The organism is Thiogranum sp., from assembly GCF_058323355.1.
The window spans coordinates 57,672-113,656 of record NZ_JBTTIO010000059.1; the positions used below are offsets into that span (position 1 = coordinate 57,672).

Here is a 55,985-nt window from a genome sequence, read left to right on the forward strand (position 1 = left end):
TCGCTACGCAGTACGTCGCCGCCCTGGTTGACCTCGGCCTGCTCCAGCAGAATGATGTGCTCCGGGTCTGTATAGTATTCCATACGCTTCGAGCGGGCGTAGACATCCTGTTCCTTGCCGTCCGGCCGCTGTTTGTAGGTAGCCGGGTTGCCGTCCATCAGTACTTTCTCGATGTCGCTGCCCTTGTTATGCACAACCATGCGGTCGCCGGTCAGCACCAGTGTGCCCTGGGTGACCTTGACGTTGCCGGTATAGATACTGATGCCTTTGGCATCATCCAGTTCAACGCGGTCGGCCTCGATCATCATTGGCTGGTCACGATCGGTGGACAGGGCGTGGCTCCACGATGGCAGGATCAGCAGGACCAGCAGTATGAGATGCGTGGTGCGTGTCATGCGTATACGTTACCTGTAATCAGAGGTAACTTTCCAGTTCCTGTTGCAAAACGCCGCGCGCTTCCATGAGCATTTCACAGACATCGCGTGCGGCACCACGCCCGCCTCCCCGTGGTGTCTGCCAGTGGCTGTGTTTCACGACGAAGGCGTGGGCGTCCTGAACCGCGATCGCCAGGCCGACCTTGCGCATGACGGGCAGGTCGACCACATCGTCTCCAAGGTAGGCGATTTCGCCCGCCTGCAGGCCGGTCTGTTTCAGCAGTTCGGCAAAACCCTGCAGCTTGTCGTGCTGCCCCTGCCAGACCAGTTCCGGTTCGATGCCGAGGTTACGGATGCGGTGCTCCACGACCTTTGATGTACGGCCGGTAATAATGGCGCAGCGTACGCCGTATTTTTGCAGCATCTTGATGCCGTGGCCGTCCTGCGAATTGAAGGCCTTGTATTCCTGCCCGTCGTCACCGATGAACAGGCTGCCATCGGTCAATACACCGTCGACATCAAAGATCAGCAATTTGATGCGGGCGGCTTTTTCCAGGATATCTTTCATTGTCTTGTGCCTATACCACGCCGGCGCGCAGCAGGTCGTGCATGTTCAGTGCGCCAATCAGTTTTCTATCCTCATCGACCACCAGCAGGGCGTTGAATTTACCGTCTTCCATAATCTGCAGGGCCTCGGCCGCCAGCAGTCCGGGTGAAATCAGCGTGCAGTTACGGGTCATGACGTCATCGATAGAGGTTTTGTGCAGATCGACATCGTGATCCAGCGCGCGGCGCAGGTCACCATCGGTGAAGATACCTTCGACCCGGTTGTCGTGGTCGACCACGGCCGTGGCGCCAAGACCTTTTTGTGTCATCTCCAGCAGCGCGTCACAGACCAGTGTGCCTGCCGGAACATGCGGTACGCGGTCGCCGGTGTGGATCAGATCGTCGATCAGCAGCAGCAGTCGCCGGCCCAGTTTCCCACCCGGGTGAGAGCGGGCAAAATCATCGGCGGTAAAACCGCGGACTTCCAGCAGCGATATGGCCAGGGCATCCCCCATGGCAAGGGCGGCGGTGGTGCTGGCGGTGGGTGCAAGGTCCAGCGGGCAGGCTTCCTTTTCCACGCTGACGTCGAGATTGACACTGGCGGCCTGCGCCAGGGGGGAATCCGGGTTGCCGGTGAGTGAAATCAGCGGCACATTGAGGCGCTTGATAATCGGCAGAATAGTGAGGATTTCTTCTGTCGAACCGGAGTTGGACAGGGCGACGACAACATCCTTCGCGGTAATCATGCCCAGGTCGCCGTGACTGGCTTCACCGGGATGGACAAAAAAGGCCGGTGTGCCGGTGCTGGCCAGGGTCGCGGCGATCTTGCTGCCGATATGACCGGATTTGCCCATGCCGATCACCACCACGCGGCCTTCGCAGTCGAGCATGTGGTGGCAGGCGCGCACGAAATCATCATCGATACGTGTCTTCAGCGCCTCAATAGCGGCGGATTCGGTGTCCAGGACGGCCAGTCCCAGTTTTTTCAGTGTTGCATCAGTCATTGGATAAGGGCTTGTTAACGCCTGGTTGTCGCTCAGCGAACGGTGGTGAAGTATAACAGGCTCTGGTAGCCGATATAGCTGGCCAGCAACAGGCTGCCTTCGAATCGATTGATACGGCCTTCACCCCGCAAACCCCACGCCATGAGTAACAGTGCCACGGTCAGTATCAGCATCATCGGCATATCGCGCGACAGCACGGCAGGATCGATAGCGTCAGGTCGAATGATGCCGGGAATGCCCAGTACGGCCAGCAGGTTGAACATGTTGGAGCCTATAACGTTGCCGATGGCGATATCCGGTTCATTTTTCAGTGCGCTGGCAATCGAGGCGGCGAGTTCCGGCAGGCTGGTGCCCAGTGCGACGATGGTCAGGCCGATGACCAGGTCACTCACCCCAAAGGCTTCGGCAATGCCGACGGCGCCCCATACCAGCAGCCGCGAACTGGCGACCAGAATGACAATACCGAACAGCAGCCAGAACAACGAACGACCCAGCGGCATGTCGGTGGGAATTTCCGCTTCATATTCAGCGGCCATTGGATCTTCAGCGGCCATGGGGTCCTTGCCTCGCGAGTGCAGGCCCAGCCAGATCACCCAGGCCAGCATGACGACCAGTCCGCCGAGCAGGATCAGACCGTCGGCGAAATCCAGTCGCCCATCACTGACCAGCAGCCAGGCGATGAGCGTGGTGCCCAGTAAAATGGGCAGTTCGCGACGCACGGTACCGGAATGTACCGACAGGGGGACAAGCAGCGCGGTTGCGCCGAGGATCAGGGCAATATTAGTGATATTCGAGCCGATGGCATTACCCACGGCAAGCCCCGGGTTGTCGTTCATCGAGGCCATCAGTGAAACCAGAATTTCCGGCGCCGAGGTGCCAAAGCCGACAATGGTCAGGCCGATCAGCAACGGTGACACGCCAAGCAGCCGCGCCGTGCTGGCTGCGCCCATCACAAAACGTTCGGCGCCCCACACAAGGAGCGCAAATCCGGCCAGCGTGGCCACAAGCTCAATCCACATAGGTGGCGTATAGTAGGGATTCGTACCGGCGGGGACAAATCCGTTTGCAGGGAGGGGGCTGGGTGTGGGCGATATCGTTGATTTCAGGCGGCCGAAGGGCTCAAAAAAACACCGGGGCAATACCCTGTGCCGGCGTGGATTTCACAAGTGGGTGGTGGTTAACAAGCCTTTCGATGTCAAGCAGGGCAAGCTGGTGACCGGCTACCGTTGCGAGCGCTGCGGACAGGAGAAAACGGAATCCGGCTGATAGCCGCTTTCGACAGCGACTATTGCGCCCGTTTCCGTATAATGCCCGCCAGACAACAGGGATAGAACCGACAACAGACTATGGCGGAAGCAGCCAACCCTTCACAATCCGACACCCTGGTACGCATCCGCGATCTGCATTTTTCGCGTGGCGAACACATGATTTTCGACGGTGTGGACCTGGATATTCCGCGCGGCAGGATCACCGCGATCATGGGGCCGAGCGGTACCGGCAAGACCACGCTGTTGCGCCTGATCGGCGGGCAGTTATATCCCGACCAGGGCAGTGTGCAGGTCGATGGCCGGGAAGTGCCGGCACTCAGGCGTGGCGAGTTGTACGAATTGCGTCAGCGTATGGGGATGTTGTTCCAGTCCGGTGCCTTGCTGACCGATCTCACTGTGTACGACAACGTGGCTTTCCCGTTGCGCGAGCATACCGAATTACCGGAATCCATGATCCGCGACCTGGTGCTGATGAAACTCCAGGCTGTCGGTTTGCGTGGCGCGCGACGGTTGATGCCCAGTGAATTGTCCGGCGGCATGGCGCGCCGTGTGGCACTGGCGCGTGCCATCGCACTGGATCCGATGATGATTATGTACGACGAACCCTTCACCGGTCAGGACCCCATTTCCATGGGTGCACTGGTGCAATTGATTCGCCTGCTTAACGATGCGCTGGGGTTGACCAGTATTATCGTGTCACATGATGTGCAGGAGACCGCTGCCATTTCCGATTACATCTATGTTATTTCGCGCGGCAAGGTTGTTGGCCACGGCACACCGGAAGCACTCGACAGGACGGACTCCGAGTGGGTCAAACAGTTCATGCAGGGACTGCCCGACGGGCCGGTACCGTTCCACTACCCGGCGCCGGATTACCGGGAAGACCTGTTACAGGGCGGGGAGGTCGGCTGATTATGCTGGAATGGATACGGCAACTGGGCGTGACCGGTATTGCCTTTTTTGAAAAACTCGGGCGCGGGCACCTGTTTTTGTGGAAAACCCTGGTGGGTATTCCGGCGGTGCTGATGCGGCCGCGGCTGCTGATTGCACAGTTGTTCTCGGTGGGTGTGTTGTCGCTGATGCTGATTGCCATTTCCGGCCTGTTCGTCGGCATGGTGCTGGGGCTGCAGGGCTACAACACACTGGTCGATTTCAGTGCCGAGGAATCGCTGGGCGTGATGGTGGCCCTGTCGATGGTGCGCGAACTGGGGCCGGTGGTGACGGCGCTGTTGTTCGCCGGCCGCGCAGGCTCCGCGCTGACGGCAGAAATTGGCCTGATGAAGGCCACCGAGCAATTATCGGGTATGGAAATGATGGCGGTTGACCCGTTACACCGGGTGATTGCCCCGCGTTTCCTGGCAGGCTGTATTTCCATGCCGCTGCTGGTGGCGATTTTCAGCGCGGTCGGCATCTGGGGGGGGTATTTTGTCGGCGTTGGCCTGCTGGGTGTTGATGAAGGCGCCTACTGGGCACAGATGCAGGCCAAGGTGGACCTTTACGATGATGTCTTTAACGGTGTCATCAAGAGCGTGGTGTTCGGTTTCGTGACGACATGGATTGCCGTGTTCGAAGGCTACGATGCTGTTCCGACTTCGGAAGGTGTCAGCCGCGCCACAACCCGCACGGTGGTGCATTCCGCCTTTGCCGTGCTGGGACTGGATTTTGTATTAACCGCATTGATGTTCGGAGACAGCTGAGCATGAAACAGACCAAAACAACAGAAATGCTGGTGGGCATGTTTGTCGCGGCCGGTATCGCAGCCCTTTTTGTACTGGCGATGCAGGTCAGCAACCTCAGCAGCTTCAGGGAGGACGGCACCTACACCCTGACGGCCCGCTTTGACAATATCGGTGGGTTGCAGGTGCGTTCCGCCGTGAAGGCGGCCGGGGTGCTGGTAGGCCGGGTGGCCAGCGTCGATTTTGACAATGAGCGCCAGGTTGCCGTGGTGACTTTGCGTATCAATCAGCGTTACAACCGCTTTTCTGACGACACCTCGGCCAGTATTTACACGGCCGGGCTGCTTGGCGAACAATACATCGGCCTGGAGTCCGGTGGTTCGGAGGAATACCTGGTGGACGGTTCAGAGCTGGATGAGGGCCTGACCCAGTCAGCCATCGTGCTGGAAAAACTGATCGGTAAATTCATCATGGACAAGGCGAGCGGCGAATAGCCATGCCCGAGTCGCGCGCCTCGGTTGAGCAGGGTCGTGAAGGCCGGCTGGAAATCCACGGTGACCTGAGTTTCGATTCGGTGCCGGCGCTGTGGCGCGATTGTCGTGAACACTGTGCGTCGGGGACTGCAATCGATGTGGATCTTGGCCAGGTACAGCGTTCCGACAGCGCCGGTCTCGCGCTGTTGATCGAGTGGTTGCGCGAGACACAGCGCAGCGGCGGCAGTCTGCGGTTTTTCAATATGCCTGTGCAGATGCTGGAAATGGCGCGCGTCAGCGGTCTCGATGAGATCCTGCCGCTGCACAGGGACTGAGTTCCCGAATCCGGCCGCTGTTTCCCGCCGTGTTTGCAGGGGAGAGGCCTGATGTAACTTATAGTATGATCCGGCTTCTGATTGGTAAGGACGAGCAGGATTATGCAGGCAGACGAACTGAAAAAAATTATCGAGGACGGCATCCCCTCCGCCGAGGTGACCGTGCAGGGTGATGGTGACCACTTCGAGGCAACCATTGTCAGCCCCGAATTCGAGGGCAGGAACAAGGTACAGCAGCACCAGATGGTCTATGCTGCACTGGGCGACCTGATGCAGGGCGCGGTGCATGCCCTGTCATTTCGCACCTTCACACCGGAAGACTGGAGCAAACAGCTCTGACCCGGTCATTTACTGGCACATGACTTCCAGGCTCGACCCATGTCTGAACAACTGACGATTGCCCTGTCAAAGGGCCGCATTTTCAAGGAAACCCTGCCGCTGCTGGCGCACGCCGGTATCGAACCGGTGGACGATCCGGAAACCAGTCGCAAGCTGATCCTGGATACCAACCAGGGCGATGTGAAGCTGGTGATTATCCGTGCCTCGGACGTACCGACCTATGTGCAGTATGGTGCCGCCGACCTCGGCGTGGCCGGCAAGGATGTGCTGATGGAACACGGTGGCGCCGGTCTGTATGAACCACTGGACCTGCGTATCGCGCAGTGCCGGCTGATGGTGGCCGGGCGCGAGGCGTGGGCGCCGCAGTCGCGCCGGCTGCGTATTGCCAGCAAGTACGTCAACAGCACACGCCGGTACTTTGCCGAACAGGGACAGCAGGTGGAGATCATCAAGCTGTACGGTTCCATGGAACTGGCGCCGCTGGTCGGCCTGTCGGACCTGATTGTCGATGTGGTGGACACCGGCAATACGCTCAGGGCCAATGGCCTGCAACCACTCGATCACATTGCCGACATCAGTTCACGGCTGGTCGTCAACAAGGCCTCCATGAAGCGTAAGCACGCACGGGTGCAGGCCTTCATCGACCGGCTTGCCGAGGCCGTGGAACGGCAGCAGGCCGCCTGAACATGGTGGACATTAAACGACTCGACAGCCGCCAGGACGGTTTCTACGCCGCGCTGGATCAGGTGCTGGCCTGGGAAGCTTCCGCCGACGAGGCGGTAGAGACGACGGTGCGGGAAATCATCGCCGCCATCCGCGAGCGCGGCGACGCGGCATTGCTTGAATACACCACGAAATTCGATCGCCTGCAGGTGGCCAGCGTGGCAGAACTGGAAATTTCCCGGCAACGTTTGCAGCAGGCGCTCAATACCATCCCGACCGACCAGCGGGAGGCGCTGGAGCGTGCCGCCGCGCGCGTGCGCGCCTATGCGGAACACCAGAAAATGGATTCCTGGTCCTATACCGAAGACGACGGTACTGTACTCGGTCAACAGGTGGCGCCACTGGATCGCGCTGGCCTGTATGTGCCGGGCGGCAAGGCGGCATACCCGTCATCGGTATTGATGAATGCGGTGCCGGCAAAGGTTGCCGGCGTTGATGAGCTTGTTATGGTTGTGCCGACACCGGATGGCGTGGTCAATGAGCTGGTGCTGGCCGCGGCCGCGATTGCCGGTGTGGACCGGGTGTTCTCGATTGGCGGTGCACAGGCGGTGGCGGCACTGGCCTATGGAACGGAAAGTATCCCGCGTGTCGACAAGATTGTCGGTCCGGGCAATATCTATGTTGCCACTGCCAAGGGTATGGTATTCGGCCAGGTCGGTATCGATATGATCGCCGGCCCCTCGGAAATCCTGGTAGTGTGTGATGGCGGAACGAACCCCGACTGGATTGCCATGGACCTGTTCTCGCAGGCCGAGCATGATGAGGACGCGCAGGCCATTCTGGTCAGCCCCGATGCAGATTTCCTCGATCAGGTCGCCGCCAGTATTGAAAAACTGCTGCCGGACATGCAACGTGAGCCGATCATCCGCCAGTCCCTGCAGGGACGTGGTGCACTGGTGAAGGTGAAAAGCCTGGACGAGGCAGTCGAGGTCGCCAACCACATCGCCCCCGAACACCTGGAGCTCTCCGTTGAGGACCCGCAGGCCATGGCCACACGGATTCGCCACGCCGGCGCCATCTTCATGGGGCGCTACACGGCCGAGGCGCTGGGCGATTATTGCGCCGGCCCGAACCACGTGTTGCCGACCTCGCGGACAGCACGCTTCTCATCGCCGCTGGGGGTGTACGATTTCCAGAAACGCTCCAGCATCATTTATTGTTCCGCGCAGGGTGCCAACGACCTGGGGCGCACCGCTTCCACGCTGGCGCGCGGCGAAGGGCTGGAGGCACACGCCCGCTCGGCGGAGTACCGGGTGGCTGACGACGCATGAGCGCGGCAGCAAAATCCCCGCAATTCTGGATCCGCCCCGAAATCCAGGCACTGAAGCCCTACCATGTGCCGGATCCCGGTGACAGCATCAAGCTGGACGCCATGGAAAATCCCTATCGCTGGCCGGAATCGCTGGTCGACGAGTGGCTCGAAGTGCTGCGCGAGGTTGAGCTGAACCGTTACCCGGACCCCGGCGCGCGCGCCCTGACCGAACGTCTGCGCGAGGCCATGCAGGTGCCGGACAATGCCCGGATCGTGCTGGGCAACGGCTCCGATGAGCTCATCCAGATGCTTGCTCTGGCGGTAGCACAACCGGACCGGGTGATTTTGTCGCCCGACCCGACGTTCGTCATGTACCGGATGATCGCCGACGTGGCCGGCCTGTGTTATGAGGGCGTGCCGCTGGCGGAGGATTTTTCGCTGGATCTCGATGCCATGTTGCACGCCATTGACCTGCACCAGCCAGCGATTGTATTCCTGGCCTACCCGAACAACCCGACCGGAACACTGTTTGATCGTGCCGCCATCGAATTCATCATTGAGCGGTCACCCGGCCTGGTGGTGGTGGATGAGGCCTATGCGCCGTTTACCGATGCCAGCTTTATGCCGCGGCTCGGTGAGTTTCCCAACCTGCTGGTGCTGCGTACGGTATCCAAAATGGGCCTGGCCGGCCTGCGCCTCGGCCTGCTGGCCGGTGCCCCCGAATGGCTGGATGAAATCAATAAAACGCGTTTGCCCTACAACATCAATGTACTGACCCAGGCCAGCGCCATGTTCGCGCTGGAGCACAGGGCGATGCTGGATGAGCAGGCCGGTCTGATTCGTGCCGAGCGTCGTCGTTTGCTCGATGCCCTGTCGAACTGCGAAGGTATAACGGCATACCCCAGTGAGGCTAATTTTGTCCTGTTCCGGGTTGCGCAAGGTTCAGCCGATGCGGTATTCGCTGCGCTTTGCCAGCAAGGGGTATTGATCAAGAACCTGAACCCTGCCGGTGGTCGTATGCAGGACTGCCTGCGGGTAACGGTCGGTACGCCGGATGAAAATACCCGTTTCCTCGCCGCGCTGGAAAAGGCGCTCGATTCGCTCTGAGCGGGCAGGTGGCCTGTCTGCTCGTCATAGTTAAGATGTATCAATCCTGTTCATCCATGACGGGCGTGAATCCATGAAATCCTGCATAAAGTGTCTGATCAGCGGCCGCGTTCAGGGCGTGTTTTTCCGGGCGTCGGCGCGCGCTGAAGCAACGCGGCTGGGTATTACCGGTCGCGCCATCAATCTGCCGGACGGGCGCGTCGAGGTGCTGGCCTGCGGGGAGAGCGCTGCCCTTGGGGCAATGAAGCGCTGGCTTGAAAGCGGCCCACCAGCTGCGCGCGTGGACAAGCTTGAGTGTCAGCCGGTCAGTATGGAAATACCGACCCGCTTCGAGGTCGGTTGAGCAAAGCGGGTCGGTAACCCGGGGTCGCCTGCTTTACGCCCGGCTCTTGCGCGGCGCAATCCGTAACTGTTCCACCTTGCCCACGGCAACATTATGGCCCGGTTCATGGTGGGCCTTCTGCGGCACCAGCAGGGTGTCACGGGGTGGCTGACGATCGTCAGGTTTCGGGTAATCCAGCGTGTAGTGCAGGCCACGGCTTTCCCTGCGCATCTGTGCCGAGCGGATAATCAGTTCGGCGACCTGCACCAGGTTACGCAGTTCCAGCAGGTCGTTGGTGACACGGAAATTACCGTAGTATTCCTCGATTTCGAGCTGCAGGGTGGCAATGCGACGTTGTGCGCGTTCCAGTCGCTTGTCGGTACGCACAATGCCGACGTAGTCCCACATAAAGCGTCGCAGTTCATCCCAGTTGTGGCTGACCACCACTTCCTCGTCAGAGTCCGTGACTTTCGATTCGTCCCATTCCGGCAGTTCAGCTGGCATCGGGTTGTTCGCCAGCCTTGCCTCGATATCCGCGGCGGCCGCGGTGGCGAATACCAGGCACTCCAGCAATGAGTTGCTGGCCATGCGGTTGGCCCCGTGCAGACCGGTACAGGCGGACTCGCCGACTACGTACAGGTTCTCGACGTCGCTGTGCCCCTTCATGTCGGTGGGGATGCCGCCACAGGTGTAGTGGGCGGCCGGCACCACCGGGATCGGCTCGCGGGTGATGTCGATCCCCAGTTCCATGCAGCGCTGCTGCACAGTGGGGAAGTGTTCGTGGATAAATTCCGGCGACTTGTGCGAGATATCGAGCAGCACGTGGTCGATACCGAGGCGTTTCATCTCGTGGTCAATGGCGCGGGCGACGATATCGCGTGGTGCCAGTTCGCAGCGCGTATCGAAGCGCTGCATGAAGGGTTTGCCGTCGGGGAGTAACAGTTTTCCGCCCTCGCCGCGCACCGCCTCGGTGATCAGGAACGACTTGGCCTGCGGGTGGTACAGGCAGGTCGGGTGAAACTGGTTGAATTCCATGTTGGCCACCCGGCAGCCGGCACGCCAGGCCATGGCGATGCCGTCACCGGTGGAGGTGTCGGGATTGCTGGTATAGAGGTACACCTTGCTGGCGCCACCCGTGGCCAGCGCCACGCACTTTGCCCGGAACACCTCCACCCGGCCGCTGCTGCGATCCAGTACATAGGCGCCCAGGCAGCGGTTCGATGGCTGGCCAATGCGGTCTGCGGTGATCAGGTCGACGGCAATGTGCTGTTCAAACAGGTCGATATTATCGCGTGCCCGTACGGCATCGATCAGGCTGCTCTGTACCGCCTTGCCGGTGGCGTCTGCGGCATGGATGACGCGGCGGTGCTGATGCCCGCCTTCGCGGGTCAGGTGAAAGCCTTTTTCCGGGCTGCTGTGTTCGCGGGTGAAAGCGACACCGAGGTCGACCAGCCACTGTACGGCTTCCGGACCGTTTTCGACGGTAAAACGCACGACCTCCGGGTCGCACAGGCCGGCACCGGCGTCCATGGTGTCCCTGACGTGGGATTCGATGGAATCCGCCTGGTCGAGCACGGCGGAGATGCCGCCCTGTGCGTACCAGGTGTTGCCTTCCTGTACCGGGCCTTTTGACAGCACGGCGACACGTATCCGCGGTGGCAGGCGCAGGGCCAGCGTGAGGCCGGCCGCGCCGCTGCCGATAATAAGGACGTCATACTGGTGCTGGGTATGCATGAGCGGTGGTCGCCTGTGCCGTAATCGGGTATGGTCGGGACTGGTTAATATCTTCAGAATAAAGCGCTTTGCAAAGTTATTTTATCCCAAATCCCGGTTTCTGGCGAACTCTCGCGGGTTTACCCGGTCTACAGCAGCCATGCATGCTATCCGGGAAAAAGAGAGGGTAGCCCGGATGGGCGACAAAAACCTCGACCAGGAACTGGTCAAGCGGGTGCAGAACGGCGAAAAAGCGGCGTTCGACATCCTGGTGCGTAAATACGAGCACAAGCTTGCGAATGTGATCGGGCGCTATATCCGTGACCCCAGCGAAGTGCTCGATGTGTCGCAGGAAGCCTTTATCAAGGCTTACCGCGCGCTGCCGAACTTCCGTGGAGACAGCGCCTTTTATACCTGGTTATATCGTATCGCCATTAACACGGCAAAGAACTACCTGGTGGCTTCGAGCCGCCGTCCTCCAAAAGACGATATCGACGCCCAGGACGCGGAACAATTTGAGTCCGGCTCAGGTCTCAGGGAATATGCAACACCGGAACGTATGGCACTGCAAAGCGAGTTGGCCAGCACCATCCAGTCGGCCATCGATGATTTGCCGGAAGAGTTGCGAACCGCCATTGTGCTGCGCGAGCTTGATGGCCTGAGTTACGAGGAGATTGCCTCCGCCATGGATTGCCCGATTGGTACAGTCCGATCAAGAATTTTCAGGGCGCGTGATGCCATTGATAGCCGCATCCGTCCGCTGTTGACCGATGTAGAAGCAGGTGAAGAATGATGAATGACGAAATCCGCGAGCAGTTATCCGCACTGGCTGATGACGAGCTGACCGAACTGGAGCGACCGCTGCTGTTGGGCCGGATGCAGCGCGACAGGGCGCTGCGTGAATGTCTCGGACGTTACCGGTTGATTGGTGAAGTGATGCGTGGCGCCGGTGCTTCAGCCGGGATGGGTATCGCACAACGGGTGCAGGATGCATTGGCTGATGAAGTGTCGAAATCGGCGCTGCAGCAGGATAAGTCCCGGTCAGGGCAGGTGAATGAGCATTCCGGGCAGGATCACTGGTGGAAACCGATGGCTGGCCTTGCGGTGGCTGCGTCTGTCGCGCTGGTTGCGGTACTGGCAGTGACAAACGAACAGGGCAAGGATACAGGCGCCACCGTGCTGGCTGTTACTGCGACAGCACCGACAGCCGTGCTGGCCAGTGACAACCGTGAGTCACGCTGGGATCGTATTGAACCCCAGGTCGAGAAACGCCTGGCGGGTTACCTGGTCAACCACAGTGAGTATGCAGCCAGTCGCGGTGTTCAGGGCGTCATGCCCTATGCGCGTGTCGTATCTGACACCCATCAGTGATGAAGCCGGCGTCTGTCGCTTTCCTGGCAGTTTTGTTTGCAGCCCTTGCCGGTATGACCTCGGCAAGGGCTGATTCGGATGCGTACGTATGGCTGGAACGTATGACGCTGGCTTCACGTACGCTGAATTACACCGGTACCTTTGTTTACCAGCACCAGGGGCAACTCGACGCCATGCGCATTGTGCATGCCGTGGGTACGGGTGGTGAGCGTGAACGCCTCATGTCGCTGACCGGCCCCAGGCGTGAAATTCTGCGTGATAACCAGGTGGTTACCTGCATTCTGGAAGACAGTGAGTCCGTGCATGTGAACCGTAGTCAGCCACGCTCCCCGTTTCCGGCCAGCTTTCCCGAAAGCCTGAAGGAGCTCGAGCAGCTCTACAGTTTCAGCGTGGGTGACGAGGACCGTGTTGCCGGGTTGCCCTGTCGCCTGGTTGAGGTAAGGCCTCGCGATAGCTATCGCTATGGCCGGCGCCTTTGTGTACATGGCGACAATTACATGTTGTTGCGCTCGGAACTGACCGATTTTCAGGGCGAGTCGGTCGAGCAGATGATGTTCACCTCGATCGATTTCCCGAAACAAATCAGCGAGCAGGAACTGCTCCCGGATCTCAGTGGCGCAGGTTTTTCCTGGAAGCTGGAGCCGGAAATGACGCCACCTGAACCGGGTAGTGATGAGACGGATACGCACTGGAAGGTTATCCAGGTGCCGGATGGTTTTGTGTTGACCGACCATAGCTGGCACCAGTTGTCTGCCCATGACCCGGGCGTTGAGCACTGGGTGTACAGTGATGGACTTGCCAGTGTATCGGTCTATATTGAAAAAGCTCCCGGTGGTCACGACAGTTACCAGGGCGTAACCCATCGTGGGGCGTTAAATGCTTACGGTACGATGATGGACGGCTATTACATAACCGTTGTGGGTGAGGTGCCCATGAAAACCGTCGAAATGATTGGTAACGCGGTACGGATCCGCTGACCTGCCATGCTGGAAGAAACGGCCCGTGTTGTTGAAGTGGATGATGAAACTGTCTGGGTGGAGACCCGGCGGCGTTCCACCTGCGGCTCCTGTTCAGCCAGCAAGGGTTGCGGTACGGCGGCCATTGCCCGTGCGCTGGGCAAGCGGCGCAGCATTGTCAGGGTGCTGGCCAGCATGCCACTGAAGGCCGGGGACGAGGTGATTATCGGAATTCGTGAGCGAGCACTGGTAAAGGGGTCGCTGGCGGTTTATGCCGTCCCCATCGCGCTGCTTTTACTGGGTGCATTGCTTGGCGAGTTGGGTGCGCAGCAATTTCTGTGGCAAAGTGCCGAGGCGGCGAGTGTTGTGCTGGGGATTTCAGGGTTTGCGATCGGGCTGTTCTGGTTGCGGCGGTTTACCCTGCGTATCCGTTATGATGCAGACTATCAGCCAGTAGTATTACGAAAGGTGATCGGGCAGCCGGTCATTGCGATTACGACAGAGTGATTCAGGAGTAACTATGTCTTTGTTGAAGAGAGCAGGATCGGTTTTTATTCTGGTATTTGCGTTTGCCGGCAGTCTGCAGGCAAGCAAGTTGCCGGACTTCACAGATCTGGTGGAAGAAACCAGCAAGGCTGTGGTCAATATCAGTACCACGCAGAAAGTGAAAACGGGCGGCATGCAGTTGCCGGAAGGTATCGAGATACCCAATCTCCCCGAGGATTCGCCGTTTAATGACCTGTTCAAGCACTTCTTTGGCGAACAGGGGCGTGGTGGTATGCCACCGCCCCCGCGTGAAGCCAAGTCGCTGGGGTCCGGGTTCATTATTTCGGAAGACGGTTATGTCATGACCAATAATCATGTGGTCAAGGACGCTGACGAAATCATTGTCAGGCTGGCCGACCGTCGTGAACTCAAGGCCAAAGTGGTCGGCACAGATGATCGCAGCGACATCGCCCTGCTGAAGATCGATGCCGATAACCTGCCGGTGGCAAAAATCGGCAGATCGGAACAGCTGAAAGTCGGCGAGTGGGTACTGGCCATTGGTTCCCCGTTCGGTTTCGATTATTCGGCAACGGCCGGCATCGTCAGTGCCAAGGGGCGGGCGCTGCCGCGCGAGAATTATGTGCCGTTTATCCAGACAGACGTGGCGATAAACCCGGGTAACTCGGGTGGCCCGTTGTTCAATCTCGATGGCGAGGTGGTGGGTGTCAACTCCCAGATCTACAGCCGTACCGGTGGCTATATGGGGCTGTCTTTCTCTATCCCCATCGAGGTCGCCATGGATGTTGCCGACCAGCTCAAAACACACGGCAAGGTCAGTCGCGGCTGGCTCGGCGTATTGATCCAGGATGTAACGCTGGACCTGGCAGAGTCATTTGGTCTGAGCAAACCACAGGGGGCACTGATTGCCAGGGTGATGCCGGACAGCCCTGCACAGGAAGCCGGTCTCCAGGTTGGCGACGTGGTGCTGGCATTCAATGGCAAGGATATTGATCGCTCATCCAGCCTGCCGCCTGTGGTTGGCAGTACGCCGGTGGGCAAGCGTGTACCGATCAGGATCATGCGTAACAAGCGTAGCCAGACCCTGTGGATCAAGCTGGGTGAGTTGCCTGACAAGGACAGGAAGATTGCCAAGGCGGCCGAGAGCAAGGTGGCCAGTGACAACCGCCTGGGTGTCAAGGTGGCTGACCTGACGGACGATCAGCGCAAGGAGCTGGATCTGGACGCTGGTGTACTGGTTGATGCTATTGGTGAAGGTCCGGCTGCCGATGCCGGTATTCGCCAGGGTGACATTATCGTACGCATCAATGGCACGCTGATCAGGGATGTCGGCCAGTTCGAGAAGATGATCAGGAAGCTGCCCGCCGGCAAGTCCGTGCCGGTACTGGTCCAGCGTCGCGGGGGGCCGATTTTCCTCGCGCTCAAAATACCGAAGGGCGACTGACCGGCGTGCCGGAAAGGCCGACGCTGACGCTGTACTACCGCGAAGGCTGTCATTTGTGTGAAACCATGTTGCAGGCCCTGCGGGGCCTGCAATCACGTGTGGATTTCGATTTGCGGATAGAAGACATCGATCGCGACCCACAGCTGTCGCAGCGTTACGATGAGTGGGTGCCGGTATTGCTCGGCGGTGAACAGGAGATTTGTCACTATCACCTTGATCAGGCGGCAGTGGAGGCTTTTCTTGGAACCGGGGGTGGTGGGGCGCCCCGGCAATAGCGTGTATACTGTCGCAGTTGAGCTTTTCACACTATCCAGGCTTTCCCGGATGGCGCCGTACTGGCGCCATTCTGGTTTTATAAATCAGGTTGTAAATGACTGATCTGTCCCACATTCGAAATTTTTCCATCATTGCGCATATCGACCACGGCAAGTCCACGCTGGCGGACCGGTTTATTCAGCGCTGTGGTGGGCTGACCGAACGCGAAATGGAAGCCCAGGTGCTGGATTCCATGGACCTGGAGCGCGAGCGTGGCATCACCATCAAGGCGCAGAGTGTGTCGCTGCCCTACAAGGCGAAAGACGGCAGGGACTATGTGCTGAATTTTATCGATACACCGGGGCACGTGGATTTCTCCTACGAAGTATCGCGGTCGCTGGCGGCCTGTGAAGGCGCGCTGCTGGTTGTAGATGCAGCGCAGGGCGTTGAGGCGCAGAGCGTGGCTAACTGCTATACCGCCATCGAACAGGGTCTGGAAGTCGTTCCGGTACTCAACAAGATCGACCTGCCTTCGGCCGAGCCGGATCGTGTCAAACAGGAGATCGAGGATATCATTGGTATCGATGCCACGGATGCCATTGAGGTCAGCGCCAAGACCGGTCTCGGCATAGATGATCTGCTGGAACAGTTGATTGAGCGTATTCCACCACCACAAGGTGATGCCGATGCCCCGTTGCAGGCACTGATTATCGACTCATGGTTCGACAGCTATGTCGGCGTGATCTCGCTGGTGCGCGTCATGCAGGGTACCCTGCCGCGGCGCAGGAAAATTCGCATCATGTCGACCGGGCGTGATCATATTGCTGAAAAGGTCGGGGTGTTTACCCCGCATCGACAGGACCGGGAATACCTGACTGCCGGTGATGTGGGTTATATCATTGCCGGCATCAAGGAGATCGACGGTGCACCGGTCGGCGACACCATTACGCTGACAGACCGTCCGTCCGGGGATGTATTGCCCGGTTTCCAGAAGGTCCAGCCGCGTGTCTTTGCCGGTTTATACCCGGTAGTCTCCGACGACTACGAAGACCTGCGCGTGGCGTTGCAGAAACTGAGGCTCAACGATGCCTCGCTGCACTTCGAACCGGAAACCTCGACCGCGCTGGGTTTTGGATTCCGTTGTGGTTTCCTGGGTATGCTGCACATGGAAATCATCCAGGAGCGGCTGGAACGCGAATACGACATCGACCTGATTACCACCGCGCCAACCGTTATCTACCAGGTGCTCGATACCAAAGGCGAATTACTGGAAATCGACAACCCGGCCAGCCTGCCGCCGGTAAACCAGATTGAGGAAATCCGCGAGCCGATCATTCTCGCCAACATCCTCGTACCCCAGGACTACCTTGGCGCCGTGATTGGCCTGTGCGTGGAAAAGCGTGGTGTGCAGCGTAATATGCAGTATCTCGGCACCCAGGTGTCACTGAATTATGAGCTGCCGCTCAGCGAGGTAGTGCTGGATTTCTTTGACCGGTTAAAATCGGTCAGCCGGGGTTATGCGTCTTTTGACTATACCTTCGAGCGATTCCAGGCGGCCTCGCTGGTCAGGCTGGATATCCTGATCAACGGCGAGCGTGTCGATGCCCTGTCCGTGATTGTGCATCGCGAGTTTGCCAACAGTCGTGGGCGTGAACTGACCGAACGTATGAAGGAAATCATTCCCCGGCAGATGTTCGACGTTGCTATCCAGGCGGCTATCGGATCACAGATTATTGCCCGAACCACGGTCAAGGCATTACGCAAGAATGTGACGGCCAAGTGTTACGGTGGTGACATAAGCCGAAAACGCAAGTTGCTGGAAAAGCAGAAAGCCGGTAAAAAACGTATGAAACAATTTGGCAAGGTGGAGATTCCGCAGGAAGCTTTCCTCGCGGTCCTTCAGGTGGGGAAAAAATAATATGAACTTCAACTTTCCGGCCTTACTGGTCGCGGCAACTTTTATTACAGGTCTGATATGGCTGATCGATGCCGTACTGTGGGCGCCAGGGCGCAGGCAGCGCGCAGAGCAGGAAGCCGGCAAGGCGAGTGCTTCAGGCCGGGAGGGTGGTCCGGGCCAGGTTGTGATCAAGGAACCCACGATTGTTGAATATGCCAAATCCTTCTTCCCGGTTATTCTGGCCGTGTTGTTACTGCGGTCATTCCTGGTTGAACCGTTTCGTATCCCCTCCGGTTCCATGATGCCGACCTTGCTGGTTGGCGATTTTATTCTGGTCAACAAGTTTGCCTACGGGATACGCCTGCCGGTACTGAACCGCAAGGTGGTAGACCTTGGTGAGCCAGAGCGGGGTGATGTCATGGTGTTTCGTTTTCCCAAGGATCCGCGTGTCGACTACATCAAGCGAGTGGTCGGCCTGCCGGGAGACCACGTGGTCTATCGCGACAAGACCCTGTTTATCAATGACGAGAAAGTTGCGCAGATCCCTGCAGGTACCTATATTGGCAAGGGTTCCGGCCTGTCCATGTCAGGTGCCAGTATCCGCCGTGAAATACTGGGCGACGTTGAGCACGAGATCCTGGTCGTGCCGCGTATCAAGGGCGTGACGGCCGATGTGGTGGTTCCCGAGGGACATTATTTCGTTATGGGCGATAACCGGGATAACAGTAACGACAGTCGATACTGGGGATTCGTGCCGGACCAGAACCTGGTCGGCAAGGCATTCATGATCTGGATGAACTGGGATTCTGCGGCGGGTGGTATTGCCTGGGATCGTATCGGGGACTCCATTCACTAGCACGTGGAGAGAGCGACGATGAGGAAATGGCATCACCAACGCGGGATGACGGCAATCGGCTGGCTGCTGGTGCTGGGCCTGATTGCATTCTTTACCCTGATTACCTTGCGCCTGGTTCCAATCTATCTGGAATATTCGAAGGTGGTGTCGGTGCTGGAGTCATTGAACAACGAACCGGGCATCGGCGGCAAGCCGCGTAGCGAAATCATCAAGCTGGTCAACAAGCGCTTCGACATAAACGACGTGCGCAAGGTTTCACCCAGGCTGATCAAGGTGAGCAAGGAAAAGGGTATTACGCGGATATCCATTGACTATGAACGCCGTGAACACCTGATGGCCAATATTGATGTTGTTGCGCGCTTTAATAAACAGATTGAGGTTCCGAGCCGTTGAACCGCTCCCTGGACGGCCTGGTCCGTTCGCTGGGTTGTGAATTCCGGCAACCTGAACTGCTGGAAGCGGCTGTTACCCACCGTAGTGCCGGCAGTCGTAACAATGAGCGTCTGGAATTTCTGGGTGATGCAGCACTTGGCTTTGTGATTGCGGAATGGTTGTACAAGAAGTTCCCCGATGCCAGCGAAGGCCAGTTGAGTCGGCTGCGTGCCACGCTGGTCAAGCGCGAGACACTGGCCGACGTGGCGCGAGGGCTGGACATTGGTGATTATCTGCGGCTCGGCTCCGGCGAATTGAAAAGCGGCGGTTTCCGCCGCGACTCGATACTCGCCGATGCGCTGGAAGCTGTTCTCGGCGCGATCCTGCTGGATAGCGGTTACCCGGAAGTGCATGCCTGTATCCACCGCCTGTTTGCGGAAAAAATGGCCCGTCTGTCCACGGCGGATGAGTTGAAAGACCCCAAAACCCTGCTGCAGGAGCTGCTTCAGTCGCGCAAGCTTGGTCTGCCTGTCTATGCCGTTGTGTCAGTCAGCGGCAAGGCACACCAACAGCGCTTTGTGGTCGAGTGCCGGGTCGAGGACATGGGTATGTCCGTTACCGGTGAAGGTGGCAACCGGCGTGGCGCAGAGCAGGCCGCTGCCCGTCGCATGCTGGAAAAGACAGGTGAATCCCGGTGACTGAATTCCGTAGTGGTTTTGTGGCCCTGGTTGGCCGCCCCAATGTTGGCAAGTCCACCATCATGAACCGTATGATTGGTCAGAAGATCAGCATTACCTCGCGGCGCCCGCAAACCACCCGCCACCGCATTCTTGGTATCAAGACCGACGAGGATGTACAGATAGTCTTTGTCGATACTCCCGGGTTACACGCCAGACAACCACGTGCCATGAACCGCTATTTGAACCGTGCCGCCACCGACAGTCTGAAAGATGTCGATGTCGTGGTGTTTGTCGTGGAAGGCACGCGCTGGCACAAGGACGACGAGTGGGTGCTGGAAAAGCTCAGGCGCCTGTCCTGCCCGGTGATCGCTGCCATCAACAAGATCGACCGTATCGAAAACAAGGAAACACTGCTCCCCTTTATACAGAACCTTGCGGGGCAGGCTGATTTTTCCGCCATCATTCCGGTCTGTGCGCGACGTGGCGATCATCTCGATGAACTGGAAGTGGCTATTCGCAAACACCTCCCGGTGTCTGTGCCGTTCTACCCGGAAGACCAGGTGACGGATCGTAGTGAGCGCTTCCTTGCGGCGGAACTGGTACGTGAGAAGCTGTTCCGTAAACTGGGTGAAGAAATTCCTTATGGCCTTACCGTTGAGATTGAAAGTTTCAGGGAAGAAAAGGATCTACTGACGATTCACGCGTTGATCTGGGTCGAAAAGAGCAGCCAGAAGCCCATTGTGATAGGGCGTAAAGGCGCATTGCTCAAGGCAGTCGGCAAGGAAGCGCGCGAAGATATGCAAAAGGCCTTTGAGCGGAAAATTTTCCTCCAGCTCTGGGTGAAGGTCAAGGAAGGCTGGGCAGACGACGACCGTGCCCTGCGCAGTCTGGGGTACCAGGACAACTGACATGCCTGCCGCAAAGCACCCGGAGCTGGTCCCCGGCTTTGTGCTGCACCAGCGGCCCTATCGCGAAACCAGTGCCCTGCTGGAAATCTTTACGCCGTCGCACGGCCGGGTCGGGCTGGTGGCGCGCGGCGTGTATTCACCAAAGTCACGTCGGCGTGGTGAGTTACAGGTCTTCCGCGCCTTGCGTTTTTCCTGGAAGGAGCGCGGTGAGTTGGGTACTCTGACCGGCGTTGAGGCCGATGGACCGGGTTTCAGCCTGGCGGGTGCGGCACTTTACAGTGCCTTTTACCTGAATGAACTGCTGGTGCGCCTGCTGGTGCGCCATGACCCGCATCCCCCACTGTTTGAACAATACCGGAACGCCTTGCACGCATTGTCTGGGCGACCATCCGGCATTGAATTGACGTTGCGGTTGTTCGAGAAGCAGCTGTTACAGGAAACCGGCTACGGACTGTTGCTGGATGTGGATTGTGAAACCGGCGAACCGGTGCAGGCTGACAGCTTCTACGATTACCACCTGGAAGCCGGGCCGGTCAGGGTGACTGATGCTGCCGGGGAGGGTTTTCTGTTCCCCGGTTCCAGTCTGCTTGCACTGGCACAGGAAAAAAACATCGATGCTGCCGTGTTGCGGGATGCCAAACGCCTGATGCGGGCTGCCCTGTCCCTGTATCTTGGCGGGAAACCGCTGAAGTCGCGCGAACTGTTCCAGCGCACCCTGACGGGGTGACGCGGCATCATGGAAGCCCTGCTGGTGGGAGTCTGCTGGTGCGGACTTGCCAAATCTGTTTCGATTGCCGATGATGCCCGGCGTTTCTGTTTCTGATTCACGCGAGGAAAAAACCCGATGAACAAGGATCTCAAGAGTATGTTGTTCGGTGGAGAGAAGATGTTTCCGGCCACCCTGCGCGCTACCGGCCGCTTGCTGGATTAGGAGATTTTCATGGGCAATATTCTGCTCGGCGTTAATATTGATCACGTGGCCACCTTGCGGGAGGCGCGCGGTACGCGCTATCCCGACCCGGTACAGGCTGCCATCGAATCAGAGCAGGCCGGGGCTGACAGTATCACCCTGCACTTGCGCGAGGACCGTCGACACATCCAGGAGCGCGATGTGGAGATACTGAAAGATATTCTGCAAACGCGCATGAATCTGGAAATGGCGGTGACTGACGAAATGCTGGCCATCGCCTCACGAATCCGGCCTGCCGATTGCTGCCTGGTACCTGAACGAAGGGAGGAACTGACCACCGAGGGCGGGCTGGATGTGGCAGGACAGGTTGATCGCATGCAGGATGCCTGCGCACAACTGGCCGAGGCCGGTGTGCGGGTATCGCTGTTTATCGATGCCGACCCCGTACAGGTGGATGCAGCGAAGGCGGTGGGTGCGCCCTGCATCGAAATACATACCGGGCATTTCGCAGATGCCGGGACACCGGAGGCGGTGCAGGCGGAGTTTGAGAAAATCGATGCGGCAGTCCAGCTGGCTAACGATATCGGTTTGCATGTGAATGCCGGGCACGGCCTGCACTACCACAATGTGCGTACTATCGCGGCACTTCCCGGCGTACGTGAATTGAATATCGGTCACGCTATCATCGCGCGTGCGGTATTTACCGGTCTGGGAAACGCTGTAAGGGAAATGAAACAGCTGATGTTACTGGCCGGTGTACAGCAGCGGATTCCGGTCTGATGCCTTGGCGTTGTACATCGCCTGGTCGGCGTGCCGCAGCAGGGTTTCCGGGTCACTTCCATGATCCGGGTACAGGGATATCCCGATGCTGGCAGAGATGCTGATCTGTTTTCCCAGCACACTGAAAGGGTGTCTAAGCGCGCGATCCAGTTTCCTGGCTGCGGCAAGTGCGTCTTCCGCGCTCTTGATCTGCTCCAGGGAAACAATAAACTCATCGCCGCCTATTCTTGAAACAGTGTCTGACTGACGCATGGTATCGCGCAGTCGGTTTGCGACGGCCTGCAGCAGGCAGTCGCCGGTTTCATGACCGTAACGATCGTTGATAGGTTTGAAATCATCGAGGTCCAGGTAAACCACGCCCAGTTTCCGTTGATAGCGTTCTGCGCGGGCGATACCCGCGCTCAGGCGGTCATTCAGGAGTGTGCGGTTAGGCAGGTCGGTGAGTTCATCGTGGCGGGCAGCGTGCTCCAGTTGTTCCTCGGTGTGCAGGCGATCACTCTCATTGTGCACGACAAAAGTATACAGGCGCTGGCCGGGCAAGGGCGTTTGCGACAGCGAGACTTCAGCGGGAAAACGTTCTCCATTGTTGCGCATACAGATAATGTGATCTGTGTTGAAACCGATATGGTTATCCTGCGCAATTCGCGTTAAAACGCTCAGTCGGTGCTTTTCCTTGCTGAGAAAGCGTGGGCACAGGAGGCGTTGCACCCGACTGCCCAGGATTTCCTTCTGCTTGTAGCCAAACATTCGCTCGGCGCCCTGATTGAAAATAACAATACGGCACGCTTCATCAATAGAGATGATGGCTTCATGGGTAATGTGTAAAAGACGTACATAGCGGCCCGCCTGTCGGATCAGCCTTTCGGCAGCGGCACGATCTTCATTCCCTGTGGAGGACTTTCCCTGTTGGCTGGTATGCGGGTTATCTTTATCAATCATTGGCTTATGTTTCTTGCTGCACTGTCGGGGCAGTGAGCGACAGACCCGTCTACTCACAGACTAGCATAGAGTGGGGGCGCGGCCAGCTATATTCGAAAAATGATCCATCCGGTTTGTCTGCCAGGCTTTCCCGATCGGGATCGGCTGCGTGCATCCGCTGATTTCCACTACCCGGAAACGCCTGCTTTCGGCCATAATGCCGGTTTTATACAACAGCGGCGGATTCCGCCTGACAGGAATGAGCTGATGGACTTCCCCACCATAGAACAGTTTGTTGGTAATACACCGTTGGTACGGCTGCAGCGCCTGCCGGGAGAGACCCGTAACCGGATACTCGTCAAGCTGGAGGGTAATAACCCGGCCGGGTCAGTAAAAGACCGGCCGGCACTGTGCATGATCCACGGCGCCGAGCAGCGTGGCGAGATTAAACCCGGTGATACGCTTATCGAGGCTACCAGTGGCAATACGGGTATTGCGCTGGCCATGGTGGCTGCCATGAAAGGTTATCGCATGGTCTTGATCATGCCTGAAAACATGAGTGTGGAACGCCGCCAGGTCATGAAGGCATTCGGTGCAGAGATCATTCTTGTTACACGCGAACAGAGCATGGAGGGTGCGCGTGACCTTGCCAGGCAAATGGAGGCTGAAGGCAGGGGCAAGGTGCTTGACCAGTTCTCCAATCCGGATAATCCACGCGCCCACTATGAAACGACCGGGCCGGAAATCTGGAGGGATACCCACGGGCGTATCACGCATTTTGTCAGTGCCATGGGTACCACAGGCACCATCATGGGTACCTCGCACTATCTCAAGGAGCAGAATCCGGAGGTACGTATTGTTGGCGTGCAGCCTGTGGAGGGTGCTTCAATCCCTGGTATCCGGCGCTGGTCAAAGGAATACCTGCCGGGTATTTTTGAAGCCAGTCGGGTTGATCAGACTATTGATGTTGGCCAGGAAGCTGCTGAACAGACGACGCTGGCGCTGGCGGCACAGGAGGGTATCTTCTGCGGTATCTCTTCCGGTGGCGCGGTCGCGGCGGCATTACAACTCAGCAAACAGGTCAACGATGCAGTTATTGTCGCCATTATCTGTGACCGTGGTGACCGTTACCTGTCGACCGGGGTATTCCCCGGGTGATGTTCCGTTTCCCCGGTAGTATGTAAAACTGGAGTAGTATGACTCATCGTACACGGCTGAGTGATGACGCAAGACATGATGCGCTGGGCTTCATGCGCAAGTCTGTATTATTCGGGAAACTGGATGACCGGCAGCTGGATACTATTCTGCAACATACGCAGGCAGTATCACTGGAAGAAGGACAGGTGCTGTTTGAGCAGGAGCGCCCTGCATGTGAAATCTTTATGCTGGAATCCGGCCGGATCAAACTGGCAAGAATTTCCCCCGAAGGTCATGAAAAAGTCATTGATCTGATCTCACCGGGCAGCACCTTTGCCGAAGCTATTATGTTTTCCCGGCAGCACCTGTACCCGGTTACGGCATCCGCCCTGCAAGTCAGCCAGGTGCTGTGTTTTGATGCGAAGACCTATACAGGCATTCTTCAGCAGTCGACAGAAGCCTGTTTTGCCATTATGGCGCAGATGAGTTACCGACTGCACTGGCAGATTGGCGAGATTGACCGCCTGACATTACACAACGCCGCATTCCGTGTGGTGTCGTATCTGCTCGACCAGGTGCCGAGTACCGACCGGGGGATGTCACGGGTGCAGCTGAACATACCCAAGCATGTCGTTGCTTCGCGTCTTTCCATGACGCCGGAAACCCTGTCACGCACATTTTCCAAACTCAGTCGTGACGGGCTGATCGAGATTGATGATAACGGCATGGTATTGAAGGATGTCGGACAGTTGCGCCAGTATGCCAGGGGTGGAAGCCTGTAAATCCAGTTATTCACTCGTCAGCCGTGCGTAGAGCAGCGGCAATTTCGCCGGCAACTCGCCGGCATTGCGCACCAGGATATAGGAACTGCTGCCAAACAGGTAGGGCAGGTAATCGCCCGCCTTCTCGTCGATAGTGATACAAAAGGGACGCACACCATGCTCCAGCGCCTCATGCACGGCCTTGCGAGTATCCTCGACGCCGTAACGACCTTCGTACTTGTCCAGGTCATTGGGTTTCCCGTCTGTGAGCAGCAATAACAGCTTTTGCTGCGATAGTTCCTTGTCAATCAGGTTAGTGGCGTGGCGAATCGCCGCGCCCATACGCGTGTAGTATCCCGGCCGTATGGCATGAATGCGGCCACGTACCTGGTCATCGTAGCGCGAAGAAAACGCTTTCAGAGTATGAAAGCGAACGTGATTACGTCGTCGTGATGAAAAACCGTAGAGGGCAAAGCGGTCGCCGGTTGCCTGCAGGGATTCGGAAAACAGAAACAGGCTGTCGCGGATCACATCGATGATTCGCTGGTCATTGTTGATGTGTGCATCGGTCGACAGTGAAAGGTCGGCGAGCAGCAGGCAGGACAGGTTGCGTTCGGTGTTCTCGAAACGTCGATAGAGACTGGTCTCGCTGCTGTGTATACCCCGCAGACGGTCTGTTGCCTGGTCGATCAGGGCATTCAGATCCAGTTCACTGCCGTCTGTTTGTGCATTCAGCCACTGGCGCCCTGGCTTCAGGGCTTCAAACAGCCGGCGCAGGCGACGCGCCTTGACCTGAAGATGTAATGGCAGGGGAAGGGGTTCCACGTCGCGCGCCTGCATTGGTTGCAGGCGGCAGTGGTCATTTTGCAGGATCTGTTGCCGGTAATCCCACTCTGGAAGAGCGATACCTTCATCCAGGTAGAGGTCGTCGTTGTCTTCCGGCGGAAGGTCGAGGTCAAATCGCAGGCGTGAGGCTACCCGTTTGCGATCCCTTGCCACACTGACCACGTCCATGTCTTCGAGTGCCGATCCGGCATCGTCATCCTCGCTTTCTTCCGTGGTACGGTCGACGTTGACGAATTCAGCGCGGGTGAACAGGCTTTCCAGCCGGAAGGCCAGCAAACCGCCTTTCTCATCCGGCATATCGACGCGTTCGCCACGGTGGCGTTTGCCTGAATCAACCTGTTCACTGTGTTGTTCCTGCTCATCCCCGTCGCTGTCATCGTTTTCACTCCCGGCCAGCCGGGCATCTGACGTGACCGGTGGTTCGGGATGAAGCCACAGTGGAACCGGTTGCGGGGCGACACTGGCTGCAACCAGCGATGTCGTGGTGTCTTGCGGGTGTAGCAGTCCGTGACAAATCCTTTTTTCCTGTTCAGCCTCGTCTGTTTTCAGTTTGTGTGGGTCGGGGCGCTGTTCAAGGTGCGCTGCGACGAGTCGTTGATAGCGTCGCCTCAATCCAGGATGGGATGACAGCAGCGCTGCACTGGCCGCCGTATTTTTCTGTAACCAGTCTCCTTCATGCTGCGTGCTATGAGCAGCCAGTGCTGCAAGCCACAGGTACAACTCACGATTGAGCTCACGTTCGGCAAACCAGGCAATACGCGCCGGCAGGCGCAGCGTGTGCTGGTCACGCCAGGCGAGTTCAATACGCCGATTGCTGCCGGCGATCCGGCTGAGCAGATTTCTTCGCGCACCGGTGTCAGTTTCACTGGCTGTCTCGATACGCAGGCCACCATCACCACCCAGTGCGCGGAAAAGTACCGCGGCCGGCTTGCGGATCTCATCGAGATACACCGCGGCCTGCGGGTATTCACGCCGGGCGGCACGGGTAATAATGCTATGCCAGAGTTGGCCGACCCATTCTTCCATGGCGTCTAGTTTTCTCCTGTTGGCATTTCAGGGAAACAGCTTGCCGGCACATCGGGGCGTCGTCCAAAGTCCCGTTCGGAGACATCCAGCGCGCACTGGCCTTCCAGCATGGTGAGCAGGCCGGGCTGCCGTTTCGGCTGGTTGACCCGTTCACACGCCTGTATACACTGCTGGCACTGGGTGCAGGTAAACATCTTGCGTTTGATCTGGCGTGGTTTCAGGCGCATCGGGCAGGCGTGTTCACAGGATGCGTCACAGTCAGCGCAGTCCGCAGCACGCCGTCGGTCAAAACCGACGACCAGCGCCCTGGGATTGGCCATCCAGACCAGGCTCTGGAACAGACCGACTGCACAACCGTAGCGGCAGAACAGGTGTCTGGCCAGACTGAATTCAATACTCAGCAGCAGGGTGGCGGCGCCAATAAAAATAAACTGGTTGCGAGTCAACTCGCCATTGATCAGGTTACTCCACACCTCCGCAGGTGGAAGCAGATAGGTCAGGAATGTTACCGCCCAGAGTAGTGAAAAACCCACTACCGCCAGTACAACCAGTACCCAGGCAGCTTTGCCCGGGTGTACTTCAGTGCCGTCCCGCTGTACTTCCGGTAGTGGTTCGCGTTGCCAGAGTGTCACCTTGCCGCTGGCACGCCGCATCAGGCTGTTGATGGCTTCCACGACCGAGAAGTGCGGGCATAACCAGCCGCAGTACAGGCGACCATATCGCCATGACAACCAGACACCAAAACCGATCAGCCCAAACAGTGGCACGAACACGCGTACGACAAGATTTATGCTGGCTTGCAGACTGCCGGCATCATGTACCCCCAGCGTCCATGGCATACCAAGAAAAATAAAGTGTCCCTGATAGAGATCCAGGCGGAAAAGATCCAGTGGCGGTGCCAGTATGAACAGGGCAAAGAAAATGCTGCGCCAGGCCAGTCGTTGCCGTTGCACGCGGTTCATGTCCGGAACCAGTGACCAATCAGCGGGTACACATACATTCACTCTAGTCTCCGAAACTGGCCTGAACGACTTCCATCAGGGCATCAACGGTTGCCACGTCATCGGTTAGCGGTTCGATCAGGGCGGCACGGCAGGCTTGTGTGGCTTCGAAACCATCCCGTATCAGTTGGGCGGTATAAATCAGCAGGCGGGTGGAAGCCGATTCTTCGATGTCATGGTCTTTCAGGGCTCGCAGCCCGTGTGCAAGCTCAACCAGGCGTCTGGCCAGTGCGGGTTCGACTCCGGTTTCACGTACCACGATATCCTGTTCAGTTTGCGCGCCCGGAAAATCAAAACGTGCGGAAACGAATCGCTGGCGTGTCGACGGCTTCATGCCCTTGAGCATGTTCTGGTATCCCGGGTTGTAAGATACTACCAGCATGAACTCGGGTGGCGCATGCAGGGTCTCACCGGTACGGTCGATGGGTAGAATGCGCCGGTTGTCTGATAGCGGGTGCAACACTACCGTAGTGTCCTTGCGCGCTTCCACCACTTCGTCGAGGTAACAGATTGCTCCCTCCCGTACCGCGCGGGTCAACGGTCCATCATTCCAGTAGGTTGAACCGTCACCGATAAGGTGACGGCCAACCAGGTCCGCTGCTGTCAGGTCGTCGTGGCAGGCGACGGTATACAGCGGGCGTCCCAGTCGTGCCGCCATGTGCTCGACAAAGCGGGTCTTGCCACAGCCGGTAGGCCCTTTCAGCAGCATCGGCAACTGGTTACGCCAGGCGTATTCAAACAGCTCTACCTCGTGCCCCTGTGGCTGGTAGAAGGGCAGATCCTCGAAGGAGGCCGGGTGAGTTGCGACAATTTCCATCAGGCGGTATCCACCGTGCCTGCGGGTGCTGTCTGGTGCTCACCACCCTTGACGAAAAACGAGATGACATACAGGACCAGTCCGGCCAGGAACACCAGGCCCGCGAACTCACGCAGCCAGTAGAAAATGGAAATCTTCTCCTGAACCACCATGAATGCCTGGGGTGTTTCTGTGTAGCGTTGCATCCATACCTGTAGCACACCGGCACCGGTGAGGAACAGCGTGATAAACACCATTGACACCGTCATCAGCCAGAACGACCACATCTCCACCACCTGGGCGCGCGGACTGGCGGCTTCCCCGCCACGCAGTTTTGGCATTGCATAGGAGATGATGGTCAGTACTATCATCACGTAGGCGCCATAGAATGCCATATGGCCGTGTGCCGCAGTGATCTGGGTACCATGAGTGTAATAGTTCACCGGGGCCAGTGTGTGCAGGAAGCCCCACACACCTGCACCGAGAAATGCCATCACCGCCGTTCCCAGGGCCCACAATACAGCTGCTTTATTGGGGTGCTCGCGGCGGCGGCGGTTGACCATGTTGAACGCGAACACTGTCATCATGAAGAACGGAATCGGTTCCATGGCCGAGAAGATGGATCCCCACCACTGCCAGTACTCCGGTGTACCGATCCAGTAGAAGTGGTGACCGGTACCGATAATGCCGGTAATCAGGGTCATCGCGATAATGACATACAGCCATTTTTCGATCACTTCACGGTCAACACCGGTCACCTTGATCAGTACGAAGGCAAGAATAGCGCCCAGGATCAGTTCCCACACTCCTTCTACCCAGAGATGGACGACCCACCACCAGAAATATTTGTCGGTGACGAGGTTGTCGGGGACATAGAAGGAGAACAGAAAGAATACCGCCAGCCCTGTCAGTCCGGTCAGTAATACCAGGTTAACCACGGTCTTTCGACCGGCCAGTATCGTCAGGCCGATATTGTAGAGGAAACCCAGTGCCACAATCACAATACCGATCTTGGTAATGGTCGGTTGCTCCAGGAACTCGCGCCCCATGGTGGGAAGCAGGTCATTCATGGTGATTTCAGCCAGCCTTGCATAGGGCACCAGGAGGTAACCGAGGATGGTCAACACACCGGCCGCCAGGAATACCCAGAACAGAACTTTCGCCAGTAACGGGCTGTGCAGCTCGCGTTCAGCTTCTTCCGGAACCAGGTAGTAGGCTGCACCCATGAAGCCGAACAGCAACCACACAATCAGCAGGTTGGTGTGTACCATGCGTGCAACGTTGAAGGGGATCTCCGGAAACAGGAAGTCACCGATGACATATTGCAGGCCAAGAATGACACCAAACAGGATTTGTCCAATGAACAGGCCGATGGCAGCAATAAAGTAGGGTTTTGCAACAGATTGTGAAGAATATTTCATAATGTATCCCCCTCAGCCCTGGATATTTGGTGGCCAGTTGGCAGTATTGATTTCGCTGGCATATTTCAGAAAAGCCGCGACGGCTTCCAGCTCTTCATCTGTCAGGTTGAATTGCGGCATACTGCGGCGTCCGGGTATGCCGTCCACCGGGCGGCTCTTGATGAAGGCAACAATGGCATCTGTGGAATTGCCGAAGCGCGTGTAGACATTACCCAGTTCCGGTGCAAAGTAGGCGCCTTCGCCCAGTAATGTGTGGCAGCCGATACAGTCATTCTGTTCCCAGATCCTCTTGCCAAGGGCGACCTGCCCGGTGAGTGCTTCGTGGTTGTCGCGTTTCGGGACTTCTCCCAGAGTATCGAATGTCAGGGCGAGGAACAGCAGGAAGAAGAACACGCTTCCCCCGTAGTAGATATTCCTTGCCATGCTTTTTGTGAATACATCACTCATGATTGACTCACCTCTTTTTTCCGGAACCCGGGAGTGATTTAACGATGTGGCTGGCGAGGCTGTCCTTGATATATATCAAGACCGGAATTTCTCGTCATTGCAGGTGAGCCGGGCCTTTAGTGGCTGGTACCTTCCGAGCGGGTGATTTTGTTGTAGACATTGTATTTCCCGACTGGCTTGTTCATGGGCAGGCGCTTTAATTCCTGTAAGGAATCAGCATCATAGACAATCACTGCACCATCTGTTTCCCAGATGCTCAGCAGGGCTTTTTTGCCATCCCGGGTAAACTCAACATGCCCGGAAGTTTTGCCGGGCACGGGTTTCAGGGTTTTTACAATTTCCAGCGTTTTCTTGTCGATGACGTGTACAACATCACGGTGCGGCCCGACAAATACATCGACCCATGCGTAGGGCGTGTTCTCATGGCTGCGCATGAAGAATCCCGGGCCGTCAGTTTTGATTTTTTTAAGCGTTTTCCAGTTGCTCATGTCGATAATCGTCACCACCCCCTGTTTCAGATTGGGTGTTGCCAGTACGCGTGTATCCCTGTATTTCCATGTGATACCCGAACCAAGGTGGGGCATGCCGGACAACTCGAGGTCGGCAATCTTTCGTCCCACCAGCAGGTTGACTACCTGACCGTTGCGCGCATTGCGTGCAGCACCAATCAGGTGTTCATAGGATGGGTCAAAGAAGAAATCGTCCAGATAATCGTCGAGGCGGATTCGTCGTACCGGGAATTTCCCGGTTTCGGCCATGCCCTCCTGCAACCGGTAGTCGTGCATCAGGCCGTTATAAACCGGTTCCGGTTTATCCGCGTAGCTGATTTCCCAGACTTCCTTGAGGTCTTTCAGGGCAACAACAAAACTTTGCCGCGGTGGTGCGGTATACACTGCGCTGACCCGCGAGCTGTTACCAAAGTCGTCCTTTACGTCGATGATTTTTATCAGGCCAAGATCATTTGCATCCAGCAGTACCAGGGTATGCGGCAGGTAGTTACCAACCATGACATACCGGTCATCAGCAGAAACTGCGGCATTACGGGTATTGATACCGGCACGTATTTCAGCAACAACCTGCAGCCGGTACATATCATACTTTGTGATCCAGCCATCACGTGAGGCAAAATAGACATAGCGGCCAGTGGAAGAGAATTTGGGGCCACCATGCAGGGCAAAGCGTGATTTAAAGCGCTGGATGGGTTCCATGCGGTCACCATCAAGTACGGTGACATGGTGGTCGCCTGCCTCTACTACCAGGAACAGATTGAGCGGGTCGGCCTGATACACTGGCCTGTCATCAGGGCGGGACTGCCGGGCGACAGGATATACGATGTGGCTGGTACGGATTTCCTGCTCACCCCAGACAGGGGGGTGTGACGGTGGCGTGTAAATGTAATCAACGAGGGCCGCGATTTGCGTGCTGTCGAGTGTCTTGCCAAAGGCCGGCATCTGCGTGGCGGGCAAGCCGTTTGCAATAACACCGGAAGCGCTGTTTTTGCGCAAGCGGTGCAGGTTTTCCGGTAACAGGGCAGGCCCCATAGCGCCCAGTCGGTTCTCGCCATGACAACTGGCGCAGTGTGTTTTGAACAGTTGCGAGGCATCCGTTGCACTGGCAGCGCCCGAAACAGCCGCTGCCAGTAGCAGCAGAAGAAGGATGAAGCGATTCAACTTGCGCGCCTTATCGTGCGTATTGCGAGTGCAGCCGGTTCGGGTTTGTCATCGGCATATTCAGCTTCATTGATACCCAGCTCCTCGTCATCCAGGTAACAGGCCGGGTCTTCCCACCAGGGGTCGCCGGTCAGCTGGAAGGCGCGTACGCGTGTATTGCCGCCACAGACAGCCTGATATCTGCACACCCTGCAGCGCCCTTTCAGTGGGCGTGGTGATTGTTTCAGTCCATCCATCAAAGGGTCGCTGCGGTCCTTCCAGATTTCAGAGAAGGGCCGTTCCTTCACATTGCCCAGATTGTAGTTCCACCAGAAGGTGTCAGGGTGCACATTACCGAGGTTGTCAATGTTGGCGATGTTGACCCCTGACGAATTACCACCCCACCGGGTGAGCCGTCGGTGCATATAGCCATAGCGTTGCGGATAATTTTTCTTCACCCACTGCAGCAGGTAGACACCATCCGCGTCGTTGTTGCCGGTGACATACTCGGTCTGTCGACCGGCCTGAATATCTTCCCGGCAGCGATCAAACAGCAGGTTCATCACCTGGCGCGTGGTCTGGTGAATAACATCCGAACGCCGGTTTCTGTTACCACGGCCGCCGTAATTGAGGTGAGAAACGTAGAGTTTATTAACCTGCTCCTCGCGCATGACATCCATTAGCAGTGGTAACTCGTGGGCATTGTCCTGTGTTGGGGTAAAGCGCATACCTACCTTGATTCCGGCATCACGGCACAGCCGGATAGCGCGCATGGAGGCATCGAAGGCGCCCTGTTTCTGGCGGAAACGGTCATGTGTTTCGCGCATGCCGTCGATACTGATGCCGACGTAGTCATAGTCCATGGCGGCGATGTCGTCGATGTTATTTTCATTGATCAGGGTGCCATTGGTGGACAGGCCGACATAAAACCCTTTTTCCCTGGCACGCCGTGAGATATCAAGGATATCCGGCCGCAATAAAGGCTCGCCGCCAGACAGGATCAATACCGGAACACCAAAGTCATGCAGGTTATCCATGGTGGTAAAGACCTCGGCGGTTGACAGTTCGCCGGGAAAATCGATATCCGCTGAAATCGAGTAACAGTGTTTACAGGTCAGGTTACAGCGTCGTATCAGGTTCCAGATGACCACCGGCCCGGATGGCTGGCGTGATACCGGATTATCCGCTGGCTGATCGAGTTCACGCATGTATTGTGATATCCGGAACATATCAGCCTCCTATTCTTAAGCCGGTTTTCTTCAGGATGCGGGTGCTGAACAGAATGTCGTGGCTGCGGGCCCGATCGCCCAGCATGCCGGCAATCTTTTCAACTTCATCCATAACTTCCTGTCGATCGTGACCATGCACCATGGCAAACAGGTTATAGGGCCATTCGGGCAGGCAACGGGGCCGCTGGTAACAGTGACTCACGGCGGGCAGCCTGCCGACCTGGTTGCCAATTTCGTCAACTATCCCGTCGGGTATGTCCCATACCGACATACCATTGGCGATGTAACCCAGTCGGTAGTGGTTGGGTAGTACACCAATACGGCGGACACGGCCATCCTCGAGCATGGCCTGTATGCGTGCCATGATATGTTCCGGCTCTACGCCAAGTTCGGTCGCGAGCCAGTGCCAGGGTCTTGCATGCAGTGGCAAGCCGGCCTGTGTAGCGAGTACCAGCCGCCGGTCGAGGTCATCCGGTGCCAGATTGTCTGTGTTGTCTGATAGCGGATCCTGCATGTCACACCTGAAGATTCAGTCCAACGTAGTACTCTGCCTGTTTAGGAAAATTATATACCTTGAGCCCGGTACAGCCCTCAATCTGCCTGATCGTCCTGTCCAGCTGTTGCGGTGTTTCGGTGGCCAGTACAAACCACATATTCATTTCATGTTCGCGCTGGTAGTTGTGGGCAACTTCCGGGAAGCTGTTGACCTTTTCCGCTATTTCGTCAAACTGTATTTCAGGTACTTTCAGGGCGCACAGGCTTAGTGCGCCACCCATACGTTCTGCATGAAACAGGGGGCCAAAGCGGGTAAGCAGGCCATCATCGAGCATACAGCGAATGCGGGTGATCAATTCACTTTCACTGGTTCCCAGTTTGCGCGCAGCATCCCGGTAAGGGCGTTCACTCACCGGAAATCCACCCTGCAGATGATTGATAATGCGGCGGTCAAGCTCGTCCATCTAGTGTCTACCCCGGTAACGTGCGCCACGTTGCCTGAAACGGCGGCCGCTGAACAGCACTGACCTGGATATGGATGCCAGGCCCAACCCTTCAGTCATACGTTCAACACAGTCCAGTACATCGTTGCGGTCCTTGCCGTGTACCATGCAGAACAGGTTGTAGGGCCAGTCGGGCAGGTGACGCGGGCGCTGGTAGCAAAGTGTCACACAGTCCTGCTGGCCGAGCTGGTGACCCAGCCGGTCTACGTCTGCATCCGGGACATCCCAGACCACCATGGCGTTGGCACGGTAGCCCAGCTCGTGGTGGCGAACCACTACGCCGAGACGTTTGATCACACCGCTTTCGAGCATCTGCCGCAATTGCCCGATTACCTGCTGTTCTGTCCAGCCAAGTCGATTGGCAAGGTCCAGGTAGGGACGAGCGACGAGTGGCAGACCTTCCTGGATAGCCTCGATCAGGTCTTCTGCGCAGCCGCTATCAACGGGATTCTCCGGGGCTTCTGTCATGGTGCATTGTGCTTCCAGTGCGACCGGTTCGGGCTGATGACGCAGCTGCATGCGGAACCCGAGATCAATATGGTAGTCGCGGAGTAGCGGCAGGGACAGAACAGGGTAGTTGATACGACCTTCAATCTGTTTCAACGTCTCATCCAGAATTTCACTGCTTTCAGCGGTTACTACAAACCACAGGTTATACTTGTGCTCACGTTCGTAGTTGTGGTTGACCTGCGGAAAGGTGTTGATGATCCGCGCTACGGTTTCCAGCAGGATATCAGGTACAGCGACTGTCGCCAGTGTGCTGACACCAACAGTATTGGGTTTGAATACTGCCCCGATCCGGCTGACCGCCCCTTTATCCCGCAGGATTTTCAGGCGTTGCAGTACAGTACCGCTATCGGTATTCAGAGAGCGGGCAATATGCTCAAACGGAGTCGGCAGCAGCGGGAAGTTACGCTGGTAGTTATTGAGCAGCTGTTCGGTCAGGGCTTCCATAATTACAGACCTGTACGGTGGGCGCGGTCGGTAAAAAATATCCCGCTGGGTTTTTTGGCCGGTAGTGTTTTCAGTAAGTTCAGGGTTGCGGTGTCATAGACCTGAATGCGATTGTCATCGCGCACTGACATCCACAGTTTTTCACCGCGGGGTGTAAATTCCATGTGCAGTACGGCTTTTCCGGGTTTCAGTGTTTTGATGATGTGGTGGCTTTCCGTGTCGATGATCTGAACGGTATCGTTGTCCGGGTGAGCAAAGTTCACCCAGATCTGCCGGCCATCCGGGCGCGCCATGACGAACACCGGCTGGCCATGAACATCGATCTCGTCCAGGTTCTGCCAGTTGTCGGTATCGACTACCAGTACCTTGTGCTGTCCCACGGCCGGTACAAAAGCCTGCCTGCCGGCGATAGCCCAGCCTTCAAGATGCGGCATTTTGTAGACCGGCAGTCTTTCATCGTGTTTTGCATAGCCGTCCAGGATTGAACGAACACCTTTATCCGGGTGCCACAAGTCCAGCAGAGTGAGTTTGTCGTCACCGAAAAGACCGGCGATGTAGTAACGCCCGTCCGGGGTAATCAATGCGTCGTAGGGCAGGTGCCCGACATTTTTAAATCGGCTGATGACCGGTTTGGCAGGATCGTGCATGTCGGCAATCCAGATCTGGTCTGCATCGTACAGGCTGAACACAAACTGCTGGCCGGGTGCATCGACCAGGCCAACCACTTTTGATCGTTTTCCATTGGCATATTCCGCCGGGATATCGGCGACCAGTTCAAGTGTGTCGGCACTGAATACCCGGACACCACCGGGAGTGTAGTTGGACGCAGCCACCAGCTTTCCATCCTGTGAAATGGCACCGCCGATGCTGTTGCCTGACTGCATGACGCGCTTGACGACCTTGCTCTGCAACAGGTCAACCTTTGTCAGGCCGCCATCACGGCCAAACACATAAGCAAAACGTTCGTCCCTTGAGAAGACGACTGAAGCGTGGGAGAGATCACCGAGTCCAGTGACTTGTGAGAGTATTGTGTCACCACTGTGTTCAACCAGTAGCAGTTGTCCATCGGCGCGCTCGATCACTACGCCGAGGTCTCCGGTCCCGCGTAACGTATCCGCGACAGCCGTTGTACAGACAGAAAGTAACAAGGTCAGCCACAGACCTTTCACGGCGTGCTCTCCGGATTGAGGAGAAGATTGACCAGCCAGGCAATGTCTGTATCAGTCAACTGCTGTTTCCAGGGCGGCATAGGTGTGCCACTTCGCCCCTCCCGGACTGTCGCGAGTAACAGTTCACGCGGTTTCCCCTGCAAGGCATCTGGCGTCAGTGCCGGCCCAAGCCCTCCTGTCAGTTTCATGCCATGGCAGGAACCGCAGTCCTGGTAGAGCAGGTTTCGCAGCTCAGCCTGTCGTTCGGCCGAGGGGGCTGCATTCAGCAGTCCCGGTAACAACATCACAAACAGGAGCCAGTGCAGGTGTTTACGCATAACGGCGCTGAGCCTCTTCGAGTATGGGCGTAAACCAGACAAGATCATGTGCGAGATTGACGACTTCGCCGATTACCAGCATGGCAGGTGATTCAATCGCATGGCGTCGGGCGGCGACCGGTAGCTGCCCAAGCGTTGTCAATACAGTACGCTGTTGTGCAGTGGTGCCACGCTCGATAATGGCAGCAGGCGTGTGTGCAGCCCGCCCTGCGTCAATGATGTCGCTAACGATCCTGGTCAGATTGGCGAGCCCCATGTATACCACCAGAGTTTGCCCCGGGTCTGCGAGAGTGGACTTGTCAATCTGTAATTCGTCGTTGTTTTTGCGGTGCCCGGTAATAAACTGTACGCCTCGTGACAGACCACGGTGTGTCAGCGGAATGCCGGCATAGGCAGCACAGGCCTGGGCAGCCGTGATGCCGGGTATCACCTCAAAGGAAATCTGTGCATGTGCCAGCGCCAGTGCTTCCTCACTGCCGCGGCCGAAGATGAACGGGTCACCACCCTTCAGGCGCACCACGTCTTGTCCGTTACCCGCCAGTGTTACCAGCAGGGCGTTGATTTCTTCCTGTTTCAGCGTGTGGTGTCCGGTAGTCTTTCCCACATAAATGCGTGTTGCGGCGTCGGCGGCATATTGCATGATTTCGCTGGAGACAAGCCGGTCGTATACGATGACTTCCGCACTTTGCAACAGGCGCAGTGCCTTGACAGAAAGCAGGTCGGGGTCTCCCGGTCCTGCACCTACCAGATATATCTTGCCTTTTTTCGTCATTGTCGATGCCCCGTCAGTGTTGCGGGCCCCGGGCGGGAAGTACCAGGGCACTTCCCGCCGTTATCCCGTTTTCTCAGTAAACGTCGTGCACGGTGTTATACACGTTGAACTTGCCGGTTGGTGTCACAAGCCGCTTGTCCTTGATGACCTTTTTCAGCTTGCGGGTCTTGTCATCAACCACAACCAGGGCTGACTCCTCAGTCTTGCCGTTCCATACCGAGAACCACACTTCATCGCCGGCCTTGTTGTACTCCGGCTGGACGACACGTTTCGGGCCTTTACCCAGCCCGGCCCATTCCGCAATTGGCAGGACGGTGTAGCCCTTGTCGAGATTATTGATATCGAACACGGCAACCGACTGGCTGATTTTCGTGTCAGGGTTCAGTGGGGTATCCACCCAGAGGTTACTGGACTTCGGGTGTGTCTTGATGAACAGGGATCCGCCACCCTGGCCCTTTAGTATCTGCACAACCTTCCAGGCGTTTTCAGGGTGTTTTGCCGGGTCGGTGCCGATCAGTGTAATGTGATCGTTGCCCAGTGCACTGGTGCCCCAGACAGGCCCATACTTCGGGTGAACAAAGTTTGCGCCACGTCCCGGATGCGGGATTTTGGTGACATCGATCAGCGCTTTCAGATCGCGATCTTTCGAATCGATGACGGCAATCTTGTTGGACTTGTTCGCCGCTGTCAGGAAGTAACGGTGAGTGGAGTCCCAGCCGCCGTCGTGCAGGAATCGTGCTGCCGGTATGGTGGTGACTGAAAGGTTGTCGATGTCCTCATAGTTCACCAGCAGAATCTTGCCGGTTTCCTTGACGTTGACAATGAACTCGGGGTGTTCGTGAGAGGCGACAATTGCGGCTACGCGCGGTTCCGGATGGTACGCCTGGGTATCTACCGTCATGCCGCGGGTTGAGACAATCTTTTTTGGCTCCAGCGTATCACCATCCATAATCACGTACTGGGGTGGCCAGTAGGAACCGGCAATCGCATATTTGTCCTCGAATCCCTTGTACTTCGAGGTTTCGACCGAACGCGCCTCCATCCCGGTCTTGATGGTTGCCACGGTGTCGGGTTTCTTCATCCACAGATCAATAAGATTTACCCTGGCGTCGCGGCCGATGACATACAGATAACGTCCGGATGCTGACAGTCTGGAAATATGTACGGCATAACCGGTGTCGATAACATTGATAATCTTCTTGCTATCGCCATCGATCAGTGCAATCTGCCCGGCATCCCGCAGGGTAACCGAGAAGATATTCTCGATATTGTACCTGTTCATTTTTCTGTTCGGACGTTTGTCCACTGGTACGACAACTTTCCAGGTGGCCTTCATTTCCTCCATACCCCATTCCGGAGGCTGTGGAGGTTCATGCTGAAGATAACGTGCCATGAGGTCTATCTGGTCCGGAGTCAGGTCACCCGAGGTCCCCCAGTTGGGCATCCCGGCCGGTGAGCCATAGGTGATAAAGGCCTTGAGAGCAGCGATCCCACGCTGACGGGTAATGTCTGTCGTGAGTGGTTTGCCGGTGGCACCCTTGCGTAAAACACCGTGGCAGCCGGCGCAGCGTTCAAAAAATATCTGCTTGGCGTGGTTGAATTCATCAACTGTCATGGCCGGCCCATCGGTAGTTATCAGGTCCTTTGTTTTGCTCGTGTCAACGACGGATGGAGCGCCTTCATACTTTGTTTCAGCTTCGGTCGTCGGGTGTTTGTGTTTGTCCGCAAGTGCTATTGCAGGTCCGGTCAACAGGGCGGCTATCGTCAGGCCGAGCAACCCCTTGCGTGAGCTAAAAGTCGAGGTTTTCATTGCAGTCCCTCCGCAGGCATCAGGAAATCGTGTGAGTGCTGATTATCGGGCCGTGATTTGCAGGGTGTCCTTGATATATATCAAGCCGGAGCCGAAGCCGTATGAGGTCATTGCCGGGTTTGATCTGGCTGTTTTTTCGGCATAATATCCGCCTGTCAAGGAAGTGCGGCGCGGAAACCGACGGGGTTTTCCCTGTGAGTGTCTGCCGATAGTGTCAAGGGAGGTAGACGGGATGGAGTTGACGGAAGCCATGTTGCCTGTCGGTAAGGCAATTCCGTGGGATTTGTGCAACCGACAGGGCAGAGTCATGTTCCGCAAGGGTTTTATTATCAATACACTTGCAAGTCGTGAGCGCATCCTGACGATGAATTTGCAGGTTGTCACTGTGTCTGATGGTGTGGCGGAGACGCCTGCGCGCGTACACTCGGCAGCCGCTGCATTACGGGCGCACACTGTGGTGGGTCCGCTGCGCATTATCGAACACCTGGCGGACCGGGTTATCGAGGTGTTTGCCGGTATTTGCCATGGTCCGCCCACGGATTTGTCTACGGTGCACGCGCTGGTAGAGTCGGGAACATGCCTGTTCACAGAGCACCCTGCTATTTGCCGTGCCGCGGTCCACTTCAATCACGGCCGCAGTACCAGTCATTGCACGCAATCTACTCACTGTTTCTTGCCACACAGTTCGCGCAAATACTGGCCTATGACCAGCCCCGGCTGCGCGTGCTTGGCAGTGCAGCACTGACAGCGAACCTTGGTATGTTCGAATATCATGATGAGTGGGCAAATCAGGCCGGCCCGTTAACGGATGAACAGGATCGAGCGCGTTTCCAACACCCCGGCCGCTCTGCTGAACTGCTTGAGTCGCTGGGTGTGAGTGATCCATCCTGGCTGCAGACGGTACGCCAGCATCATGAATTGCGGGACGGGAGCGGTTACCCGCTTGGACTGGACGGCGATAATATAGTGGAAACTGCGCGTATCGTTGGGGTGGTCGATTGTTACCTTGCCGGGGTTCTGCCACGTGCAGGCAGAACGCCTGATTCAGCAAAAGCCCTGAAGCGGATTTACCTGAATGCCGGGAAGTATGGTGAAGCTCTTGCCAGGCTTATGGTTAAGGTAGTAGGGGTATACCCGCCGGGTACCCCGGTCGAACTGGCAAACGGTGAGATTGCTGTTGTCATACACAGGGATCCTGATGACACGGCGCACCCGAGCGTGATGGTCGTCAAACAGCAGGATGATCGTTACTCGGAAGAACAGCCAGTGCGGGATACACATGAAGAAAGATACCGTATTGTAGATTTTTATACCCCGATGACGGACGAACTGAACCCGGCGCTGATGGTCAGGGCCTGGCATTAGCGGGACGGGGCGAGCAGGAGTCACAACTCTATGGAAATATCCACGTTTGCGGCACTTGTTCTGCTGGAAGTCCTGTTTGCCGGCCTGCTTTTTTCGGCCTACCTGTATTTTCGGCGCAGTCGACGCCAGGGTGGTAGCAGAGAAAATAACGAGCCGGCTGCCCAGGACCAGTATGTTGCCTGCCTGCAGCAGGCAGTACGCCAGGCGGATGCCCGTCTGGCGGCTATGAATGACACGGATACAGCTGATGGAAAGAAACTGGTCGAAATGCGCCTGGCTTTTCTCAGGGCAGAGCAGCAGGCGGTTGACCGGGCAGGCCAGGATGAGGACAAGTTATGGGACTTGCTGGAAGAATCACTGTCACCACTATTTCCCGATGATGTCATATCGCCACAGGTTGAATCATTGCAACTGCAGGTGCATTCATACGAAAAGCGCCTGGCCAACCTGGAGCAGTTTCGTGACCTGTTCTTTGAACTTAAAGGTAAGGTAGACGAAAACAATGTGCGTGGTGAGAGCCTGAAGACGGAACTGCAACGCATGATTCCTGCCGAGGAGCAGTCACCCGAGTTGAAGCGTTTGCTGGAGGAACTTGAACGGGAAAATCGTCAGATGAGTTCGCAGCTGGAAAATGTGGAAGATGCCTTCTCGGAGATTCTGCGCAAGACGTCCGAGCCGATTGAAACGGGCAGTGAGAGTATTGCGGGTACCCTGTCGGGTATTGACCAGGGGGTTGAAAGTATACGCAATATTATTTCCCTGCAGGAGCAGCGAATTACCGAACTGGCGGCATTGATTACACAGCAGAAAGCCGAATTATCCGACAAGGAAAAACTCGCGCTGGCGCTGGAAATCCTGGAAGAAAGTAACCGTGAACTGGAGACTGTTATTTCAGTCATTGAGGAAGAGAACCAGTTCTTGCAGGGGCAGATTTCCATGCTGTTGACCCAGGAACTGGAAAAGGACCGGAAAGATGCCGAGGAAAAGGAGGCGCTTCGCAAGCAGCAGCTTGAGCAGCAGAAAGCCTACGCCGAGTTGTCCGACAAGTTTGCCAGTATGGAGAAGGAATACCTGCAGATTTATGAGGAACATCACGGGACAAAACGTGATGTTCCGCCATCCGTGACCTGATACCGCGCCGGCGCAACAGGCCGTATAATACGCCGGTACCTCCAGGGGATCAGCCCATATGTTTACAATCCGACGAGTTCGACACCGGGCCGCGCATGAATAATATTTTTGTTTTTGATATCGAGACCATTCCGGATGTCGAGAGTGGTCGCAAACTCTACGATCTGCAGGATCTTGACGATGCCGATGTGGCCAAGGCCATGTTCCACCTGCGTCAGCAAAAGACCGGTAGCGAGTTTCTGCCCCTGCACCTGCAGCGGATTTGCGCCATTTCCGTGGTGTTGCGTCACAATGACAAGGTCAGGGTCTGGTCACTGGGCGAACCGGGTGCAGATGAAGCGGAACTGGTGCAGCGGTTTTTCGATGGGATAGACAAGTTCACACCGACACTGGTGTCATGGAACGGTGGCGGATTCGACCTGCCGGTCCTGCACTACCGTTCACTGTTGCACGGCGTGCAGGCGCCGCGCTACTGGGATACCGGTGATGATGACCGGGATTTCAAATGGAACAACTATCTCAGTCGTTACCACGCGCGCCATACCGACCTGATGGACGTGCTGGCCGGCTACCAGATGCGCGCCAACGCCAAACTCGATGAGGTGGCGACCATGCTCGGTTTTCCCGGCAAGATGGGCATGAGCGGCGCAAAGGTGTGGGATGCGTTTCATGCCGGTGATATTGAAGGTATTCGTGATTATTGCGAAACCGATGTACTGAACACCTGGCTGGTATACCTGCGCTTCCAGTTGATCCGCGGGCACCTGACACACAAGGCCTACGACCAGGAGCTGGAATTGCTGCGTGAAACACTGGGGCAGGAGAACAAGCCGCACTTCAGTGAATTCCTGCAACACTGGCGGGTCAATGGGTAAACGTCGCAGAAAGCCAAAACTGCCCAACTACCCGGTACGGGTTACGATCGAGTCCATGACCCACGATGGACGTGGGGTGGCGCATGTTGAGGGCAAGGCCGTCTTTATTGATGGCGCATTACCCGGTGAGGAACTGAGCTTTCTGTATACGGGGAAATCACGCAAACATGATGAGGGCAGGTTGTGTGAGCTGTTTCAGGCTTCGGAACAGCGGGTCGAGCCGAAATGTGCATATTTTGAAATCTGTGGCGGTTGCAGTCTCCAGCACCAGGCGCCGGCCAGCCAGATACTGGCCAAGCAGCAGACCCTGCTGGACAACCTGGAGCGTATCGGCAAGGTTACACCGCAGCGGGTGCTCGACGCGCTGACCGGGCCGTCCTGGGGGTATCGCACCAGGGCGCGTCTGGGCGTTAAATATGTGCGCAAGAAAGGACGTGTGCTGGTCGGTTTCCGTGAAAAGCGCAAACCGTTTCTCGCCGATATCCGGCGCTGTGAGGTATTGCATCCCTCCGTGGGCGAGCGTCTCGATGAGCTGGCGAAGTTGATTCAGGGTATGCAGGCACGTGAGCGCATTGCACAGATCGAAGTCGCCGTGGGTGAGCCGGCCACAGCGCTGGTGTTCCGCAACCTCGACCCCCTGTCGGACAGTGACACACAAATATTGAAAGATTATGCCGTGAAGACCGGCCTGCACATCTGGTTGCAGCCGGGTGGTCCGGATACGGTCGCGCCTTTGTGGCCGGATGCGTCACAACTGTCCTGTCATCTGCGCGATCATGATATCGAAATACAGTTCCAGCCGACTGATTTCACCCAGGTGAATGTCGATATCAACCGCGCCATGATTCGCCAGGCGCTGGCGCTGCTGGATCTGGACAAGGACAGCCGGGTACTGGACCTGTTCTGCGGGCTGGGTAATTTCACTTTGCCACTGGCGCGTCATGCGGCGCACGTGACCGGCGTGGAAGGGGATGCCGGGCTGGTGCAAAGGGCACGGCAAAATGCCGAATACAACAACATCGGCAATGTGGAATACCATGCCGTTGATCTCACCCTGGACCCGGCGGGACAAAGCTGGATGCAGCAGCAATACAGTCATATTCTGCTTGACCCGCCACGCAGTGGTGCACAGGAAATGATGCCGTATATCGCGACACTGGGTGCGGAGCGTATCGTCTATGTGTCCTGTCACCCCGGGTCGCTGGCGCGTGATAGCGGGCTGCTGGTTAATGAACACGGCTACCGGCTGGTTGCCGCCGGTGTCATGGATATGTTCCCGCACACGGCACATGTGGAGTCCATGGCCCTGTTCGAGAAGGTTAATGGCTGAGATAAAGGACATGGCGGTGACAAGCGGGCGCTATAGCTGGGAGCGGGTGATGGGTATTGTCCGCGAACACCGACGTGAGCTGTTGTTCGCAAACGCCATCGCCATACTTGCTGTGCTGGTCAGTGTGCCCCTGCCGCTGATGATGCCGTTACTGGTCGATGAGGTGTTGCTCAAGGAGCCCGCAACGCTGGTCGGTGCCATGAATCGGCTGTTCCCGGAAAGCTGGCACGGGCCGGTGTTGTATATTACCGCTATTTTACTTACCACTATTGTGTTGCGCTTTGCCAACGTGATGTTGACGGTGTTGCAAACACGACAATTCAGTTTTATCTCCAAGGATGTTGTATTTCGTATCCGTCGTGATTTGTTATTACGCCTGCAGCGAATTTCACTGGCCGAGTACGAAGCCATGGGTAGCGGTGAAGTGACGTCGCACTTTGTGACTGACCTGAATGCCGTTGATGAATTCATTGGCATGACAGTGAGTAAATTCCTGATCGCCGTGTTGTCACTCATCGGTGCGGCAGGGGTGCTGTTGTGGATGCACTGGAAACTGGCCTTGCTGATCCTGTTTCTCAACCCGGTGGTGGTGTATTTTACCGTGTCGCTGGGCAAGCAGGTCAAACAGCTGAAACGTCGTGAAAACCAGGCCTTTGAGGTTTTTCAGGGTGCGCTGACAGAAACACTGGATGCTATCCAGCAGGTCCGGGCCGCTAACCGTGAAGGCTATTACCTCAAGCGCGTGATCGATCGGGCCTGGAAGATAAAACAGGACTCGGCGGCTTTTTCGTGGAAGAGCGATGCCGCCAGTCGCCTGTCGTTTTTTGTTTTCCTGGTGGGTTTCGATCTGTTTCGTGCTGTCAGTATGCTGATGGTGGTTTATTCCGGGCTCAGCATCGGCGAGATGATGGCGGTGTTCGCCTACCTGTGGTTCATGATGGGACCGGTGCAGGAGGTGCTGAATATCCAGTATGCGTTCTATAGCGCGCGTGCAGCACTGGAGCGCATCAACAGTCTGCTTGATTTGCGTGAAGAGCCTCGTTATCCCACCGAACAGAATCCGTTCGAAGGTCGGCGTGGTGTTTCTGTACAGGTAGAGGATGTCCATTTCGCCTACCGTCCTGACGAGCCGGTACTGAATGGTGTCAGTCTGAATATCGAGGCCGGACAGCGCGTCGCCCTGGTCGGCGCCAGCGGCGGTGGAAAGTCCACTCTGGTACAGGTGTTGCTCGGCCTCTACCAGCCGCAACAGGGGCAGATCTGTTTTGATGGTGTGCCGGTACAGAAGATTGGACTCGAGGTGGTACGTGAGCATGTCGCCACGGTGCTACAGCACCCGGTGCTGTTCAATGACAGTGTGCGCAACAACCTGACGCTGGGGCGGGACTACCCGGATGACCGGTTGTGGGAGGCATTGCGTGTTGCACAGATGGAAGACAGCGTGCGCGATATGCCGCAGCAACTGGATTCACAACTGGGCCGGCAGGGTGTGCGCCTGTCCGGTGGGCAGCGCCAGCGCATGGCGATTGCGCGTTTGTTGTTGAATGACCCGCGGGTGGTCATTTTTGACGAAGCCACTTCGGCGCTGGACACCGAAACAGAAGCGCACTTGCACGAGGCGCTCAAACCCTTCCTGGAAGGGCGCACAGTGTTGATTATTGCGCACCGCCTCAGTGCCGTGAAACAGGCCGATCATGTCTATGTTTTCGAGAACGGGCAGATTGCCGAGCAGGGTACGCACAGGGATCTGCTCAAGGCAGACGGTTTGTACAGCCGCCTGTATGGTTGATGGATGTCGGGGTGTTCACTCAATTGAAGCTAAAGTAAAACGTCGATCCTTCGCCGGGTATGCTTTCAGCCCACACCTGCCCCCTGTGTCGCTGGATAATGCGCTGAACCGTGGCGAGCCCGATACCGTTGCCCGCATATTCCTTGCCGTGCAGGCGCTGGAAGGCGGTAAACAGTTTGTCCGCATAGTTGCTGTTAAACCCGCAGCCATTGTCACGGATGAAGAAGACTGTCCGGCCGTCCTGTTCGGTCGCGCCGAATGCGATACAGGTTTCCCCGCTATTTTTGCTGCTGTATTTCCAGGCGTTGTCGAGCAGGTTTTCCAGCACGATCCGTAACAGCTCAGGGTCGCCTTCGGTGTGCAGCTTGTCGGTGATTACCCATTCAGCGGTGCGGGAGGGTTCCTGCTGGTGAAGCCGGGCCGATATTTCACGGGCGGCCTGTGACAGGTCAACGTCAGTGTGACGGATATCCTTGCGCGTCACGCGTGACAGAACCAGCATGGCGTCGATGAGTTCACCCATATGCCTGGCGGCGCCTGAAATCCGCTTCAGGTAGTCCTTGCCGGTTGCGTCCAGTTGTTCGCTGTTGTCTTCCAGTAGCGCTTCTGTGAAACCGCGGATGCTGCGCAGCGGTGCGCGCAAATCGTGCGAGACAGAATAGCTCAGGGATTCCAGTTCCTGCTTGAGGATTTCGACCTGTTGTTCCAGTCCGTTATCCTGCGCCTGGCCAGAGAGATTGTCCCGGACAGGAGGCGCTGATGGTATGTGGCGTTTGGTTTCAGACATGTAGGCCGGGTTCGTAGTACTGTGTGCGATGCCGGTAGTCTAACCTGTGGGCCAGCGACTGCAACAATTGCAGGTTTATGCAGTCCATGCGGTGATTACAGGCGGTACCAGCGTTTTGACAGGGCCCTGAACACCCGCTGCGGGTACCAGGTCTTGCCGACACTGCCATTATAGCGGGCCAGTGCCCGTGTCCGGTCGCCTTTTTCCCTGTCGAGGTAGAGGCGCAGGATGGTGCAACCCATGCGCAGGTTGGTGTGGATGTCGAACAGGTCATCGTTGGGGCGGCCGATTTCATCCAGCCAGAAAGGCATCACCTGCATCAGGCCGCGTGCGCCGGCGTGTGAAATGGCAAAGCGGTCGAAGTTGCTCTCCACCTCGATCAGCGCCAGTACCATTTCCGGTGGCAGGTTGGCGCGGGTAGCTTCGTAATGGGCGGTTTTCAGGATCAGCAGGCGTTCTTCGGGGTCGGAGATTTTACCCGCCAGCCGCTTCGACATGTCCGTTAGCCAGACCTCGGCAGCGAAGCGGTCTGCAAAGCTGTCGGAGGATTGTACGGCATGGATGAGCAGTTCGCGCATCTCGGCGTCGGGGCGTTCCTGGGTGGCGGCATTGATCACACCGCAGTACAGGAGGGCGAGCAGGGGCAACAGACAAGTCAGTCCCCGGATGCCGTCATTCCGGCGTATGCCGGAATCCAGGGCCGTCAATGCATTGGGTACCGGCCTTCGCCGGTATGACGAATGGGCCGGGGTTGTCTCAGGCCAGTTGTGATTTGAGGAAGGCGACAATCTCATCACGCGCAATGTCCTGGTTGTCGCCACCGCTGCGCGATTTGTACTCCACCAGCCCCTTGTCCAGATTTTTTTCACCAATTACCACCCGATGCGGTATACCAATAAGCTCCATATCGGCAAACATGACCCCGGGCCTTACCTCTCTGTCGTCAAAAATGACATCCAGCCCGGCGGCCAGCAGTTGTTCGTAGAGTTCCTCGCAGGCTTCGCGCACCCGGTGTGACTTTTTGCGGTTCATGCCCAGCAGTGCGACCTGGAAGGGCGCCAGCGCGGAAGGCCAGCGGATGCCATGGTCATCGTGGTTCTGCTCGATGGCGGCGGCGATGACACGCGACACGCCAATACCGTAGCAGCCCATTTGCATGATAATTTCCTTACCGTTTTCATCCAGTACAGTGGCTTTCATGGCACGGCTGTATTTGTCCCCGAGCTGGAACACGTGACCGACCTCGATACCGCGGGCGATCTTTGCCACGCCCTTGCCGTCCGGGCCGGGGTCGCCCTCGACGACATTGCGGAGGTCGGCGACCTGCGGTTCCGGGCAGTCACGGCCCCAGTTGACGCCGGTCAGGTGTTTGCCGTCGACATTGGCGCCACACACGAAGTTGGCCAGCTGTGCGGCGGAATGGTCAGCGATGACCGGGATTTCCAGCCCGACCGGGCCCAGCGAGCCGGCGCTGCAAGCTGCCGTCGCGCGAATCTGTTCCTCGCTGGCCAGGGTGAGCGGTTGCGCCACCTGTTGCAGTTTTTCCGCCTTGATTTCATTCAGGATGTGGTCGCCGCGCAGACACAGCGCTACCACGCCACCTCCGGTACCTTCCACCAGCAGGGTCTTGAGGGTTTGTTCCGGTTTGACATCGAGTGCCTTGCATACCTCCTCAATACTGTGCGCAGCGGGTGTATCGACGGCCCGTTTTTCAGCTGTGGCAGCCGGGCGTTCACCTGCAGGCGGTAACGCTTCGGCCAGTTCAAGGTTGGCGGCATAGTCGCTTTCGCTGGAAAACACGATAGCGTCTTCCCCGGAATCGGCCAGCACATGGAACTCGTGGGACAGAGCGCCGCCGATCGAACCGCTGTCGGCACGCACGGCGCGGAAGTCCAGCCCCAGCCGGGTGAAGATGCGTGTATAGGTGTCGTACATCAGCTGGTAGGTTTCATCCAGCGAGGCCTTGTCGAGGTGGAACGAGTAGGCGTCCTTCATGAGGAATTCACGCGCGCGCATAATGCCGAAGCGTGGCCGGATCTCGTCACGGAACTTGGTCTGGATCTGGTAATAGTTGACCGGCAGTTGCTTGTAACTGCGCACTTCGCGGCGTACCAGGTCGGTGATGATTTCCTCGTGGGTCGGGCCGATGCAGAACTCGCGGTTGTGGCGATCCCTGAAGCGCAGCAGTTCCGGCCCGTACTGTTCCCAGCGACCGGATTCCTGCCACAGTTCGGCGGGTTGCACGGCGGGCATCAATAACTCCAGCGCGCCGGCCCGGTCCATTTCCTCACGCACAATGGCTTCAACCTTGCGCAGTACGCGCAGGCCAAGTGGTTGCCAGCTGTACAGGCCGGCGGCGATCTTGCGGATCATGCCGGCGCGCATCATCAACTGGTGGCTGATGACTTCAGCGTCGGCGGGGGTTTCTTTTACGGTGGCGAGGGGGAAGCGGGAGACTTTCATTCGGGTTTCATCAATTGTCCGGGAATATGACGCAGGATTGTAACGGTGGGGCCGGAATTAGGGAAACGCTGATTTTTCTTTCTGTCACGCATCAGATGCAAGGGGGCTTCGAGTCGTGGCCCTGCACGGTGGCTCTTTCATGGCTTCGGCGCAGGCATGCGCAAGGCGCCATGAAAGAGCCATCGCACAGACCTGAAAAGCTAGAATGTCCCCCCATCCCACCCCCACATATGCCGGGCGGCATCAGCAAATTCGATATACACGCGGTCAGCCGGCAGGCCCAGCGATGTGTTGAGCAGGTTGCAAAGGCTACTCGACAGCTCAGCCGTCTGTGATTCAGGCAGCCCGATACTCTTCAGTTCCAGGTAGGCGAGCGGGTCGTCGCTGCCACCAAACAACATGCGGGGATTGTGTTCGAGACTGACCATCACGTAGCGCTCGGGTTTGCCCAGCAGCCCGGCGATGCTGGCCGAGGCATCCCTGATCAGGGCCTTTGCGGTTGTTTCATCGATGGCCTGGCTGGTCTGGATTTTTAGCAGCGGCATGTTCGGTCTCCTCCGTCATGGTCGGGCTTCAGGAACAGTTCTCCTTGAGATATTGTTTCGATTCATTGATGCGACGACGGGTTTCGTTCTCGTCAAGGCGCTGGACCGTGCCGTCCGGCATGCGATAGCGGCGGTTGCCGCCACGTTCCAGCAGTTGTACGGTTTTTCGTGCGTTGTCGCAGTTCTGTTTCAGTTGCGCGGCGCGTTCCCGGTCCTGTTTCTCCATCAGTGCCTTTTCCCGGTCCTGGCCCTGTTTCTCTTCCAGCGCCTTGACGCGCTCCTGCAGGCCGGGGCCGGATTTACCGGACGAGGCAGGTGCGCGTGGGGCTTTCATCCGTTCGGCTTCGACCCCGGCAGGGGGGAACTGGCCGAACTGGGTGTTGCCATGCTCGTCCTTCCATTTATACATGGCGGCCTGGGCGCCGCCAGCCATCGCCACTAGCAGGATGGCGCTGATGAGTGTCCGAGCGTTCATGTAAACCCCCTTGGTTGTCGTCGCATTTCAGATACTTACCACGCATAAACGCGTGCGGCAAGTCATGGGTTCACGGCAGCGGCGGGAAAACGTTGAGCAGGTCAGGGTATTCCGTTTAAAACAGGTCTGGATTCTGTCCGGAAACGGTGGCAATATTAGCCAGTTCTGAACCTGCACTTTTGTGCATGTGCCCGATATACGGGCTTTTTTTCTGGTTTTTTGACTTTTGTCTGCACCCGGGAGATGAAACAGGTGGAGCTGACTGGCGCGGAAATTTTTGTACGCAGCCTCGAAGCGCAGGGCGTCAAGCATGTGTTTGGCTATCCCGGCGGCGCGGTGTTGCCGATTTACGATGCACTCGACCAGCGCGATACGGTCGAGCACATTCTGGTGCGCCATGAGCAGGCTGCGACGCACGCCGCTGATGGCTATGCGCGCTCCACGGGCCGTCCCGGTGTGGTGCTGGTGACCTCGGGTCCAGGTGCAACCAATGCGGTGACCGGTATCGCCACCGCCTACATGGATTCGATTCCGCTGGTCGTATTTGCCGGCCAGGTGCCGACCGCGATGATCGGTAACGATGCCTTCCAGGAAGTCGACAATGTCGGTATCACCCGTCCCTGTGTGAAACACAATTTCCTGGTCAAGGACGTGAAGGACCTCGCGCTTACCATCCGCAAGGCGTTTTACGTGGCGACGACCGGTCGTCCCGGGCCGGTGGTCGTCGATATTCCCAAGGACGTCAGCACGCTGAAGGCGGAGTTCCATTATCCGAAACGCATCAAGATGCGCTCCTACAACCCGGTCACCAAGGGGCACCCACGGCAGATCAAAAAGGCTATTGAGCTGATGCTGTCGGCAAAACGGCCCATGCTGTATACCGGTGGTGGCGTGATTCTGGGTAATGCCAGCAAGCAGCTGGTTGAGATGACGAAGCTGCTGAATTTCCCCATCACCAATACACTGATGGGGCTGGGCGCCTACCCGGCGACCGACAAACAGTTTGTCGGCATGCTGGGCATGCACGGTACCTACGAAGCCAACATGTCCATGCACAACTGTGATGTACTGATTGCCATCGGCGCGCGCTTCGACGATCGCGTGACCGGCAACGTGGAAAAATTCTGTCCCACGGCAAAGATCATCCATGTGGATATCGACCCGGCCAGCATTTCCAAGAATGTTGGCGTCGATGTGCCGATCGTCGGCCCGGTCGACCAGGTGTTGAAGGAAATGATTGCCCAGATGAAGGCCGGCAAGGCAAAGCCGGATGCGGCGGCACTCAAGGCCTGGTGGAAGCAGATCAACGAATGGCGCGCCATGGATTGTCTGAAATACAGTACCGACAGCGAGCACATCAAGCCGCAGGCGGTGGTCGAGACCCTGTACAAGGTCACGAAGGGCAATGCCTTTGTGACCTCCGATGTGGGCCAGCACCAGATGTTTGCCGCACAGTTCTACAAGTTCGACAAGCCGAACCGCTGGATCAATTCCGGCGGGCTGGGCACCATGGGCTTCGGCCTGCCCGCGGCGATGGGTGTACAGGTTGCACACCCCAAAAGCACCGTGGCCTGCATTACCGGCGAAGGCAGTATCCAGATGTGCATCCAGGAGTTGTCGACCTGCCTGCAGTACGGCTTGCCGATCAAGATCATTAACCTGAACAACGGTTTTCTCGGCATGGTGCGCCAGTGGCAGGAGTTCTTCTACCAGGGCCGCTACGCCAGTTCGTATATGGAATCGCTGCCGGACTTTGTCAAGCTGGCGGAAGCCTATGGACACGTCGGCATGCAGATCAGCAAGCCGGAAGATGTCGAGGGCGCGCTGAAGGAAGCCATGAAGCTGAAAGATCGCCTGGTGTTCATGGATTTCCTGATCGACCCGAGCGAGAACGTCTATCCCATGATCCCGGCCGGTGCCGGCCTGAATGAAATGATACTGGTGTAAGCATGCGGCATATCATCTCTATACTGATGGAAAACGAGGCAGGTGCACTGTCGCGTGTGGCCGGGCTGTTTTCGGCGCGTGGCTATAACATCGAGTCACTGACGGTAGCGGCGACCGAAGACCCCTCGCTGTCGCGCATGACGCTGGTGACCACCGGCACCGACCAGATCATCGAGCAGATCACCAAGCAGTTGAACAAGCTGATTGACGTGGTGAAGCTGATGGATATGTGTGAAGGCGCGCATATCGAGCGTGAAATGATGCTGATCAAGGTACGCGCGACCGGTGACGGGCGCGAAGAGATCAAGCGCATGGCGGACATTTTCCGCGGGCGTATCATCGACGTGACCGACACCTTGTATACCATTGAAGTGACCGGCACCAGCGGCAAGCTGGACGCCTTTATTGAAGCAATCGACGCGGCCGACATCATTGAGGTGGTGCGGTCCGGCGTGACGGGCATTGCGCGCGGTGAACGCGCCTTGCATGTGTAACGAATTTGAAATCCAGTCAGGGTACAGAGCTATGGCACTAAACATTTATTACGACAACGACGCAGACCTTTCCATCATCAAGGGTTCGAAGGTCAGCATTATCGGTTACGGTTCGCAGGGGCATGCACATGCCAACAACCTGAAGGACTCCGGTGTGGAGGTTACCGTCGGCCTGCGTGAAGGTTCGATTTCCGAAGCCAAGGCGAAGAACGCCGGGCTGACCGTCAAGTCGATCGAGGATGCCGTCAACGGCGCCGACGTGGTAATGATCCTGGCGCCGGACGAACACCAGGCGAAGCTGTACCGCGACAAGATCGAGCCCAACATCAAGAAGGGCGCGGCGCTGGCGTTTGCCCACGGCTTCAATATTCATTACGAACAGATCGAACCGCGCGCCGATCTCGATGTCATCATGATTGCGCCCAAGGGCCCGGGCCACCTGGTGCGTTCCATGTACACACAGGGCGCCGGTGTGCCTTCATTGATCGCCGTGTTCCAGGATGCCAGTGGCAAGGCAAAAGACATTGCGCTGTCCTACGCGTCGGCGAATGGCGGTGGTCGCGCCGGTGTGATCGAAACCTCCTTCAAGGAAGAGACCGAAACCGATCTGTTCGGTGAACAGGCGGTATTGTGTGGCGGTGCCACGGCACTGGTGCAGGCCGGTTTTGAAACGCTGACCGAAGCCGGTTATGCGCCGGAAATGGCTTACTTCGAGTGTTTGCACGAACTCAAGCTGATTGTCGACCTGATGTACGAGGGTGGCATTGCCAACATGCGCTACTCGATTTCCAATACCGCCGAATACGGTGACCTGACCCGCGGCCCGCGCATCGTGACAGCAGAAACCAAGGCGGAAATGAAGCGCATCCTGACCGAGATCCAGAATGGTGAGTTTGCCCGTGAGTTTATCCTGGAGAACCAGGCCGGTGCCGCCACACTGAAGGCCAAGCGTCGTCTGGGCCGTGAGCACCAGATCGAGCAGGTCGGTCAGAAGCTGCGCGGCATGATGTCCTGGATCAGCGATAATAAAATCGTCGATAAAAAGGTCAACTAACCCGTAATCATCCGGGGCTGCGTTTGCAGCCCCGCTTTTTTTCGAGCCCCACGCCATGGCGACAGGCCGTTATCCCTATTTCTCCCGTGCAGGCTGGCTGCCGTTCCTGGTGGTTGCTGTTGCCGGACTTGTTGTTGCCGATACCGCTGGCTGGCTCTGGTCATTGCCGTTGTGGCTGCTCTGCCTGTCCATTGTTTTTTTATACCGTGACCCGAAGCGGGACATACCCGCCAGCCCGCTTGCGGTCGTAAGCCCTGCTGACGGTGTTGTTGCCCGGGTGGAAAACACCCGCGATCCCTACCTTGATCGCGATGCCATCCTGGTGGTGATCGACATGAGTCATATCGGCGTTTACAGCACGCGCAGCCCGGTGGAAGGGAAAGTGATGGAGCCGCCGCACGATGGTGGTGCCGACCGGCCGCACGGTGTCTGGCTGAAGACCGATGAGAATGACGACCTGGTTATCGTTATGCACCGCGGGCCGTTGCGCAGCCTGCCGCGCTGCTATGTGGGTATCGGGGAGCGGGTCGGGCAGGGGCAGCGTTGCGGTTATATCCCGATGGGCGGGCAGGTGGAGATCTATTTGCCCTGTAACAGCCGTGTGCAGGTGAAGGCCGGCTCGCACGTCAGGGCCGGATCTGATGTAATAGCTTCTCTGGTCCACAAATAGGCTTTGCGCCCGGGCAACAGTATGGACGAAGAACAGCAGGCTCGACCCCGTCGCCGGGGTATCTATCTCCTCCCCAACCTGTTTACCACAGCCGGTCTGTTTGCCGGGTTTTACGCCATTGTGTCGGCCATGAGCAGTAACTTCGAGGTGGCGGCGATAGCCATCTTTGTCGCCATGGTCATGGACGGGATCGATGGCCGTGTCGCGCGCCTGACCAATACCCAGAGCGAATTTGGCGTGCAGTACGACAGCCTGTCGGACATGGTATGTTTCGGGCTTGCGCCTTCACTGATTGTTTTCGAGTGGGCGTTGCGCAGTATGATCGAGCAGGGCTGGATCTGGAGCAAGCTCGGCTGGTTGTCCGCCTTTGTGTATACCGCCGGTGCCGCGCTGCGCCTGGCACGTTTCAATACCCAGGTTGACAGCGCAGACAAACACTACTTCCAGGGTTTGCCCAGTCCTTCCGCGGCCGCGGTACTGGCCGGGCTGGTGTGGTTCAGCGAGGACAACAACCTCAGTGGTGAGGACATGTGGATGGTGGGTGCTGTGCTGGCCGCCGCCATGGGGGCGCTGATGGTCAGCAATGTGCGCTACTACAGCTTCAAGGAAATCGATTTCAAGAACCGTGTTCCCTTCGTGGCGCTGGTGCTCACCGTGGTGGTTTTTGTGGTGATTTCCAGTCATCCGCCCAGCGTGCTGTTTTTTGGTTTCCTGCTGTACGTGATCTCCGGCCCGGTGGTGACGCTATACCAGATACGCCAGCGTCGCCGTCAGCGACGACGTTCCCGGTAACCCGCACACCGACGGATGACAGATTTTCCGGCGATTTCCCGATATTAATTGTCGTTTACGTCAAAAATATTAAATATACGCCATAATTTGTCAGTATTGACAACTATAGAACTACGCTATACTTGTCAAACATGACAATATCTCTCGAAAAACACGACACGGTCGTGGCCAGTCTGATGCAGGATATTCTCCGCCAGGCACGCGATCGCGGCTGGTCGCAGGCTGAACTGGCGGAGCGGGCCTCGGTGCCGGATTCGAGCATTTCCCGTATCAAGCGTACCGGGCGAGCGGACCTGGCCACACTGGCGAGGCTGGCCGGTGCGGCAGGGCTGAGGCTGACGCTGGTGCCGGACAGTGATTTCACGGAAAAACTGACCCGCGGAGATTTATTCTGATGCAGGACGTGCAGCTCAGTATCTGGACACGTGCCGGCGGGCAGCCGGTCAAGATGGGCAGCCTCTATGTCACGGATACCGACGCACGTTTTTCCTACGCGCCGGACTTTGTCGGGAGTGGTCTTCCGGGCCTGAGCCTGGTGTATTCCCCGCAACTGTTTGCCGACACGACCATTGTCCACCATCAGAGTGGTTCCCTGCACCCGCGCTTCCGCGCACTGATACCCCCCGCTGATGAACAGAATTTCCAGCGCAAGCTGATGCTGGCATTCCTGCGCGAGAAAGGCATTGAGCCAGGCAGCGGTTTCGAGGCGGACCTGGCGTTGCTGGCGCATACCGGACACGGCGGTATCGGGCATGTCGATGTGTTTACCGATGACGATGCCGCGCAGCGCTGGTATACCCGTGACGACAGTGGTCCGCTGGTGCCGATTGGCGACCGCTTCGGTTTTTCGCTCAAGGACATGATTTCCTGGCTGGATGCGGATGCGCGTTTTATTCTCGAAAGCCTGGGGCCGACGCCATCGGTGGGTGGCGCGATTCCCAAGTTGCTGGTG

General features: G+C 57.3%; 62 protein-coding genes (2 of these 62 cut by a window edge). 37 read left to right on the forward strand and 25 right to left on the reverse strand.

The annotated features are described in order from the left end of the window. The 4 genes in view from lptA to ACW81B_RS08580 are tightly spaced (at most 32 nt apart) and all read right to left on the reverse strand, a layout consistent with a single transcriptional unit that may run on beyond the window. Positions 1-395 carry the 5' portion of a lipopolysaccharide transport periplasmic protein LptA gene (gene lptA, locus ACW81B_RS08565; RefSeq protein WP_491579803.1) on the reverse strand. The gene continues 124 nt to the left of window position 1, outside the view, so the window shows 395 of its 519 coding nt (coding positions 1-395); its start codon is at positions 393-395; the stop codon falls past the left edge of the window. Positions 396-414: 19 nt separating this feature from the next. Next, a complete protein-coding gene (locus ACW81B_RS08570; RefSeq protein ID WP_491579804.1) occupies positions 415-942 on the reverse strand; it encodes a KdsC family phosphatase in 528 nt (175 codons plus the stop codon). Between the two features lie 10 nt (positions 943-952). Further along, complete coding sequence (locus tag ACW81B_RS08575) at positions 953-1,924, reverse strand: KpsF/GutQ family sugar-phosphate isomerase (protein WP_491579805.1); 972 nt, start codon at positions 1,922-1,924, stop codon at positions 953-955. Positions 1,925-1,956: 32 nt separating this feature from the next. Continuing rightward, a complete protein-coding gene (locus ACW81B_RS08580; RefSeq protein ID WP_491579806.1) occupies positions 1,957-2,928 on the reverse strand; it encodes a calcium/sodium antiporter in 972 nt (323 codons plus the stop codon). A gap of 79 nt (positions 2,929-3,007) precedes the next feature. Here ACW81B_RS08580 and ACW81B_RS08585 point away from each other — a divergent pair, with 79 nt between their 5' ends. The 10 genes from ACW81B_RS08585 to ACW81B_RS08630 all read left to right on the forward strand — a co-directional run bounded on the left by ACW81B_RS08585 (position 3,008) and on the right by ACW81B_RS08630 (position 9,440). Then, positions 3,008-3,190 (forward strand): hypothetical protein, encoded by a 183-nt coding sequence (locus ACW81B_RS08585; protein ID WP_491579807.1) that lies wholly within the window; start codon positions 3,008-3,010, stop codon positions 3,188-3,190. Between the two features lie 80 nt (positions 3,191-3,270). Then, positions 3,271-4,104 (forward strand): ABC transporter ATP-binding protein, encoded by an 834-nt coding sequence (locus ACW81B_RS08590; RefSeq protein WP_491579808.1) that lies wholly within the window; start codon positions 3,271-3,273, stop codon positions 4,102-4,104. Between the two features lie 2 nt (positions 4,105-4,106). Continuing rightward, a complete protein-coding gene (mlaE, locus tag ACW81B_RS08595) occupies positions 4,107-4,889 on the forward strand; it encodes a lipid asymmetry maintenance ABC transporter permease subunit MlaE (protein ID WP_491579809.1) in 783 nt (260 codons plus the stop codon). Between the two features lie 2 nt (positions 4,890-4,891). After that, positions 4,892-5,362 carry an outer membrane lipid asymmetry maintenance protein MlaD gene (mlaD, locus tag ACW81B_RS08600; protein WP_491579810.1) on the forward strand — a complete coding sequence of 157 codons (471 nt, stop codon included), beginning with the start codon at positions 4,892-4,894 and terminating at the stop codon, positions 5,360-5,362. Positions 5,363-5,364: 2 nt separating this feature from the next. Further along, positions 5,365-5,676 carry an STAS domain-containing protein gene (locus ACW81B_RS08605; RefSeq protein WP_491579811.1) on the forward strand — a complete coding sequence of 104 codons (312 nt, stop codon included), beginning with the start codon at positions 5,365-5,367 and terminating at the stop codon, positions 5,674-5,676. A gap of 102 nt (positions 5,677-5,778) precedes the next feature. Further along, positions 5,779-6,015 carry a BolA family protein gene (locus tag ACW81B_RS08610; RefSeq protein WP_491579812.1) on the forward strand — a complete coding sequence of 79 codons (237 nt, stop codon included), beginning with the start codon at positions 5,779-5,781 and terminating at the stop codon, positions 6,013-6,015. 39 nt (positions 6,016-6,054) lie between these two features. Then, on the forward strand, positions 6,055-6,699 hold the full coding sequence (gene hisG / locus ACW81B_RS08615) for an ATP phosphoribosyltransferase (RefSeq protein ID WP_491579813.1): 645 nt from the start codon (positions 6,055-6,057) through the stop codon (positions 6,697-6,699). 2 nt (positions 6,700-6,701) lie between these two features. Then, complete coding sequence (gene hisD, locus ACW81B_RS08620; RefSeq protein WP_491579814.1) at positions 6,702-8,009, forward strand: histidinol dehydrogenase; 1,308 nt, start codon at positions 6,702-6,704, stop codon at positions 8,007-8,009. Next, a complete protein-coding gene (gene hisC / locus ACW81B_RS08625) occupies positions 8,006-9,097 on the forward strand; it encodes a histidinol-phosphate transaminase (protein WP_491579815.1) in 1,092 nt (363 codons plus the stop codon). Before hisD ends, hisC begins: the two co-directional genes overlap by 4 nt. Positions 9,098-9,170: 73 nt before the next feature. Beyond that, positions 9,171-9,440, forward strand: coding sequence for an acylphosphatase (locus ACW81B_RS08630; protein WP_491579816.1), 270 nt, complete (start codon positions 9,171-9,173; stop codon positions 9,438-9,440). Positions 9,441-9,473: 33 nt separating this feature from the next. Here ACW81B_RS08630 and nadB read toward each other — a convergent pair whose 3' ends face one another. Continuing rightward, on the reverse strand, positions 9,474-11,153 hold the full coding sequence (gene nadB, locus ACW81B_RS08635; RefSeq protein WP_491579817.1) for an L-aspartate oxidase: 1,680 nt from the start codon (positions 11,151-11,153) through the stop codon (positions 9,474-9,476). Positions 11,154-11,328: 175 nt separating this feature from the next. Between nadB and rpoE the strand changes: the two genes are divergently transcribed. From rpoE to pdxJ, 13 genes are all read left to right on the forward strand, one after another. Continuing rightward, complete coding sequence (gene rpoE / locus ACW81B_RS08640; RefSeq protein WP_491579818.1) at positions 11,329-11,925, forward strand: RNA polymerase sigma factor RpoE; 597 nt, start codon at positions 11,329-11,331, stop codon at positions 11,923-11,925. Beyond that, positions 11,922-12,503 (forward strand): sigma-E factor negative regulatory protein, encoded by a 582-nt coding sequence (locus ACW81B_RS08645; protein ID WP_491579819.1) that lies wholly within the window; start codon positions 11,922-11,924, stop codon positions 12,501-12,503. Before rpoE ends, ACW81B_RS08645 begins: the two co-directional genes overlap by 4 nt. 53 nt (positions 12,504-12,556) lie before the next feature. Beyond that, on the forward strand, positions 12,557-13,480 hold the full coding sequence (locus ACW81B_RS08650) for a MucB/RseB C-terminal domain-containing protein (RefSeq protein ID WP_491579820.1): 924 nt from the start codon (positions 12,557-12,559) through the stop codon (positions 13,478-13,480). 6 nt (positions 13,481-13,486) lie between these two features. Next, on the forward strand, positions 13,487-13,966 hold the full coding sequence (locus ACW81B_RS08655) for a SoxR reducing system RseC family protein (protein ID WP_491579821.1): 480 nt from the start codon (positions 13,487-13,489) through the stop codon (positions 13,964-13,966). A 13-nt stretch (positions 13,967-13,979) separates the two neighbouring features. Continuing rightward, complete coding sequence (locus ACW81B_RS08660; RefSeq protein WP_491579822.1) at positions 13,980-15,407, forward strand: DegQ family serine endoprotease; 1,428 nt, start codon at positions 13,980-13,982, stop codon at positions 15,405-15,407. 5 nt (positions 15,408-15,412) lie between these two features. Next, positions 15,413-15,682 (forward strand): glutaredoxin family protein, encoded by a 270-nt coding sequence (locus ACW81B_RS08665; protein WP_491579823.1) that lies wholly within the window; start codon positions 15,413-15,415, stop codon positions 15,680-15,682. Between the two features lie 95 nt (positions 15,683-15,777). Continuing rightward, positions 15,778-17,580 (forward strand): translation elongation factor 4, encoded by a 1,803-nt coding sequence (gene lepA, locus ACW81B_RS08670; protein WP_491579824.1) that lies wholly within the window; start codon positions 15,778-15,780, stop codon positions 17,578-17,580. Between the two features lies 1 nt (position 17,581). Continuing rightward, positions 17,582-18,415 carry a signal peptidase I gene (lepB, locus tag ACW81B_RS08675; protein ID WP_491579825.1) on the forward strand — a complete coding sequence of 278 codons (834 nt, stop codon included), beginning with the start codon at positions 17,582-17,584 and terminating at the stop codon, positions 18,413-18,415. Between the two features lie 18 nt (positions 18,416-18,433). Continuing rightward, entirely contained in the window at positions 18,434-18,808 is a 375-nt protein-coding gene (locus ACW81B_RS08680) for a DUF4845 domain-containing protein (protein WP_491579826.1), read from the forward strand. After that, positions 18,805-19,485: a ribonuclease III gene (gene rnc / locus ACW81B_RS08685; protein WP_491579827.1), complete on the forward strand. Its 681-nt coding sequence runs from the start codon at positions 18,805-18,807 to the stop codon at positions 19,483-19,485. Before ACW81B_RS08680 ends, rnc begins: the two co-directional genes overlap by 4 nt. Beyond that, positions 19,482-20,375 carry a GTPase Era gene (gene era, locus ACW81B_RS08690; RefSeq protein ID WP_491579828.1) on the forward strand — a complete coding sequence of 298 codons (894 nt, stop codon included), beginning with the start codon at positions 19,482-19,484 and terminating at the stop codon, positions 20,373-20,375. The genes rnc and era overlap by 4 nt, the downstream gene beginning before the upstream one ends. 1 nt (position 20,376) lies before the next feature. After that, entirely contained in the window at positions 20,377-21,102 is a 726-nt protein-coding gene (gene recO / locus ACW81B_RS08695) for a DNA repair protein RecO (RefSeq protein ID WP_491579829.1), read from the forward strand. A 213-nt stretch (positions 21,103-21,315) separates the two neighbouring features. After that, a complete protein-coding gene (pdxJ, locus tag ACW81B_RS08700) occupies positions 21,316-22,065 on the forward strand; it encodes a pyridoxine 5'-phosphate synthase (RefSeq protein WP_491579830.1) in 750 nt (249 codons plus the stop codon). On the opposite strand, the gene ACW81B_RS08705 is transcribed toward pdxJ, so the two are convergent. Next, the gene (locus ACW81B_RS08705) at positions 22,030-23,004 is read right to left on the reverse strand and encodes a diguanylate cyclase domain-containing protein (protein WP_491579831.1); all 975 of its coding nucleotides are present in this window, start codon (positions 23,002-23,004) and stop codon (positions 22,030-22,032) included. The genes pdxJ and ACW81B_RS08705 overlap by 36 nt on opposite strands. A gap of 246 nt (positions 23,005-23,250) precedes the next feature. Here ACW81B_RS08705 and cysM point away from each other — a divergent pair, with 246 nt between their 5' ends. Both cysM and ACW81B_RS08715 read left to right on the forward strand, forming a co-directional pair. Beyond that, positions 23,251-24,141, forward strand: coding sequence for a cysteine synthase CysM (gene cysM, locus ACW81B_RS08710; protein WP_491579867.1), 891 nt, complete (start codon positions 23,251-23,253; stop codon positions 24,139-24,141). Positions 24,142-24,179: 38 nt separating this feature from the next. Beyond that, positions 24,180-24,902, forward strand: a complete 723-nt coding sequence (locus ACW81B_RS08715; RefSeq protein WP_491579832.1) for a Crp/Fnr family transcriptional regulator — start codon at positions 24,180-24,182, stop codon at positions 24,900-24,902. 6 nt (positions 24,903-24,908) lie between these two features. Here the strand turns inward: ACW81B_RS08715 and ACW81B_RS08720 are convergent, their stop codons facing one another. The 14 genes from ACW81B_RS08720 to ACW81B_RS08785 all read right to left on the reverse strand — a co-directional run bounded on the left by ACW81B_RS08720 (position 24,909) and on the right by ACW81B_RS08785 (position 39,316). Beyond that, positions 24,909-26,753 (reverse strand): nitric oxide reductase activation protein NorD, encoded by a 1,845-nt coding sequence (locus tag ACW81B_RS08720; RefSeq protein ID WP_491579833.1) that lies wholly within the window; start codon positions 26,751-26,753, stop codon positions 24,909-24,911. A 5-nt stretch (positions 26,754-26,758) separates the two neighbouring features. Beyond that, positions 26,759-27,715, reverse strand: a complete 957-nt coding sequence (locus ACW81B_RS08725; RefSeq protein ID WP_491579834.1) for a 4Fe-4S binding protein — start codon at positions 27,713-27,715, stop codon at positions 26,759-26,761. A 43-nt stretch (positions 27,716-27,758) separates the two neighbouring features. After that, positions 27,759-28,571: a CbbQ/NirQ/NorQ/GpvN family protein gene (locus ACW81B_RS08730; protein ID WP_491579835.1), complete on the reverse strand. Its 813-nt coding sequence runs from the start codon at positions 28,569-28,571 to the stop codon at positions 27,759-27,761. Beyond that, positions 28,571-29,971 (reverse strand): cbb3-type cytochrome c oxidase subunit I, encoded by a 1,401-nt coding sequence (locus tag ACW81B_RS08735; RefSeq protein WP_491579836.1) that lies wholly within the window; start codon positions 29,969-29,971, stop codon positions 28,571-28,573. The genes ACW81B_RS08730 and ACW81B_RS08735 overlap by 1 nt, the downstream gene beginning before the upstream one ends. Positions 29,972-29,983: 12 nt before the next feature. After that, complete coding sequence (locus ACW81B_RS08740; RefSeq protein ID WP_491579837.1) at positions 29,984-30,418, reverse strand: c-type cytochrome; 435 nt, start codon at positions 30,416-30,418, stop codon at positions 29,984-29,986. Positions 30,419-30,534: 116 nt separating this feature from the next. Next, positions 30,535-32,088 carry a cytochrome D1 domain-containing protein gene (locus ACW81B_RS08745; protein WP_491579838.1) on the reverse strand — a complete coding sequence of 518 codons (1,554 nt, stop codon included), beginning with the start codon at positions 32,086-32,088 and terminating at the stop codon, positions 30,535-30,537. Then, positions 32,085-33,296: a heme d1 biosynthesis radical SAM protein NirJ gene (gene nirJ / locus ACW81B_RS08750; RefSeq protein ID WP_491579839.1), complete on the reverse strand. Its 1,212-nt coding sequence runs from the start codon at positions 33,294-33,296 to the stop codon at positions 32,085-32,087. The genes ACW81B_RS08745 and nirJ overlap by 4 nt, the downstream gene beginning before the upstream one ends. Before the next feature lies 1 nt (position 33,297). After that, a complete protein-coding gene (gene ahbB / locus ACW81B_RS08755) occupies positions 33,298-33,810 on the reverse strand; it encodes a siroheme decarboxylase subunit beta (RefSeq protein ID WP_491579840.1) in 513 nt (170 codons plus the stop codon). A gap of 1 nt (position 33,811) precedes the next feature. Further along, a complete protein-coding gene (locus tag ACW81B_RS08760; RefSeq protein WP_491579841.1) occupies positions 33,812-34,255 on the reverse strand; it encodes an Lrp/AsnC family transcriptional regulator in 444 nt (147 codons plus the stop codon). Beyond that, positions 34,256-35,248 (reverse strand): siroheme decarboxylase subunit beta, encoded by a 993-nt coding sequence (gene ahbB / locus ACW81B_RS08765; protein ID WP_491579842.1) that lies wholly within the window; start codon positions 35,246-35,248, stop codon positions 34,256-34,258. A 2-nt stretch (positions 35,249-35,250) separates the two neighbouring features. Then, the gene (locus tag ACW81B_RS08770) at positions 35,251-36,417 is read right to left on the reverse strand and encodes a cytochrome D1 domain-containing protein (protein ID WP_491579843.1); all 1,167 of its coding nucleotides are present in this window, start codon (positions 36,415-36,417) and stop codon (positions 35,251-35,253) included. Next, positions 36,414-36,734: a c-type cytochrome gene (locus ACW81B_RS08775; protein ID WP_491579844.1), complete on the reverse strand. Its 321-nt coding sequence runs from the start codon at positions 36,732-36,734 to the stop codon at positions 36,414-36,416. Before ACW81B_RS08775 ends, ACW81B_RS08770 begins: the two co-directional genes overlap by 4 nt. Next, positions 36,727-37,506, reverse strand: a complete 780-nt coding sequence (gene cobA, locus ACW81B_RS08780) for a uroporphyrinogen-III C-methyltransferase (RefSeq protein WP_491579845.1) — start codon at positions 37,504-37,506, stop codon at positions 36,727-36,729. Before cobA ends, ACW81B_RS08775 begins: the two co-directional genes overlap by 8 nt. Positions 37,507-37,579: 73 nt before the next feature. Further along, the gene (locus tag ACW81B_RS08785) at positions 37,580-39,316 is read right to left on the reverse strand and encodes a cytochrome D1 domain-containing protein (RefSeq protein ID WP_491579846.1); all 1,737 of its coding nucleotides are present in this window, start codon (positions 39,314-39,316) and stop codon (positions 37,580-37,582) included. Positions 39,317-39,964: 648 nt separating this feature from the next. Between ACW81B_RS08785 and ACW81B_RS08790 the strand changes: the two genes are divergently transcribed. The 5 genes from ACW81B_RS08790 (at position 39,965) to ACW81B_RS08810 (ending at position 45,806) form a co-directional block, all read left to right on the forward strand. After that, positions 39,965-40,681: an HD-GYP domain-containing protein gene (locus ACW81B_RS08790; protein ID WP_491579847.1), complete on the forward strand. Its 717-nt coding sequence runs from the start codon at positions 39,965-39,967 to the stop codon at positions 40,679-40,681. Positions 40,682-40,711: 30 nt separating this feature from the next. Beyond that, a complete protein-coding gene (locus tag ACW81B_RS08795; RefSeq protein ID WP_491579848.1) occupies positions 40,712-41,812 on the forward strand; it encodes a hypothetical protein in 1,101 nt (366 codons plus the stop codon). A gap of 95 nt (positions 41,813-41,907) precedes the next feature. Continuing rightward, the gene (locus ACW81B_RS08800; RefSeq protein ID WP_491579849.1) at positions 41,908-42,687 is read left to right on the forward strand and encodes a 3'-5' exonuclease; all 780 of its coding nucleotides are present in this window, start codon (positions 41,908-41,910) and stop codon (positions 42,685-42,687) included. Then, positions 42,680-44,017 carry a 23S rRNA (uracil(1939)-C(5))-methyltransferase RlmD gene (rlmD, locus tag ACW81B_RS08805; protein WP_491579850.1) on the forward strand — a complete coding sequence of 446 codons (1,338 nt, stop codon included), beginning with the start codon at positions 42,680-42,682 and terminating at the stop codon, positions 44,015-44,017. Before ACW81B_RS08800 ends, rlmD begins: the two co-directional genes overlap by 8 nt. After that, positions 44,010-45,806 (forward strand): ABC transporter ATP-binding protein, encoded by a 1,797-nt coding sequence (locus ACW81B_RS08810; protein ID WP_491579851.1) that lies wholly within the window; start codon positions 44,010-44,012, stop codon positions 45,804-45,806. The genes rlmD and ACW81B_RS08810 overlap by 8 nt, the downstream gene beginning before the upstream one ends. A 19-nt stretch (positions 45,807-45,825) precedes the next feature. Here the strand turns inward: ACW81B_RS08810 and ACW81B_RS08815 are convergent, their stop codons facing one another. The 5 genes from ACW81B_RS08815 to ACW81B_RS08835 all read right to left on the reverse strand — a co-directional run bounded on the left by ACW81B_RS08815 (position 45,826) and on the right by ACW81B_RS08835 (position 50,076). Further along, a complete protein-coding gene (locus ACW81B_RS08815; protein WP_491579852.1) occupies positions 45,826-46,593 on the reverse strand; it encodes a sensor histidine kinase in 768 nt (255 codons plus the stop codon). Between the two features lie 95 nt (positions 46,594-46,688). Next, positions 46,689-47,300: a lytic transglycosylase domain-containing protein gene (locus ACW81B_RS08820; protein WP_491579853.1), complete on the reverse strand. Its 612-nt coding sequence runs from the start codon at positions 47,298-47,300 to the stop codon at positions 46,689-46,691. A 49-nt stretch (positions 47,301-47,349) separates the two neighbouring features. Further along, positions 47,350-49,056: a proline--tRNA ligase gene (locus tag ACW81B_RS08825; RefSeq protein WP_491579854.1), complete on the reverse strand. Its 1,707-nt coding sequence runs from the start codon at positions 49,054-49,056 to the stop codon at positions 47,350-47,352. Positions 49,057-49,256: 200 nt separating this feature from the next. Beyond that, positions 49,257-49,601: a phenylpyruvate tautomerase MIF-related protein gene (locus ACW81B_RS08830; protein WP_491579855.1), complete on the reverse strand. Its 345-nt coding sequence runs from the start codon at positions 49,599-49,601 to the stop codon at positions 49,257-49,259. A gap of 28 nt (positions 49,602-49,629) precedes the next feature. After that, complete coding sequence (locus ACW81B_RS08835; RefSeq protein ID WP_491579856.1) at positions 49,630-50,076, reverse strand: DUF4124 domain-containing protein; 447 nt, start codon at positions 50,074-50,076, stop codon at positions 49,630-49,632. Positions 50,077-50,319: 243 nt separating this feature from the next. Between ACW81B_RS08835 and ACW81B_RS08840 the strand changes: the two genes are divergently transcribed. The 7 genes from ACW81B_RS08840 to ACW81B_RS08870 form a co-directional block, all read left to right on the forward strand. After that, on the forward strand, positions 50,320-52,023 hold the full coding sequence (locus ACW81B_RS08840) for an acetolactate synthase 3 large subunit (RefSeq protein ID WP_491579857.1): 1,704 nt from the start codon (positions 50,320-50,322) through the stop codon (positions 52,021-52,023). A 2-nt stretch (positions 52,024-52,025) separates the two neighbouring features. After that, on the forward strand, positions 52,026-52,517 hold the full coding sequence (gene ilvN, locus ACW81B_RS08845) for an acetolactate synthase small subunit (protein WP_491579858.1): 492 nt from the start codon (positions 52,026-52,028) through the stop codon (positions 52,515-52,517). Positions 52,518-52,548: 31 nt separating this feature from the next. Continuing rightward, the gene (gene ilvC / locus ACW81B_RS08850) at positions 52,549-53,571 is read left to right on the forward strand and encodes a ketol-acid reductoisomerase (protein ID WP_491579859.1); all 1,023 of its coding nucleotides are present in this window, start codon (positions 52,549-52,551) and stop codon (positions 53,569-53,571) included. Between the two features lie 55 nt (positions 53,572-53,626). Further along, positions 53,627-54,241 (forward strand): phosphatidylserine decarboxylase, encoded by a 615-nt coding sequence (locus tag ACW81B_RS08855; protein ID WP_491579860.1) that lies wholly within the window; start codon positions 53,627-53,629, stop codon positions 54,239-54,241. A gap of 21 nt (positions 54,242-54,262) precedes the next feature. Then, positions 54,263-55,033: a CDP-diacylglycerol--serine O-phosphatidyltransferase gene (gene pssA, locus ACW81B_RS08860; RefSeq protein WP_491579861.1), complete on the forward strand. Its 771-nt coding sequence runs from the start codon at positions 54,263-54,265 to the stop codon at positions 55,031-55,033. Positions 55,034-55,164: 131 nt separating this feature from the next. Further along, positions 55,165-55,428 carry a helix-turn-helix domain-containing protein gene (locus ACW81B_RS08865; protein WP_491579862.1) on the forward strand — a complete coding sequence of 88 codons (264 nt, stop codon included), beginning with the start codon at positions 55,165-55,167 and terminating at the stop codon, positions 55,426-55,428. After that, on the forward strand, positions 55,428-55,985 hold the 5' portion of the coding sequence (locus ACW81B_RS08870) for a type II toxin-antitoxin system HipA family toxin (protein WP_491579863.1). It continues 801 nt past the right edge of the window; 558 of the gene's 1,359 nt are visible here — the first part of the coding sequence; its start codon is at positions 55,428-55,430; its stop codon lies beyond the right edge, outside the window. Before ACW81B_RS08865 ends, ACW81B_RS08870 begins: the two co-directional genes overlap by 1 nt.

Excerpts from the sequence above, each read along its gene's own strand:
- ACW81B_RS08570 (WP_491579804.1), bottom strand. The coding sequence starts at position 942 with ATGAAAGATATCCTGGAAAAAGCCGCCCGCATCAAATTGCTGATCTTT.
- ACW81B_RS08575 (WP_491579805.1), bottom strand. The coding sequence starts at position 1,924 with ATGACTGATGCAACACTGAAAAAACTGGGACTGGCCGTCCTGGACACC.
- ACW81B_RS08590 (WP_491579808.1), top strand. The coding sequence starts at position 3,271 with ATGGCGGAAGCAGCCAACCCTTCACAATCCGACACCCTGGTACGCATC.
- mlaE (WP_491579809.1), top strand. The coding sequence starts at position 4,107 with ATGCTGGAATGGATACGGCAACTGGGCGTGACCGGTATTGCCTTTTTT.
- mlaD (WP_491579810.1), top strand. The coding sequence starts at position 4,892 with ATGAAACAGACCAAAACAACAGAAATGCTGGTGGGCATGTTTGTCGCG.
- ACW81B_RS08605 (WP_491579811.1), top strand. The coding sequence starts at position 5,365 with ATGCCCGAGTCGCGCGCCTCGGTTGAGCAGGGTCGTGAAGGCCGGCTG.
- ACW81B_RS08610 (WP_491579812.1), top strand. The coding sequence starts at position 5,779 with ATGCAGGCAGACGAACTGAAAAAAATTATCGAGGACGGCATCCCCTCC.
- hisG (WP_491579813.1), top strand. The coding sequence starts at position 6,055 with ATGTCTGAACAACTGACGATTGCCCTGTCAAAGGGCCGCATTTTCAAG.
- hisD (WP_491579814.1), top strand. The coding sequence starts at position 6,702 with ATGGTGGACATTAAACGACTCGACAGCCGCCAGGACGGTTTCTACGCC.
- hisC (WP_491579815.1), top strand. The coding sequence starts at position 8,006 with ATGAGCGCGGCAGCAAAATCCCCGCAATTCTGGATCCGCCCCGAAATC.
- ACW81B_RS08630 (WP_491579816.1), top strand. The coding sequence starts at position 9,171 with ATGAAATCCTGCATAAAGTGTCTGATCAGCGGCCGCGTTCAGGGCGTG.
- nadB (WP_491579817.1), bottom strand. The coding sequence starts at position 11,153 with ATGCATACCCAGCACCAGTATGACGTCCTTATTATCGGCAGCGGCGCG.
- rpoE (WP_491579818.1), top strand. The coding sequence starts at position 11,329 with ATGGGCGACAAAAACCTCGACCAGGAACTGGTCAAGCGGGTGCAGAAC.
- ACW81B_RS08645 (WP_491579819.1), top strand. The coding sequence starts at position 11,922 with ATGATGAATGACGAAATCCGCGAGCAGTTATCCGCACTGGCTGATGAC.
- ACW81B_RS08650 (WP_491579820.1), top strand. The coding sequence starts at position 12,557 with ATGACCTCGGCAAGGGCTGATTCGGATGCGTACGTATGGCTGGAACGT.
- ACW81B_RS08655 (WP_491579821.1), top strand. The coding sequence starts at position 13,487 with ATGCTGGAAGAAACGGCCCGTGTTGTTGAAGTGGATGATGAAACTGTC.
- ACW81B_RS08660 (WP_491579822.1), top strand. The coding sequence starts at position 13,980 with ATGTCTTTGTTGAAGAGAGCAGGATCGGTTTTTATTCTGGTATTTGCG.
- lepA (WP_491579824.1), top strand. The coding sequence starts at position 15,778 with ATGACTGATCTGTCCCACATTCGAAATTTTTCCATCATTGCGCATATC.
- lepB (WP_491579825.1), top strand. The coding sequence starts at position 17,582 with ATGAACTTCAACTTTCCGGCCTTACTGGTCGCGGCAACTTTTATTACA.
- ACW81B_RS08680 (WP_491579826.1), top strand. The coding sequence starts at position 18,434 with ATGAGGAAATGGCATCACCAACGCGGGATGACGGCAATCGGCTGGCTG.
- recO (WP_491579829.1), top strand. The coding sequence starts at position 20,377 with ATGCCTGCCGCAAAGCACCCGGAGCTGGTCCCCGGCTTTGTGCTGCAC.
- pdxJ (WP_491579830.1), top strand. The coding sequence starts at position 21,316 with ATGGGCAATATTCTGCTCGGCGTTAATATTGATCACGTGGCCACCTTG.
- ACW81B_RS08705 (WP_491579831.1), bottom strand. The coding sequence starts at position 23,004 with ATGATTGATAAAGATAACCCGCATACCAGCCAACAGGGAAAGTCCTCC.
- cysM (WP_491579867.1), top strand. The coding sequence starts at position 23,251 with ATGGACTTCCCCACCATAGAACAGTTTGTTGGTAATACACCGTTGGTA.
- ACW81B_RS08715 (WP_491579832.1), top strand. The coding sequence starts at position 24,180 with ATGACTCATCGTACACGGCTGAGTGATGACGCAAGACATGATGCGCTG.
- ACW81B_RS08720 (WP_491579833.1), bottom strand. The coding sequence starts at position 26,753 with ATGGAAGAATGGGTCGGCCAACTCTGGCATAGCATTATTACCCGTGCC.
- ACW81B_RS08725 (WP_491579834.1), bottom strand. The coding sequence starts at position 27,715 with ATGAACCGCGTGCAACGGCAACGACTGGCCTGGCGCAGCATTTTCTTT.
- ACW81B_RS08730 (WP_491579835.1), bottom strand. The coding sequence starts at position 28,571 with ATGGAAATTGTCGCAACTCACCCGGCCTCCTTCGAGGATCTGCCCTTC.
- ACW81B_RS08735 (WP_491579836.1), bottom strand. The coding sequence starts at position 29,971 with ATGAAATATTCTTCACAATCTGTTGCAAAACCCTACTTTATTGCTGCC.
- ACW81B_RS08740 (WP_491579837.1), bottom strand. The coding sequence starts at position 30,418 with ATGAGTGATGTATTCACAAAAAGCATGGCAAGGAATATCTACTACGGG.
- nirJ (WP_491579839.1), bottom strand. The coding sequence starts at position 33,296 with ATGTTCCGGATATCACAATACATGCGTGAACTCGATCAGCCAGCGGAT.
- ahbB (WP_491579840.1), bottom strand. The coding sequence starts at position 33,810 with ATGCAGGATCCGCTATCAGACAACACAGACAATCTGGCACCGGATGAC.
- ACW81B_RS08760 (WP_491579841.1), bottom strand. The coding sequence starts at position 34,255 with ATGGACGAGCTTGACCGCCGCATTATCAATCATCTGCAGGGTGGATTT.
- ahbB (WP_491579842.1), bottom strand. The coding sequence starts at position 35,248 with ATGGAAGCCCTGACCGAACAGCTGCTCAATAACTACCAGCGTAACTTC.
- ACW81B_RS08775 (WP_491579844.1), bottom strand. The coding sequence starts at position 36,734 with ATGCGTAAACACCTGCACTGGCTCCTGTTTGTGATGTTGTTACCGGGA.
- cobA (WP_491579845.1), bottom strand. The coding sequence starts at position 37,506 with ATGACGAAAAAAGGCAAGATATATCTGGTAGGTGCAGGACCGGGAGAC.
- ACW81B_RS08785 (WP_491579846.1), bottom strand. The coding sequence starts at position 39,316 with ATGAAAACCTCGACTTTTAGCTCACGCAAGGGGTTGCTCGGCCTGACG.
- ACW81B_RS08795 (WP_491579848.1), top strand. The coding sequence starts at position 40,712 with ATGGAAATATCCACGTTTGCGGCACTTGTTCTGCTGGAAGTCCTGTTT.
- ACW81B_RS08800 (WP_491579849.1), top strand. The coding sequence starts at position 41,908 with ATGAATAATATTTTTGTTTTTGATATCGAGACCATTCCGGATGTCGAG.
- rlmD (WP_491579850.1), top strand. The coding sequence starts at position 42,680 with ATGGGTAAACGTCGCAGAAAGCCAAAACTGCCCAACTACCCGGTACGG.
- ACW81B_RS08810 (WP_491579851.1), top strand. The coding sequence starts at position 44,010 with ATGGCTGAGATAAAGGACATGGCGGTGACAAGCGGGCGCTATAGCTGG.
- ACW81B_RS08815 (WP_491579852.1), bottom strand. The coding sequence starts at position 46,593 with ATGTCTGAAACCAAACGCCACATACCATCAGCGCCTCCTGTCCGGGAC.
- ACW81B_RS08825 (WP_491579854.1), bottom strand. The coding sequence starts at position 49,056 with ATGAAAGTCTCCCGCTTCCCCCTCGCCACCGTAAAAGAAACCCCCGCC.
- ACW81B_RS08830 (WP_491579855.1), bottom strand. The coding sequence starts at position 49,601 with ATGCCGCTGCTAAAAATCCAGACCAGCCAGGCCATCGATGAAACAACC.
- ACW81B_RS08835 (WP_491579856.1), bottom strand. The coding sequence starts at position 50,076 with ATGAACGCTCGGACACTCATCAGCGCCATCCTGCTAGTGGCGATGGCT.
- ACW81B_RS08840 (WP_491579857.1), top strand. The coding sequence starts at position 50,320 with ATGAAACAGGTGGAGCTGACTGGCGCGGAAATTTTTGTACGCAGCCTC.
- ilvN (WP_491579858.1), top strand. The coding sequence starts at position 52,026 with ATGCGGCATATCATCTCTATACTGATGGAAAACGAGGCAGGTGCACTG.
- ilvC (WP_491579859.1), top strand. The coding sequence starts at position 52,549 with ATGGCACTAAACATTTATTACGACAACGACGCAGACCTTTCCATCATC.
- ACW81B_RS08855 (WP_491579860.1), top strand. The coding sequence starts at position 53,627 with ATGGCGACAGGCCGTTATCCCTATTTCTCCCGTGCAGGCTGGCTGCCG.
- pssA (WP_491579861.1), top strand. The coding sequence starts at position 54,263 with ATGGACGAAGAACAGCAGGCTCGACCCCGTCGCCGGGGTATCTATCTC.
- ACW81B_RS08865 (WP_491579862.1), top strand. The coding sequence starts at position 55,165 with ATGACAATATCTCTCGAAAAACACGACACGGTCGTGGCCAGTCTGATG.